Source organism: Microbacterium excoecariae, from assembly GCF_011326725.1.
GTDB classification, from domain to species: Bacteria; Actinomycetota; Actinomycetes; order Actinomycetales; family Microbacteriaceae; genus Microbacterium; species Microbacterium excoecariae.
The window spans coordinates 963,536-1,021,206 of record NZ_JAANCO010000001.1 but is presented as its reverse complement, the minus strand read 5'-3'; the positions used below and the strand labels follow the sequence as shown (position 1 = coordinate 1,021,206).

At 72.5% G+C, this 57,671-nt stretch carries 46 protein-coding genes (1 of these 46 cut by a window edge); 12 read left to right on the top strand and 34 right to left on the bottom strand.

The features are described from left to right. A protein-coding gene (locus G8E01_RS04525; RefSeq protein WP_166316472.1) for an alpha-N-arabinofuranosidase crosses the window boundary here: on the top strand, positions 1-437 show its final stretch. Its footprint begins 1,087 nt before the window's first position; only the last 437 of its 1,524 coding nucleotides appear in the window; its start codon lies off the left edge, out of view; it ends in the stop codon at positions 435-437. A 19-nt stretch (positions 438-456) separates the two neighbouring features. Here the strand turns inward: G8E01_RS04525 and G8E01_RS04520 are convergent, their stop codons facing one another. Together G8E01_RS04520 and G8E01_RS04515 are read right to left on the bottom strand one after the other, a co-directional pair. Next, complete coding sequence (locus tag G8E01_RS04520) at positions 457-972, bottom strand: dihydrofolate reductase (protein WP_166316469.1); 516 nt, start codon at positions 970-972, stop codon at positions 457-459. A 3-nt stretch (positions 973-975) separates the two neighbouring features. Next, on the bottom strand, positions 976-1,782 hold the full coding sequence (locus tag G8E01_RS04515) for a thymidylate synthase (RefSeq protein ID WP_166316466.1): 807 nt from the start codon (positions 1,780-1,782) through the stop codon (positions 976-978). A gap of 125 nt (positions 1,783-1,907) precedes the next feature. On the opposite strand from G8E01_RS04515, the gene G8E01_RS04510 reads away from it, so the two are divergent. Continuing rightward, the gene (locus G8E01_RS04510) at positions 1,908-2,330 is read left to right on the top strand and encodes an OsmC family peroxiredoxin (RefSeq protein WP_166316463.1); all 423 of its coding nucleotides are present in this window, start codon (positions 1,908-1,910) and stop codon (positions 2,328-2,330) included. Between the two features lie 65 nt (positions 2,331-2,395). Here G8E01_RS04510 and G8E01_RS04505 read toward each other — a convergent pair whose 3' ends face one another. The 12 genes from G8E01_RS04505 to G8E01_RS04450 form a co-directional block, all read right to left on the bottom strand. Continuing rightward, entirely contained in the window at positions 2,396-2,848 is a 453-nt protein-coding gene (locus G8E01_RS04505) for a tetratricopeptide repeat protein (protein WP_166316460.1), read from the bottom strand. A 2-nt stretch (positions 2,849-2,850) separates the two neighbouring features. Then, positions 2,851-3,657 carry a 4-hydroxy-tetrahydrodipicolinate reductase gene (gene dapB / locus G8E01_RS04500; RefSeq protein ID WP_166316457.1) on the bottom strand — a complete coding sequence of 269 codons (807 nt, stop codon included), beginning with the start codon at positions 3,655-3,657 and terminating at the stop codon, positions 2,851-2,853. Positions 3,658-3,685: 28 nt separating this feature from the next. Further along, complete coding sequence (locus tag G8E01_RS04495) at positions 3,686-4,288, bottom strand: histidine phosphatase family protein (protein WP_166316454.1); 603 nt, start codon at positions 4,286-4,288, stop codon at positions 3,686-3,688. A 69-nt stretch (positions 4,289-4,357) separates the two neighbouring features. After that, positions 4,358-5,392, bottom strand: a complete 1,035-nt coding sequence (locus G8E01_RS04490) for an aldo/keto reductase (RefSeq protein WP_166316451.1) — start codon at positions 5,390-5,392, stop codon at positions 4,358-4,360. Positions 5,393-5,527: 135 nt separating this feature from the next. Beyond that, positions 5,528-7,783 (bottom strand): polyribonucleotide nucleotidyltransferase, encoded by a 2,256-nt coding sequence (locus G8E01_RS04485; RefSeq protein ID WP_338100740.1) that lies wholly within the window; start codon positions 7,781-7,783, stop codon positions 5,528-5,530. Positions 7,784-7,985: 202 nt separating this feature from the next. After that, positions 7,986-9,953, bottom strand: coding sequence for a glycosyltransferase (locus tag G8E01_RS04480; protein ID WP_166316445.1), 1,968 nt, complete (start codon positions 9,951-9,953; stop codon positions 7,986-7,988). A gap of 132 nt (positions 9,954-10,085) precedes the next feature. After that, a complete protein-coding gene (locus tag G8E01_RS04475) occupies positions 10,086-10,733 on the bottom strand; it encodes a CE1759 family FMN reductase (protein WP_166316442.1) in 648 nt (215 codons plus the stop codon). Then, complete coding sequence (locus tag G8E01_RS04470; RefSeq protein WP_420826119.1) at positions 10,730-11,926, bottom strand: LLM class flavin-dependent oxidoreductase; 1,197 nt, start codon at positions 11,924-11,926, stop codon at positions 10,730-10,732. Before G8E01_RS04470 ends, G8E01_RS04475 begins: the two co-directional genes overlap by 4 nt. Before the next feature lie 210 nt (positions 11,927-12,136). Beyond that, a complete protein-coding gene (gene rpsO, locus G8E01_RS04465) occupies positions 12,137-12,406 on the bottom strand; it encodes a 30S ribosomal protein S15 (protein WP_155047782.1) in 270 nt (89 codons plus the stop codon). A 177-nt stretch (positions 12,407-12,583) separates the two neighbouring features. Further along, positions 12,584-13,132 (bottom strand): YceI family protein, encoded by a 549-nt coding sequence (locus G8E01_RS04460; protein ID WP_166316436.1) that lies wholly within the window; start codon positions 13,130-13,132, stop codon positions 12,584-12,586. A gap of 166 nt (positions 13,133-13,298) precedes the next feature. After that, positions 13,299-13,670, bottom strand: a complete 372-nt coding sequence (locus G8E01_RS04455) for an FKBP-type peptidyl-prolyl cis-trans isomerase (RefSeq protein WP_155047780.1) — start codon at positions 13,668-13,670, stop codon at positions 13,299-13,301. A 78-nt stretch (positions 13,671-13,748) separates the two neighbouring features. After that, entirely contained in the window at positions 13,749-18,944 is a 5,196-nt protein-coding gene (locus G8E01_RS04450; RefSeq protein WP_166316433.1) for a DUF11 domain-containing protein, read from the bottom strand. A gap of 276 nt (positions 18,945-19,220) precedes the next feature. On the opposite strand from G8E01_RS04450, the gene G8E01_RS04445 reads away from it, so the two are divergent. From G8E01_RS04445 to G8E01_RS04435, 3 genes are all read left to right on the top strand, one after another. Next, positions 19,221-20,765: a helix-turn-helix transcriptional regulator gene (locus G8E01_RS04445; RefSeq protein WP_166316430.1), complete on the top strand. Its 1,545-nt coding sequence runs from the start codon at positions 19,221-19,223 to the stop codon at positions 20,763-20,765. Between the two features lie 8 nt (positions 20,766-20,773). Further along, complete coding sequence (locus G8E01_RS04440) at positions 20,774-22,330, top strand: helix-turn-helix transcriptional regulator (protein WP_166316427.1); 1,557 nt, start codon at positions 20,774-20,776, stop codon at positions 22,328-22,330. Between the two features lie 130 nt (positions 22,331-22,460). After that, positions 22,461-23,330 carry a fumarylacetoacetate hydrolase family protein gene (locus G8E01_RS04435; RefSeq protein WP_166316424.1) on the top strand — a complete coding sequence of 290 codons (870 nt, stop codon included), beginning with the start codon at positions 22,461-22,463 and terminating at the stop codon, positions 23,328-23,330. Positions 23,331-23,370: 40 nt separating this feature from the next. Here G8E01_RS04435 and G8E01_RS04430 read toward each other — a convergent pair whose 3' ends face one another. Both G8E01_RS04430 and G8E01_RS04425 read right to left on the bottom strand, forming a co-directional pair. Then, entirely contained in the window at positions 23,371-24,816 is a 1,446-nt protein-coding gene (locus G8E01_RS04430; RefSeq protein ID WP_166316421.1) for an aspartate ammonia-lyase, read from the bottom strand. Between the two features lie 69 nt (positions 24,817-24,885). Then, positions 24,886-25,776, bottom strand: a complete 891-nt coding sequence (locus tag G8E01_RS04425) for a metallophosphoesterase (RefSeq protein WP_166316418.1) — start codon at positions 25,774-25,776, stop codon at positions 24,886-24,888. 57 nt (positions 25,777-25,833) lie between these two features. Between G8E01_RS04425 and G8E01_RS04420 the strand changes: the two genes are divergently transcribed. After that, complete coding sequence (locus G8E01_RS04420) at positions 25,834-27,987, top strand: prolyl oligopeptidase family serine peptidase (RefSeq protein ID WP_166316415.1); 2,154 nt, start codon at positions 25,834-25,836, stop codon at positions 27,985-27,987. Between the two features lie 60 nt (positions 27,988-28,047). Here the strand turns inward: G8E01_RS04420 and G8E01_RS04415 are convergent, their stop codons facing one another. Both G8E01_RS04415 and G8E01_RS04410 read right to left on the bottom strand, forming a co-directional pair. Continuing rightward, positions 28,048-29,076 (bottom strand): 6-phosphofructokinase, encoded by a 1,029-nt coding sequence (locus G8E01_RS04415; protein ID WP_166316412.1) that lies wholly within the window; start codon positions 29,074-29,076, stop codon positions 28,048-28,050. Between the two features lie 61 nt (positions 29,077-29,137). Continuing rightward, positions 29,138-31,285, bottom strand: a complete 2,148-nt coding sequence (locus G8E01_RS04410; protein WP_166316409.1) for a DEAD/DEAH box helicase — start codon at positions 31,283-31,285, stop codon at positions 29,138-29,140. Positions 31,286-31,487: 202 nt separating this feature from the next. Between G8E01_RS04410 and deoC the strand changes: the two genes are divergently transcribed. Further along, entirely contained in the window at positions 31,488-32,207 is a 720-nt protein-coding gene (deoC, locus tag G8E01_RS04405) for a deoxyribose-phosphate aldolase (RefSeq protein ID WP_166316406.1), read from the top strand. A gap of 4 nt (positions 32,208-32,211) precedes the next feature. Here deoC and G8E01_RS04400 read toward each other — a convergent pair whose 3' ends face one another. From G8E01_RS04400 to truB, 4 genes are read right to left on the bottom strand one after another with little or no spacing between them, the layout of a single operon-like run. Continuing rightward, complete coding sequence (locus G8E01_RS04400) at positions 32,212-33,195, bottom strand: bifunctional riboflavin kinase/FAD synthetase (RefSeq protein WP_166316403.1); 984 nt, start codon at positions 33,193-33,195, stop codon at positions 32,212-32,214. Further along, the gene (locus tag G8E01_RS04395; protein ID WP_166316400.1) at positions 33,192-33,620 is read right to left on the bottom strand and encodes a hypothetical protein; all 429 of its coding nucleotides are present in this window, start codon (positions 33,618-33,620) and stop codon (positions 33,192-33,194) included. Before G8E01_RS04395 ends, G8E01_RS04400 begins: the two co-directional genes overlap by 4 nt. 27 nt (positions 33,621-33,647) lie before the next feature. Next, positions 33,648-34,016 carry a hypothetical protein gene (locus G8E01_RS04390; RefSeq protein ID WP_166316397.1) on the bottom strand — a complete coding sequence of 123 codons (369 nt, stop codon included), beginning with the start codon at positions 34,014-34,016 and terminating at the stop codon, positions 33,648-33,650. Next, on the bottom strand, positions 34,013-34,900 hold the full coding sequence (gene truB / locus G8E01_RS04385; RefSeq protein WP_166316394.1) for a tRNA pseudouridine(55) synthase TruB: 888 nt from the start codon (positions 34,898-34,900) through the stop codon (positions 34,013-34,015). The genes G8E01_RS04390 and truB overlap by 4 nt, the downstream gene beginning before the upstream one ends. 26 nt (positions 34,901-34,926) lie before the next feature. Between truB and G8E01_RS04380 the strand changes: the two genes are divergently transcribed. Next, on the top strand, positions 34,927-35,397 hold the full coding sequence (locus G8E01_RS04380) for a GNAT family N-acetyltransferase (protein WP_166316390.1): 471 nt from the start codon (positions 34,927-34,929) through the stop codon (positions 35,395-35,397). Here G8E01_RS04380 and G8E01_RS04375 read toward each other — a convergent pair. After that, on the bottom strand, positions 35,379-36,038 hold the full coding sequence (locus tag G8E01_RS04375; protein WP_166316387.1) for a hypothetical protein: 660 nt from the start codon (positions 36,036-36,038) through the stop codon (positions 35,379-35,381). The two genes, G8E01_RS04380 and G8E01_RS04375, sit on opposite strands and share 19 nt — an antisense overlap. Positions 36,039-36,168: 130 nt before the next feature. Here G8E01_RS04375 and G8E01_RS04370 point away from each other — a divergent pair, with 130 nt between their 5' ends. Continuing rightward, positions 36,169-37,041: an A/G-specific adenine glycosylase gene (locus G8E01_RS04370; protein ID WP_166316384.1), complete on the top strand. Its 873-nt coding sequence runs from the start codon at positions 36,169-36,171 to the stop codon at positions 37,039-37,041. Between the two features lie 9 nt (positions 37,042-37,050). Here the strand turns inward: G8E01_RS04370 and rbfA are convergent, their stop codons facing one another. The 6 genes from rbfA to G8E01_RS04340 form a co-directional block, all read right to left on the bottom strand. Next, positions 37,051-37,500 carry a 30S ribosome-binding factor RbfA gene (gene rbfA, locus G8E01_RS04365; RefSeq protein ID WP_166316381.1) on the bottom strand — a complete coding sequence of 150 codons (450 nt, stop codon included), beginning with the start codon at positions 37,498-37,500 and terminating at the stop codon, positions 37,051-37,053. An 84-nt stretch (positions 37,501-37,584) separates the two neighbouring features. Next, complete coding sequence (gene infB, locus G8E01_RS04360; protein WP_166316378.1) at positions 37,585-40,320, bottom strand: translation initiation factor IF-2; 2,736 nt, start codon at positions 40,318-40,320, stop codon at positions 37,585-37,587. Between the two features lie 59 nt (positions 40,321-40,379). Next, positions 40,380-40,652 (bottom strand): YlxR family protein, encoded by a 273-nt coding sequence (locus G8E01_RS04355; RefSeq protein WP_166316375.1) that lies wholly within the window; start codon positions 40,650-40,652, stop codon positions 40,380-40,382. A 36-nt stretch (positions 40,653-40,688) separates the two neighbouring features. Beyond that, positions 40,689-41,678, bottom strand: a complete 990-nt coding sequence (gene nusA / locus G8E01_RS04350) for a transcription termination factor NusA (protein ID WP_166316372.1) — start codon at positions 41,676-41,678, stop codon at positions 40,689-40,691. Positions 41,679-41,825: 147 nt separating this feature from the next. Further along, positions 41,826-44,954, bottom strand: a complete 3,129-nt coding sequence (locus G8E01_RS04345; RefSeq protein WP_166316369.1) for an ExeM/NucH family extracellular endonuclease — start codon at positions 44,952-44,954, stop codon at positions 41,826-41,828. A 169-nt stretch (positions 44,955-45,123) separates the two neighbouring features. Next, positions 45,124-46,890, bottom strand: a complete 1,767-nt coding sequence (locus G8E01_RS04340; RefSeq protein WP_166316366.1) for a proline--tRNA ligase — start codon at positions 46,888-46,890, stop codon at positions 45,124-45,126. A gap of 39 nt (positions 46,891-46,929) precedes the next feature. Here G8E01_RS04340 and G8E01_RS04335 point away from each other — a divergent pair, with 39 nt between their 5' ends. After that, positions 46,930-47,871 (top strand): LLM class flavin-dependent oxidoreductase, encoded by a 942-nt coding sequence (locus G8E01_RS04335; RefSeq protein ID WP_166316363.1) that lies wholly within the window; start codon positions 46,930-46,932, stop codon positions 47,869-47,871. Here G8E01_RS04335 and ispG read toward each other — a convergent pair. Beyond that, positions 47,861-49,012 (bottom strand): flavodoxin-dependent (E)-4-hydroxy-3-methylbut-2-enyl-diphosphate synthase, encoded by a 1,152-nt coding sequence (ispG, locus tag G8E01_RS04330; protein WP_166316360.1) that lies wholly within the window; start codon positions 49,010-49,012, stop codon positions 47,861-47,863. The two genes, G8E01_RS04335 and ispG, sit on opposite strands and share 11 nt — an antisense overlap. Before the next feature lie 210 nt (positions 49,013-49,222). Between ispG and G8E01_RS04325 the strand changes: the two genes are divergently transcribed. Continuing rightward, positions 49,223-51,139 (top strand): anthranilate synthase family protein, encoded by a 1,917-nt coding sequence (locus tag G8E01_RS04325; protein ID WP_166316357.1) that lies wholly within the window; start codon positions 49,223-49,225, stop codon positions 51,137-51,139. 21 nt (positions 51,140-51,160) lie between these two features. Next, positions 51,161-52,570: a phytoene desaturase family protein gene (locus G8E01_RS04320; RefSeq protein ID WP_166316354.1), complete on the top strand. Its 1,410-nt coding sequence runs from the start codon at positions 51,161-51,163 to the stop codon at positions 52,568-52,570. A gap of 2 nt (positions 52,571-52,572) precedes the next feature. Here the strand turns inward: G8E01_RS04320 and G8E01_RS04315 are convergent, their stop codons facing one another. The 4 genes from G8E01_RS04315 to G8E01_RS04300 all read right to left on the bottom strand — a co-directional run bounded on the left by G8E01_RS04315 (position 52,573) and on the right by G8E01_RS04300 (position 57,574). Beyond that, positions 52,573-53,868, bottom strand: a complete 1,296-nt coding sequence (locus G8E01_RS04315) for a M50 family metallopeptidase (protein WP_166316351.1) — start codon at positions 53,866-53,868, stop codon at positions 52,573-52,575. Positions 53,869-53,871: 3 nt separating this feature from the next. Next, positions 53,872-55,458 carry a Mur ligase family protein gene (locus G8E01_RS04310; protein WP_205827383.1) on the bottom strand — a complete coding sequence of 529 codons (1,587 nt, stop codon included), beginning with the start codon at positions 55,456-55,458 and terminating at the stop codon, positions 53,872-53,874. Between the two features lie 70 nt (positions 55,459-55,528). Beyond that, positions 55,529-56,614 (bottom strand): 1-deoxy-D-xylulose-5-phosphate reductoisomerase, encoded by a 1,086-nt coding sequence (gene dxr / locus G8E01_RS04305; RefSeq protein WP_166316345.1) that lies wholly within the window; start codon positions 56,612-56,614, stop codon positions 55,529-55,531. 3 nt (positions 56,615-56,617) lie between these two features. Further along, a complete protein-coding gene (locus G8E01_RS04300; RefSeq protein ID WP_166316342.1) occupies positions 56,618-57,574 on the bottom strand; it encodes an FKBP-type peptidyl-prolyl cis-trans isomerase in 957 nt (318 codons plus the stop codon). Between the last annotated feature and the right edge of the window lie 97 nt (positions 57,575-57,671).

Sequence of the window (57,671 nt, the reverse complement as noted above, 5' to 3'; positions counted from 1 at the left end):
TGCTCCTCACGGATCCAGACACGGGCGCGCTCGTGAAGACCCCGACGTTCCACGTGTTCGCCATGAACCGCGGGCACCACGACGCCCGGCGCCTCGACGCGCACGTGGTCGGGGCCGAGGTCATGACCGCGGACGGGCGCGAGCTTCCGCTGCTGTCGGCCTCCGCGTCGACGACCGGGAACACCGCGCTCGTGTCGCTCTCGAACCTCGACGAGGCCGCGGATCGATCCGTCGTCCTGGACCTGCGGGGCCGCGCCGTCGCGGGGTTCGAGGCGCGCATCCTCACGGGAGCGACGACGGCCGCGCACAACACGCCGGACGCACCCGACGCCGTCGCGCCCGTCGCGCACGCCGGGGTGCGCGCTCACAAGCGCGGGCTCGTCGTCGACCTCCCCGCGCACGCGTACGTCACGGTCGAGCTGACGCTCGGAACCTGAGCCGGCGGGCGGGCGGGCCTCAGCGGGGCTCGCTCGCCCTCTCGTACACCACGAAGCGATACCGCACGCCCGTGCGGCTGGTGTGCCACCCGCCCGCTGCCGGGTCGCGCGAGGCGACGCGCCACGCCGGCCCGATCGCGGGCGCGGTCGTGTCGCCTTCGGCGTCCAGGTCGATCTCCGTCACCCACAGCTCGTCGACGAGATCCATGGCGCGCGCGTAGATCTGCCCGCCGCCGATGACCCATGCGTCGGCGGCGAGCGTCGCCGCGCGCTCGAGCGCGGCCTCGAGCGACGGCGCCGTCTCGCCGCCCGGCGCCGCGAAGGTCGCGTCGCGGGTGACGACGATGTTCGCGCGGCCCGGGAGCGGACGGAACCTGTCGGGGAACGACTGCCAGGTGCGCCGCCCCATGACGACGGGCGCGCCCATCGTCGCCCGCTGGAAGTACGCGAGGTCCTCCGGCACGTGCCACGGCATGCCGCCGTCGGCGCCGAGGACGCCGCCCCGCGCCTGGGCCCAGATCGCGCGCAGGGGCATGGCTCAGACCGCCACGGCGCCGCGGATGGCCGGGTGATGCGCGTAGTCGTGGACCACGAAGTCCTCGTACGCGTACGAGAAGATGTCCGCCGCGCGACGAATCTCCAGCCGCGGGTACGGGAACGGCTCCCGCGAGAGCTGCTCGGCGACCTGCTCGCGGTGGTTGTCGTAGATGTGGCAGTCCCCGCCCGTCCACACGAACTCGCCCGGCTCCAGCCCCGTCTGCTGCGCGATCATCATCGTGAGCATCGCGTAGCTCGCGATGTTGAACGGCACGCCCAGGAAGAGGTCCGCGCTGCGCTGGTAGAGCTGGCAGCTGAGCCGGCCGTCCGCGACATAGAACTGGAACATCGCGTGGCAGGGCGGGAGGGCCATGTCCGGCACCTCCGCGGGGTTCCAGGCCGTCACCATCAGGCGGCGCGAGTCGGGGGTCGCGCGAATCTGGTCGATCACCTGGGCGATCTGGTCGATGTGCCCGCCGTCGGGCGTCGGCCACGAGCGCCACTGCACGCCGTACACCGGCCCGAGGTCGCCGTTCTCGTCCGCCCACTCGTCCCAGATTGTCACCCCGCGCTCCTGCAGCCAGCGGACGTTCGAGTCTCCCCGGAGGAACCACAGCAGCTCGAGCGCCACGGAGCGAAAGTGGACCCGCTTCGTCGTGATGAGCGGAAAGCCCGCCTGGAGGTCGAAGCGGATCTGCCGGCCGAACGCGCTCGTCGTCCCCGTGCCCGTGCGATCGGACTTGTGCGTTCCGTTCGCGAGGACGTCGCGCAGCAGGTCCTCGTAGGGCGTGGGGATCGTGTCGGCCATGTCCCCAGGGTACGGCCGCGGGCTGAGGACGGCCGCGGCGCGCCGCACGGGCTGCACCGTTCCCCCACGCACGCCGGATCGCTAGGCTGGCCGCGACCCGCTCACCAACACGGAGGAGTCACACCATGTCTGTCACCAGCGAAGCCACCGCCACCTGGTCCGGAACGCTCTTCGAGGGATCCGGATCCGTCACGCCCGCCTCGGGCATCGGCACGTTCCCGGTGAACTGGAAGGCGCGCAGCGAGGGCGCGGAGTCGACGACGACGCCCGAGGAGCTCATCGCCGCCGCGCACTCGTCCTGCTTCAACATGGCGCTGTCGAACGCGCTCGCGGAGGCGGGAACGCCCGCCGAGAAGGTGCGCACGACCGCGTCCGTGACGTTCGTGCCCGGCACGGGCGTGACGGGAAGCCACCTCAACGTCGCCGCCCGCGTGCCGGGCCTGACGGAGGAGAAGTTCGAGGAGATCGCGGAGGCCGCGAAGGCGGGCTGCCCGATCTCGCAGGCGCTCGCGGGCATCGACATCACGATCGAGGCGACCCTCGACTGACGCGGGATCGTCGAACGCCGGAGGGCGTCGCCGGGCACCACGCCAGGCGGCGCCCTCCCGTCGTCTCAGGCGCCGCGCTCGAGCCGGATCGCGGTGCGCGCCGCCTGGCGGGCGCGCCGCGTATCGCCCGCCGCGCTGTACGCGACGCTCAGGCGGAACCACGCGCGCCAATCGTCCGGAGCGTCCTCCACGGCGCGGCGATAGGCGGGGAAGGCCTGGTCGGCGTCCTGGCGCACGACGCGCCCCGACGGGGTGAGGCGCACCTCGTCGTCCGGCAGCGCGCCCTCGCTCGCGAGGCGCCCCGCGAGCCGGTCCGCCCGCCAGCCGAACAGCAGCTCGCGGCCAAGCGCCCAGGCGCCCAGCACAGGGAACACGAAAATCGCGATGCCCATCACGAGCGCGACGGGCTCGGATTCGTCCAGGCCCGCGCCGATCAGCGCTACCGCGCGACCGCCGAGCAGCCAGATGTAGAGGGCGAAGACGGCGGCCATCACGGCCACCCCGATGCGGGTCGTCACGCTCAGGCGCTCGTGGCGCGGCCGACCTGACCGGTGACGCCGCCCTCGTCGAGGCCGACTCCCGGCGCGCTCGATCCGGCCGCGCCGAGGCCGATGTCGAGGAAGTTCTCGAGGCCGACAAGCACGCCGCGTGCCCCGCGGGAGGCCGCGAGCGCGAGCCGGATCCCCGGGGCGTACGCCGCGGCGGGGTCGGAGGTGTCGTGGACGATCGTCAGCGTCTCGCCGGGCCCGGAGAGGATCGCCTGCTGCTGCGCGATCACGCCGGGCCGCCGCAGGGAGTGCACGGGGACCGAGGCGACCTGCTGGCCCCGCGCGCGCTGGTCGACGTGCGGGGCGGACACGGGTCCCTCGCGACGCGCGGCGATCAGCTCCGCGGTGCGCACGGCGGTCCCGCTCGGCGAGTCGACCTTCGTGTCGCGATGCGCCTCGACGATCTCCGCGAACTCGAAGAAGGGGGCCGCGGCGGCGGCGATCGCGGATCCGATCACGGATCCCAGCGAGAAGTTCGGGATGAACACCGCGCGCGTGCCGGCGGCCTCGATCAGGGGTCGAACGGCAGCGACGCGCTCGGCCGACCAACCGCTCGTGGCGACGAGGAGGTCCATCCCCCGCTCGGTCGCGGCGCGCACGACGCGCTCGCTGACCTCGGGGTGGGTGGCGTCGATGACGAGGTCGGCGCCGTCCAGCTCGCTCATCGCGCTCGCGGATCCGAGCACCGCGTGGAGCTCGAACCCCGGCTCCTTGGCGACGACGTCGCGAATGATCCTGCCGAGCTTGCCGGATCCGCCGACGAGTGCCACGAGAGTCATGACACCCATCCTACGGATCCCGCCGCGCTCACACGGGCGGCGCCTCCGGCAGGCCCGTGCGCAGCTCGAACGGCAGGTGCGCCGCGTCGTTGTGGCTCACGAGGCTCCAGGGGCGGCCCTGCTTCTGCGCGAGGACGGTCAGCCCGCAGTTCGCCTGGTTGAGGGTCATCCAGCGCCACTCCGCGGCACCGAGAACCTCGCGCACGAACCAGGCGATGACCGCGTTGTGCGTGATGATGAGCTCGTGCACGTCGCCCGGCTTGCGCACGAGGAACTCCCCGACCGCGTCGGCCATCTGCGCTGTCCCGGCCTCGATCTCGGCCTCGCTGATCCCGCCGAAAAACGGCTCGAAGACCGCGGGCGTCTCCTCCGTCATCCCCGTCGGCACGCAGTCGAACAGGAGCGCGTGGGGCTGCGGGTCGATGGCGGGCATCCGTTCGGCGAGGATCCGCGCCGTCTCGGCAGCGCGCACGAGGGGCGAGTGCCACACGGCGTCGAGCGGGATCCCCGACAGGCGATCGGCCAGGAGCGCCGCCTGCCGCACGCCGCGCGGGGAGAGCGGACCATCCTCGAGCCCGTGCTCTGCGTGCTGATGCTCGCCGTGGCGGACAAGGTAGATGTAGTGCGTCACAGCCGTTCGCTTCGTCGATGTCGAAAAGGGCATGGGCGCGGTACGAATACGCTCCCTTGCCCCTCCAGCCTATCGCGCGGCCGCGCGATCGAGCCGCGACACCTGTGCCCGGTTCAGATCGACCGCGAGGGCTGCGGCGAGTTCGTCGACGTGGCGCGGCACCACGACGTCGACGGCGGCCGCGGCCACGCCGGGCTGCGCGAGCGCCCAGGCGAGGGCGACGCCGGCGGCGGTCGTGCCAGCCTCGACCGCGGCCGCGTCGAGCGCCCGCCGGAGGCGGCTGCGTCCACCGACGACGCGGCGCACACCGCGCGCGCGGGCGGGGGCCTCGAGCAGCCCGCGCGGGACCGCGAGCGAGGTCACCGCCGCGACCTTCTGCGGCAGGGCGATGGGGGCGACGGTCTCCTCGAACGGGGCGCGCGCCCCCAGCCCATACGCGACGTCGACGACGTCGATGCGCGGATAGCCGGCCGATGCGAGCACCCGCGCCTCGATGAGGCCGGGGCCGGCCAGCCCGCGCGCGCCGATCGAGCGCGCGAGGCCCGCCTGGAGGATCCGCTCGGCCACCGCGAGGGTCTCCTCGAGCGCCGCCGGGCCGGGAACAGACCGAGACAGGTCGAGGACGAGGACGTCGATGCGCGAGACCGTCAGGCGCGCGATCACGCGCTCGACCGCCTGGAGGATGCGGTCGGCGTCGTTCGCGGCGCCCACCGCGGCGCTCACGCGCGCCGCCACGACCAGCTCGCCGTCCAGACCGCGACCCCGAATCCAGCCGCCCACGAGGTCGGGCGCGGGATCGCCCTCGGCCTCGGCGACCTGGATCGCGTTACCGCCCGCCTGCGCGTACCGGTCGAGCAGGGCGGTGGCCTCGCGCGGATCCGGAAGGGTCTGGAACCCGGCGGTGCCGAGCACGAGGGGGAAGACGTCGATCCCCGTGCGCCCCAGCGCGCGCCGCACGCCGGCGCCGAGCGGCGGTCCGACCTCGGGGAGGGGCGCCGAGGGGTGCGGCGCGAGGGCCTCCGCGGACGGCGCGAGCGCGCCCGCCGCCGGTGCGCGGCGCGTGGCCTGCGCCAGAGCCGGCGTGTCGTCGTCCTGCAGCGTCATGTTTTCCCCCTGGACACCATCCCACCGCATTCCGGGACCGCGGCGGAACCCGCCCGGTCACGGTTCGGTCACGAACAACACGACGGCGGCCCGGCGCCCCGAGAGGGACGCCGGGCCGCCGCCCGTGCGCGAGGGTCAGGCCTCCGCGGCCTCCTCCTCGGCGGCCGGGGCGCCGTTCTCCTCGACGAGCTCGAGCGAGAGCTTGCCGCGGTCGTCGACCTTCGAGATCTTCACGAGGATCTTCTGGCCGACCGAGACGACGTCCTCGATGTTCTCGACGCGCTTGCCGCCGTTGAGCTTGCGCAGCTCGGTGACGTGCAGCAGGCCGTCCTTGCCCGGCAGGAGCGAGACGAACACGCCGAACTTGGCGATGTTCACCGCCGTGCCGAGGTACTGCTCGCCGACCTCGGGGTTCGTCGGGTTCGCGATGGCGTTGACCTGCGCGCGAGCGGCCTCCGCCGTCGGGCCGTCGGTCGCGCCGATGTAGACGGTGCCGTCGTCCTCGATCGAGATGGTCGCGCCCGTCTCGTCCTGGATTCCGTTGATCGTCTTGCCCTTCGGGCCGATCAGCTCGCCGATCTTGTCGACCGGGATCTGGACGCTGATGACGCGCGGCGCCGTCGGCGCCATCTCGTCGGGGGCGTCGATCGCGGCGTTCAGCACGTCGAGGATGCGCAGGCGCGCGTCCTTGGCCTGCGTGAGGGCGCCCGCGAGCACCGACGACGGGATGCCGTCGAGCTTCGTGTCGAGCTGCAGGGCCGTGACGAACTCGCTCGTGCCGGCGACCTTGAAGTCCATGTCGCCCAGCGCGTCCTCGGCGCCGAGGATGTCGGTGAGGGCCGCGTAGCGGGTCTCACCGTCGACGTCCTCCGACACGAGGCCCATCGCGATGCCCGCGACGGGCGCGCGCAGCGGCACACCGGCGTTCAGGAGCGACAGCGTCGAGGCGCAGACCGAGCCCATCGAGGTCGAGCCGTTCGAGCCGAGCGCCTCGGAGACCTGGCGGATCGCGTAGGGGAACTCCTCGCGCGAGGGCAGGACCGGGACGAGCGCGCGCTCGGCGAGGAAGCCGTGGCCGATCTCGCGGCGCTTCGGGCTGCCGACGCGGCCCGTCTCACCCGTCGAGTAGGGCGGGAAGTTGTAGTGGTGCATGTAGCGCTTGCTCGTCGTGGGCGACAGCGAGTCGATCTGCTGCTCCATCTTGAGCATGTTCAGCGTCGTCACGCCCATGATCTGCGTCTCTCCGCGCTGGAAGATCGCGGATCCGTGCACGCGCGGGATGACCTGCACCTCGGCGTCGAGCGGGCGGATGTCCGCCAGCCCGCGGCCGTCGATGCGCGCCCCCTCCGTGAGGATCCGACCGCGCACGACGGCCTTCGTGACGGACTTGTAGGCCGCGGACACCTCGCCGTTCGCGGAGGCGGGCAGCTCGCCCGCCTCGACCTTCGCCGCGACGGTCTCCTTGACGCGCGCCTTGAGCGCGTCGTCGGCGTCCTGACGCTCCTGCTTGTCGGCGATCTGGTAGATCTTCTCGAGCTCGCCGAGCGCCTCGCCGTTCACGACGGCGAACGTCTCGTCGGCGTAGGGCGGGAACACGGGGAACTCGATGGGCGCCTTCGACGACTGCGCGGCCATCTCGGCCTGCGCCTTCACGAGCTGCGTGATGAAGGGCTTCGCGGCCTCGAGGCCGCCCGCGACGATCTCCTCGTTGGGCTTGGTCGCGCCGCCCTTGATGAGGTTCCAGCTGTGCTCGGTCGCCTCGGCCTCGACCATCATGATCGCGACCTCGCCGTTGTCGAGCACGCGGCCCGCCACCATGAGGTCGAACACGGCCTCCTCGAGCTGCGCGGCCGTCGGGAACGCGACCCACTGGTCGTCGTGCTGCCCCATGCCCGGGATGAGCGCGAGGCGCACGCCGGCGATCGGGCCCGAGAACGGCAGGCCCGAGATCTGGGTCGACGCGCTCGCGGCGTTGATCGCGAGGGCGTCATAAAACTCGCCCGGCGCGATCGAGAGCACGGTCACGACGATCTGCACCTCGTTGCGCAGGCCGCCCACGAAGGACGGGCGCAGCGGGCGGTCGATGAGGCGGCAGACGAGGATCGCCTCGGTCGAGGGACGACCCTCGCGACGGAAGAACGAGCCGGGGATCTTGCCCGCGGCGTACGAGCGCTCCTCGACGTCCACCGTCAGGGGGAAGAAGTCGAAGCCCTCGCGCGGGTGCTTGCCAGCGCTCGTCGCCGACAGGAGCATCGTCTCCTCGTCGAGGTACGCGGCGACGGCGCCCTGCGCCTGCTGCGCGAGGCGGCCGGTCTCGAACCGGATCGTGCGGGTGCCGAAGCGGCCGTTGTCCAGAACGGCCTCGGCTGCGGTGATTTCAGGACCTTCCACGAGGTCTCTCCTTTGTGCGTTGCGGCCCGCGCATGCGGGCGGGGCGAGCGACGAGGAGGTTCGTGCTGGCCACCAGGAGAAACCCACCGGACGCGCCGGGAGATCACTTCTAGGGACCAGCTCCCCGTCAGCTCTTCGATCGTGTTCAGTTGCGGGCACGGCGTGCCCGGATCCACCCTATCAGCGGCGCCCGCGCGGGGGCCTACGACTCCGCGGGCTCGCGGGATCCGCGCCCCGGCACCACGACATAGTCGCTGTGCTTGGCGACGAGGCCGTCGCCGGCCGTGCGCCCGTGCAGCCGGCGCCAGATCCACGGGAGCGCGTGGCGGGTGAGCCACGCACCGGAGGCCGGGTCGTCCTCCGTGTGGAACGCGTCGTCGAGCTCGCCGAGGCGCGACGCGTCCGGAATCCCCAACACCTCGGCGGCCCGGTACGACAGCAGGCGGTGCCCGCGCGAGGCGAGGTGCACCTTGTCGGCGGCGAACATCTCGAGGTCCGAGAGCTCGGGCAGCGCCTCGACGTCCACGAGATAGCACCCGTGCGCCCGCGCGATGCGGCGCAGCTCGTGCGCGAAGCGTGCGAACCGACCGGCGAACACGCGCACCGCGGCCCGGCGCGGGAGAAAGGGCGTGACGAGGAGCACGTCCGCGCCACCGGCGCGCAGGTCCGCCACGTTGCGCTCGAGCTCGGCCGCCGTCTCGACGGGATCCGCGATGTGCCCGACGAGGTCGTTGGACCCCATGAACACCGCCACGAGGTCGGGCGACATCGCGAGCGCCGCGGGCACCTGCTCGGCCGTGAGGTCGCGGGTCCGCCGCGAGCGCACCGCGAGGTTGGCGTAGCGGAAATCTCCGCCCGCGCTCTCGGCCAGCATCGTCGCGAGGCGATCGGCCCACCCGCGGTACTCCCCCGCCGCCATGCGCGAGGAGTCGCACAGCCCCTCGGTCAGCGAGTCGCCGAGGGCGACGAACCGCCGCCACGCCGGCGGCGCGGCCGGCGCGACGGGCGCGATCGGGCGGGTCGCGGATCGGACGATGAGGCTGTCGTCGAAGCGCCGGAGCCGCGCCGCCTCCCGGTAGTGATCGACGAGCTGCTCCGTGAGGGCGCGCCACGTGCGCGGCCCGACGCTCGCGCGCGCCGCGCGCCCGAACGACGCGCGCTTGGCCTCGTCACCCAGGAGGTCCCGCGTGCGCGCGCGCAGGTCGTCGAGGTCGCCCGGCGGGTACAGCCAGCCGTCGATCGAGGACCGCACGAGGTCGACGGGGCCGCCCGCGCCCGTCGCCACGACGGGGACGCCGCTCGCGAGCGCTTCCTGCACGGTCTGGCAGAAGGTCTCCGATTCCCCCGGGTGCACGAACACGTCGAAGCTCGCGACCGCGGCGCCGAGCGCGTCGCCCGACAGGAAGCCCGCGAAGTGGGCGCCCGGGAGCTCGCGCGTAAGGCGCGCGCGCTCGGGTCCGTCGCCGACGATGACGAGCTGCGCGCCCGGGATGTCCGCCACCGCGCGCAGGTCCTCGACCTGCTTCTCGGGCGCGAGGCGGCCCACGTATCCGATGATCCGCCTGCCCGGGGCGACGCGCTCGCGCCACGCCTCGTCGCGCCGCGCCGGCGAGAAGCGGTCGGCATCGACGCCGCGCCCCCATCGCCACAGGCGGTCGACGTCGAGGGCAGCGAGTTGTCGCTCGGCGGCCGACGAGGGCACGAGTGAGAGGGTCGCGCGGCGGTGCAGGCGCGCGATGTGCGATTCGGCGAGGGCGGCCACCGCCGGCACCCCGTAGCGCGCCGTGTAGGCGATCACGTCGGTCTGGTACACGGCGACCGTCGGAATCCCCAGCCCGTCCGCCGCGACGAGACCCTGCCAGCCCAGAACCGCCGGCGAGGCGAGGTGCACGACGTCGGGGGCGAACTCCTGCAGGATGCGGCGGAGCTGCGGCACCGGCGCGAGCGCGACCCGCACGTCGGGGTAGCTGGGCAGCGGCACGGAGGCGATCAGGCGCGCCCGCGCGGGCACGTCGACGCCCGCGACGCCGTCGGGCTGGCCCGGCGCCTTCGGGGCGACGACGAGCACCTCGTGCCCGAGATCCTCGAGGTGCCGCGCGACGTGCAACACGGATCCGGTGACACCGTTCATGTGCGGGAGGTAGCTCTCCGCGACGATCGCGACTCGCATGCGACCAGGATCGCGCCCGGCCCGCGCGGCCCGTGGCGCGAGCGGGCCGGTTTCGCCCGATGTTCATCGGCTCGCCCCCGGCGTTCACGGCCCGCGCCCCCGGCGTTCACCGGGGCGAGGGTCCGGGCGCGCTCAGCCGCGCGGAGGGTGCGCGAGGAGGTCTTCGAAGGACCCGCCGCCGAGGTATGCCTCGGGGCTGAAGGGGTCGGTGCGCTCGGTGCGCCCCGCGCCCGCCAGCCGATCGGCCAGCTCGGCCGCGGCGCGATCGATCCGCTTCGCGAGCGGCGCGACCTGATCCGCCTGGGCGCCCCAGTCGTCGCTCGACGCGAAGACCCCGGTCGAAAGCGGCTCGGCGTGCAGGTAGGTGAACAGCGGGCGCATCGCGTAGTCGATCGCGAGCGAGTGGCGCGCCGTGCCGGCCGTGGCGGCCAGGAGCACGGGCGTTCCCACGAGCGCCTCGCGGTCGAGCACGTCGACCCAGCTCTTGAACAGGCCCGAGTAGCTCGTCGAGAACACGGGCGTCACGGCGACGAGCGCGTCCGCCTCTGCGACGGCCGCGTTCAGCTCCGCGAGCGGCTTCGGCGCGAAGCCCGTGAGGAGGTTGTTCGTGATGTCGTGCGCGACGTCCCGCAACTCGAACACGCGGGCGCTCGCCGCGCCGCCGCGCTCGGCCAGAGCCGCCGTGGTGGCGGCGACGATCCGATCCGCCAGCATCCGTGTAGACGACGGCTCTCCGAGCCCCGCCGAGACGACCGCGATGCGGGCCTCTGGAGCGCTCATCGCGCCGCGGCCTTTCCGAACGCGGACCCCTGCGGCGCGGGCGCGTCCTGGTAGGGGGACCCGCCCGTGACGTTGTCGCCGCGGTTCGCGTTCGGGCGGGACTGGCGCGGCTCCCGGTCGCCGTACGCGGCCCGCACGCGCGCCGCATGCGTCGGCGCGTCGGGGGTCGCCGCGGGCCGGGCCGACTGCAGCTCCCGCCGCAGGACCGGCACGACCTCGAGGCCCAGGAAGTCGATCTGCTCGAGCACCGTCTTCAGCGGCAGTCCCGCGTGGTCGACGAGGAAGAGCTGGCGCTGGTAGTCGCCGAAGGTCTCGCGCATCGACGCGTACCGGTCGATCACCTGCTGCGGGGATCCGACCGTGAGCGGCGTCATCTCGGTGAAGTCCTCCATCGCGGGCCCGTTGCCGTAGACCGGGGCGGCGTTGAAGTACGGGCGGAACTTCTCGACCGCGTCCTGCGATCGCTTGGCCATGAACGCCTGCCCCCCGAGGCCGACGATCGCCTGCTCCGGCGTGCCATGACCGTAGTGTGCGAAGCGCTGCCGGTACAGGGCGATGAGGCGCTGGTAGTGCTCCTTCGGCCAGAAGATGTTGTTCGCGAAGAACCCGTCGCCGTAGTAGGCGGCCTGCTCGGCGATCTCCGGCGTGCGAATGGACCCGTGCCACACGAACGGGGGGACGCCATCGAGGGGGCGCGGCGTCGAGGTGAAGCCGTTCAGCGCCGACCGGAACTTGCCCTCCCAGTCCACGACGTCCTCGCGCCACAGGCGGTGCAGGAGCGCGTAGTTCTCGATCGCGAGCGGCAGGCCCTGGCGAATGTCCTGCCCGAACCACGGATACACGGGGCCGGTGTTGCCGCGGCCCATCACGAGGTCGACCCGCCCGCCCGCGAGGTGCTGCAGCATGGCGTAGTCCTCGGCGATCTTCACCGGGTCGTTCGTCGTGATGAGCGTCGTCGCGGTCGACAGGATGAGGCGCTTTGTCTGCGCCGCGATGTAGGCGAGCGTCGTCGTGGGCGACGACGAGAAGAACGGCGGATTGTGGTGCTCGCCGATCGCGAACACGTCGAGCCCGACCTCCTCGGCGTGCGTCGCGATGGTGACGATGTCGCGGATCCGCTCGGCTTCGCTCGGCGTGCGCCCCGTCACGGGATCGCGCGTGATGTCGCTGACCGAGAAGAGACCGAACTGCATGCCCGACCAGGGCTCGGGGGTCGTGCGCTCTTCGCTCATGGGTTCCTCCTTCGCGCCGCGGCGGGCCGCGGATCTTCATGCGTCTGAATATACATGAGAGAACGCGCGCAGCGCGATTTTCTTCCCCGACACGGCGAAAGCCCGCCCCACACCGTGGGACGGGCTTTCGAGAAGTCGATTGAACGCGGGTGGCGCTCCGTCGGCCGGGTCTTAGCGACGCAGGCCGATGCGCGCGATGAGCGCGCGGTAGCGCTCGATGTCGACGCGCTGGAGGTAACCGAGCAGGCGACGGCGCTGACCGACGAGCAGGAACAGGCCACGACGCGAGTGGTGGTCGTGCTTGTGCTCCTTGAGGTGCTCGGTGAGGTCCTTGATGCGACGCGACAGCATGGCCACCTGCACCTCGGGGGAACCGGTGTCACCGGGGTGCGTTGCGTACTCTTCGATGATCGACTTCTTGACGTCTGCTTCCAGAGCCATATTCGATTCCCTTCTCCTCGCTGCGCGGCGCCCGACGCCCGATGCGTGAGCTCTCTTTATCCGCGGCCGCAATCACGGCAACCTCGCAATCATACCCCACGAGCAAGCCCGTGGCGAATCGTCCGGACACGCGTGTGGCCCCGCCGCCCGCGAGGGGCGACGGGGCCACGGCGCGGATCAGGCCTGCTGCGCCGCCTGCAGGTCGAGCGTGATCTTGACGTCCTTGCCGACGAGCACGCCGCCGGTCTCGAGCGCCGCGTTCCACGTCAGACCGAAGTCCTCGCGGTCGATCGTGCCGGTGGCCGTCGCGCCCGCCTTGTAGTTGCCCCACGGATCCGTGCCGAAGCCGCCGACCTCGAGCTCGAAGGTGACGGGCTTCGTGACGTCCTTGATCGTCAGGTTGCCGTCGACGAGGAGGTCCGCGCCGTCCTCGCGCACGCCGGTCGAGACGAACGTGATGGTCGGGAAGGCCTCGGCGTCGAAGAAGTCGGCGCTGCGGAGGTGCTGGTCGCGCCCCTCGTCCTTCGAGTCGATGGACGCGACGTCGGCCGTCGCGGTGACGCTCGCCTCGAGCACGTTCTCCGGGAGGACGATGGTCGCCTCCTTGACGGCGAAGGCGCCGCGCACCTTCGAGATCATCATGTGGCGCACCTCGAAGCCCACCTCGCTGTGCGACGAGTCGAGGACGTAGGTGCCGGGCTGGTAACCGGGGATCGTGATGGTCATGCGTGCTCCTTGCGTGAGATTCGGGGTCGCGAAGACGCGACGCCTCATTTAAACATTCACGTGCATGTAAATCAAGTCGCGTGACGACGCCGTGAACGCCGGCTGTCGGGTGCGCCAACGCCGCGGGGCGGGCCGGAAAACCGGACCCGCCCCGCGTGGACGCCTCTTACGCGGCGTCGATGAGATCGATGATGAAGATGAGGGTCTTCCCGCTGAGGAAGTGCCCGCCGCCCGCGGGCCCGTAGGCCAGCTCCGGCGGCACCGTGAGCTTGCGGCGCCCGCCGATTTTCATCCCGGGGATGCCGCGCTGCCACCCCTGGATGAGCATGCCGAGGGGGAACTGGGCGGGCTCGCCCCGGTTCCAGGAGGAGTCGAACTCCTCGCCCGTGTCGTAGTCGACCCCGGCGTAATGGATCGTGACGGTCGCGCCGGGCTTCGCCTCGGCGCCGTCACCGGCGATGATGTCCACCACCTCGAGCTCGGCGGGGGCCGGCCCGTCGGGGGCGTCGAACTCGGGCTTGGTGCGATCTGCGGTCATACCCTCATCCAACCCCATCGGCTCGCCGCACGGGAGGGGCTTGCGCTCTCGGCGAAACCCCTCCCGCGCGTGGCCGCGTTACTTCGTGCCGCCCGAGGACCAGCGGCGAGAGAGAGCCACCGTCACGAGACCGGCGAGCAGCGCGGCAATGGCGCAGCCCGCGAGCCACGGCCCGAAGGGGCTTCCGCCCGTGGCCAGGAGCGCCGGCGTGACGGGGTCCGGCATCGGCACCGCCGCGGGCTCGGGACGGGAGTCCTTCGCCGTCACGGTGACGGTGTTCGTCGTGCGCTCCTTCTCGTCGGCCGACCAGAAGGCCGCCGCGTTCTCGAAGCTCCGCGTGACGTCCTGTCCCGGCGCCAGGTCGGGGGCCGCCGGGACGAGCGCCTCGAAGGAGATCACCACCGTCTGGTCCGGATCGATCGCGTCGATCCGGATCGTGTGCACACCGTCGTCGTACACCGCCTGGCAGGTCACGGTGCACTCGGCCGGCGTCAGCGAGGTCAGGCCGTCCATCAGCTCATCGACGACGACGACGTCCTCGCTCGGCGCGTTTCCGCCCGTCGTGAGGGTGATCTCGTACCGGAGGGCATCGCCGAAGTCGACCGTGCCGTCCGACGGCTCCCAGGATCCGTCCTGCCACTCCCACACCGACTTCACCGCGTCGAGCTCGGGAATGAGCAGCGACGTCTGTTCGCAGTCGACGTTGTTCGCCGGATCCGCACCCGCCGCCGCGGCGAGCGCTGCGCCGTCCTCGGGGCAAGTGGGCGACTCGGGCGCGGGGTCGTCCTCGGTGGTGACCCAGGCGATGTTCTCGTAGGTGCCGGCCGCGGCGTCGTCGTCGAACACGACCGTCAGGACAAGAACGACGGATCCGCCGGGCACGAGCGCCGCGCCGTCGATCTCGCAGGTGATCAGCCCGTCCGCCTCGGCGCAGCCCTCAGGCAGCGCGGTGGCGTGGAGACCGTCCGGCAGCCGGTCGGACACGACGACCGGCTCGCCCGCGTCGACCGCGCGCTCGCCGACGTTCTCGACCGTGATCGTGTAGTCGAACGCCTGCCCGATCTTTGCCGTGGCGCCGCCGTCGTCCTTCGTCAGGGCGAGGTCGATCGGCAGGTCGTCGTTCACGATCGTGCAGACCGCCTCGTCGCCGACCGCGAGGTCGAGCATCGCCCCCGAGAGCGATCCGCCCTCGCAGCTCCACTCGCCCGCCGCGTATCCCGCGGGCCCGGTCTCCGACAGCGTGTACTCCCCCGCGGTGACCGCCGTGGCGTCCGTGCCGCCGGCGCCCGAGATCTCGTCCGGTCCGGAGGCGGTGAGCGTGAAGTCGGCCGCGACCATCTCCCCGCCGTCGTCGTTGACGACCTCCTTCACGAGGGTCAGCACGGGCGCGATGTCGTCGTTCACGATCGTGCAGACGACGTTCTCTCCGACCTCGAGGGTGAGGGTGGATCCGTCCAGCGTCCCGCCCTCGCACGACCACGCGCCCGCCGCGTAGCCCCCGGGGCCCGCCTCCGAGAGCTCGTAGTCGCCGGCGAGGACGGGCTGGTCGGTGACGAACTCGTCGCCCGTGACGCCGACCGCGTCGACCGGGCCGTCGGCCGTCAGCGTCCAGTCCATCGCGGCCGCCTCGCCCCCGTCGTCGTTGACGACCTCCTTGACGAGGGTCAGGCGCGGGGCGATGTCGTCGTTCACGATGACGCAGGTCACGACCCCACCGTTCGGGATGCTGACCAGCCCCTCGTCCGTCACGGGAGCGCCGTCGCAGGTCCACGTTCCCGGCGCGTAACCGTCGGGTCCGGCCTCCGAGAGCTGGTACGCGCCCGCGGGCACCACCGCTTCGGTGATCTCCGCGTCGCCCGTGACGCCCGAGACGTTGACCGGTCCGGAGGCGGTGAGCGTGAAGGCGTCGGTGTCGAGCTCGCCGCCGTCGTCGTTGACGACCTCCTTCACGAGCGTCAGCGTGGCCGGCAGGTCGTCGTTGATGATCGTGCAGACCGCGTCCTCCGCCAGGTCGAGCGTCAGAGCCTCACCCTCGAGGGATCCGGCCGTGCAGCTCCAGTCCCCCGCCGCGTAACCGGCCAGAGGCGTCTCGGCGAGCGTGTACACACCGGCCGGGACGGGCGTCGCGGGGACGGATCCGTTGCCCCAAAGCTCGGTCGGCCCGACCGCGCTGAGCGTCACGTCGGCGGGGGTCGCCGTGCCGCCGTCGTCGTTTACGACGATCTTGACGAGCGCCAGGGTCGGCGCGATGTCGTCGTTCGAGATCGTGCACGTCACGACGTCGCCCGGCCCGAGGTCGACGGTGCCGGCCTCGGCGTCCGCCCCCTCACAGGACCACTCGCCCTCCTCGTACCCTTCCGGGCCCGATTCGCTGAGCGTGTACGTGCCCGCAGCGACCGGTTGGTCCGTCACGGCCGCGTCGCCCGAGGGCCCCGAGAGGGGGGTCGGACCGTCCGCCGCCAGATCGAAGTCGCCCGGCTCGGCCGTCCCGCCGTCGTCGTTCACGACCTCCTTCACGAGGGTGAGGGTCGGCGCGACGTCGTCGTTCACGATCGTGCACACCGCCGTCTGCCCGACGCTCAGCGTGAGGGTCGCGCCGTCGAGCGTCCCGTCGGTGCACGACCACGCCCCCATGGTGTATCCGTCGAGGCCGGACTCGCCGAGGGTGTAGACCCCGGCGGGCACCGGCTGCGACGCGGCCCCGCCGTATCCCGCCACGGCCTGTGGGCCGCTCGCGGTGAGGAGGAAGTCCTCTGGCTCGGCCGTGCCGCCGTCGTCGTTCGTCACCATCTTGACGAGCGCGAGCGTCGGGGCGATGTCGTCGTTGACGATCGTGCACACGGCGTTCTCGCCGACGGCGAGCGTCAGCTCGGTTCCCTCGAGCGCGCCTCCCGTGCAGTCCCAGTCGCCGGCGTCGTATCCGGTCGGGCCGTCCTCGCCGAGCACGTAGGTGCCGGCCGGCACGGGCACGATCGTGACCTCCTCGGATCCGGTCGTACCGGAAACCGTGGCGTCGGCGCCGTCGGCCGACAGCGTCCATGCGGTCGCGTCGGCGGTGCCGCCGTCGTCGTTCACGACCTGCTTGACGAGGGTGAGCGTCGGGGCGATGTCGTCGTTGATGATCGTGCAGGTCACGGTGCCGCCGTTCGGGACGACGACCTCGTCGCCGTCGGCATCGGCCCCGACGCAGACCCACATTCCGGGCTCGTAGCCGTCCGGCCCGCCGGTCTCCGACAGCGTGTACGTCCCCGCCGTGACCTCGGTCGGCGTCACGCCGCCCGCGCCCTCGAGGGTGCCCGACGGGCCCTCGGCCGAGAGCGTCCAGTCGGTCGGCTCCGCCGTGCCGCCGTCGCCGTTATCGACGATCTTCACGAGCTCGAGAGATCCGGGAAGGTCGTCGTTCGAGATCTCGCAGTATGCCGACTCGCCGTTGCCGAGCGCGAGCGTCTCGCCGTCGAGGGCGAGCTGCTCGTCGCGCTCGGCGGTCGTCCAGCAGGCCACGCCGGTCATCTCGTAGCCCGCGAACGCCTCCTCGCCGAGGGCATAGGAGCCGGCCGGCACCGCCGCGTTCGTGACGCTCTCGTCGCCCTCGGATCCGCTGATCTCCTCCGGCCCGGAGGCCATCAGCACGAAGTCCGTGTCGACCGCGGTCCCGCCGTCGTCGTTCGTGACGTCCTTGACGAGCGTGAGCGTCGCCGGCTGATCGTCGTTCGTGATCGCGCACACGGCGGATTCCCCGGCCGCGAGCGTGACGACGTTGCCCTCGAGGGTGCCCCCCTCGCAGCTCCACTCGCTCGCCGTGTAGCCGGCCATCGACTCCTCCGACAGCGTGTACGCGCCGGGCGCCACGAGAGCCGTGAGGTCGGATCCCGCCGCCGAGTTCGCATCGGTCCCGGCGAGCGCCTCGGTGCCGCCCTCCGCGGTCGCACGGAGCGGGAAGTCCTCGCCCGTGGCCTGCCCGCCGTGGTCGTTGACCACGATCTTGTCGAGCGTGAGGGACGTCACCTGGTTCGTGATGACGCACTCCGGGGTCATGAGCCCGAGGCTCGTCGCGGAGACGACGATGTCCTCACCCGTGTACGCGCCGTCCTGCCACACGGTGGCCTGCACGGTGGGGCTGCCGACCTGGAACGGATCCTGATACGTGCAGACGATCGACAGGCCGGTCACGCCCGCGGGGAGGCCCTCCGTCAGCTCCGCGACCCGGAAGTCGGGCTGGGCCAGCACGTCCGACCAGGTGTGCGTGTCGCCCGCACCAATCTCCGCCGTGATCGAGTTCGCCGTGCCGTCGGTGTCCGCGACGGGACCCACGGCCCCCGCGGCGCCGTGCACCGCGAGGCCGTCCTCCTGATCGATGACGTAGGGGAAGGTCACACCCTCCGGGACGGCCCCCGTCGTCACCTTCTCGACCGAAATCGCGCCGCACGAGCTGAGCGTCAGGGGCGCCTGGCCGATGAGGAAGTCCTGGAGTTGCCCGTTGAAGGTCTGCGAGTTGCCCGTCTGCGTGACGATCGCGCCGGTCGTGAAGGTCGCGCACTCGTCCGCGGGCAGGAACCCGGACGCCGTGAGGTCGACAGCGAACTCGCCGAACGTCGAGTCCTGCGATCCGGCGAAGTCGGGATTGGTGCCGACGGCGGCCTCGAAGACGAGGCCACCGGACGCGACCCAGGCGGACCCGTTCCACGCGAGACCGACGACCGAGGCGTTCTCCGTGTTGGGGTTGTAGTCGAAATGCAACAGGCGATCGCCCGCGCGCCCGGCCGGACCGCCCTCGAACAGGAAGTCGACCGAGAGATCGCCGGTTCCCTCCGGCGCGCGGGTCCAGTACTCGTAGAGGATGACGTGGGGCTGACCGTTCACGTCGACGATCTCGTACGCGGCGCCCGAATCGCACAGGTCGCTCTTCTTGTTCGGCGCCGCCCCGGCGACGGGGATCCACGGATTGGTGTTCAGGCTCTGGCTGCCCGGGCCCGCGACCGTCGGGTCGAGTTGGTCGGGCACGCCCGGGGCGACGCAATACTCGGTCGCGCTGGTGCTGTCGACGATGCCCGTGGTGGGGTACCCGGCGCCCGGGGTCGTACCCGGGCCGTAGAGCGCGTCCCAGTCGTTCGGGCCGGCCTTGTCGCCGTCGATCTGGAACGACGTGGCGATGCCGCCCACGGTGGCCGCCTCGGCCGCCATCGGCACGCCGATGCTCAGGGCCGCCGCGAGTACGCCCGCGGTCAGGATGGCGAGGAGCCGCCGGGGGCCCGTCGTCGCGCGCGTGGTCTTCATCGTTCCGCCCTCCAGGCATGACACGTACCGCCGCATCGCGGCGGTGGTGGCGGCGAGCGCCACATGCGAGCTCGGGTGGGCTCGCACGTCTCACGGTCGCCCCCTGGGAGTTCCCTGAGTGCCGGGGCAGGAGTTATTCACCCGCCGCATCACCCGGGCAATCGCGCCGCGGATTTCCGCGGGACACGACGCCTTCACCCACGCCCTCACCCGCCCCGACGCGAGGAATCCGACAAATCTGGCCGCGGCGCGCTCGGCCGGGCGCAGAATATGGGCATGTGGCACGAGGCACCCCCTCTACCCACGGGGGACCCGAATACCTCGCCGGCCGCATCGCGGATCTACCGCGCGCTCTGCGAGAGCGCGTGGGAGGAGGCGCTGCGACTCATCGAGGAGTCAGCGCCGCGGCACGACGAGGCCGCGGCGCACGCGGCGCGCGCTGTTCTCCGGGCGGTGCCCCCGGAGATCCTGGCGCGCGAGCGCTGGGCGCACCTGACGATCGCGCCGACGCCGCCGCGCCCGCGACCGCGCACCGCGGCGGACCCGCGGGCGGAGCGCGTCGTCGCGCTCACCCGCCGGGCGCTGGAGCGCATGCGCGTCGGCCGGTTCGCGGACGCGCTCGCCGACGCCGTCCGCGCCCAGGAGGCGTACGACGCCGATATCCCGCGCGGGCGCATCGACCTCGGCCGAGGGCTCGTCAGCGCGCTGTTCGCGTGGGCGAGCGTCGCGGCGGGGTGCGCCGACGAGGCGCGCGCGGGCGCGCTCCTCACCCGCGCGTACTCGGCCGCGATCGCGAACGGCGAGCGGCGCACCGCCGCGGGCGCCGCCGCCACCCTCGCGCTCCTGCACGCCTCGATCGGCCGGGGACATCCGCGTGACCACTGGGCGAGCATCGCCGAGGATCTGTGCCGCGCCGAGCGCCTCCCTCTCCCCGGCGCACTCGCCTCCGCGCGGGCGCTCGCGTCCTATGACGCGCTGCGGCTCGACGAGGCGCGCACGCGCTCCGCCGCTGTTCCCTCCGCCGGCATGGACCAGGCCCTCCGGCGCGCGGGCATCGACGCGTGTGACCGCCGCGCCGATCCGGCGGCCGCCCTGGCCGCGCTCGACGCGGAGTGGACGGCGGAGGATCGCGCGGAGCACACCACCCCGTCCCGCCGAGGCGCCGTCGCCGTGGCGCGGGCCCGCCTCCTCCTCCGCCTCGGGCGCGCGGAACAGGCCCGCGAGGTGTGCGCCGCCGCGCAGACGGATCCCGAGCTCCGGTTTCTCGTGGCCGATATCGCCGCGATCCGCGCGGCGGCCGACCTGTCCCGCGGGGACGCCGCCGCGGCGCTGTCCCACGCGCAGGCCGCGTCCTCCCACCTGCGCTCGGCGCGCGCGGTAGTGATGGCGAGCGCCGTGGAGGCCGCCGCGCTCCTCGTCGCCCGCCGGGCCGAGGCCGGCGAGGCCTGCGCGCGCGCCGTCGCGCTCGCCGACGAGGAGGGCCTGCCGTCGGGCCTCGTCGTCCTGTCCGCCGAGGACCTCGACGCGGTCCTCTCGTACGCGTCGGCCGGCAGCGCCTCGGCGCGGGCGATCCACGAGGCGCGGGAGTCGGGGATCCTCGCGCTCGTGCCCGCATCGCCCGTGGGCGGACCCGCGATCACCGCCCACGAGCTCGTGGCGCTCCGCCTTCTCGCGGGGGGCGCGAGCATGTCGCGCGCGGCGCGCGAGATGGGTGTCACCGTCAACACCGTGAAGACCCACGTGCGACACCTCTACGCGAAGCTCGGCGTGAGCAATCGCGCGGAGATGGCGCGTGCCGCGGACGCCCACGGGCTGCTGTAGGGGGCGCCATGCCACTGTTCGACGACACGAGCGCGGGACCGCGGCGCGCGGTATTCGCCGCGCTCGCGGACGGGGATCCGGAGCGCGCGATGCGCCTCGCGGAGCGCCACCTCCCCGTCCTGATCAGCCACGACCCCGGCGTCGTCCTGGCCGCGTGCGAGGCGGCGCCGCCCGCGCTCCTGGCCGCCACCGGGCGATGGGCCGCCCTCGAGCGATACGTCGCGCACCTCTTGGCCGAACAGGGCAAGCCCCCGATTTTCCCCGACGTCGCGACGGCCCCGCACCGCGCCGTCGCCCCGGCCGACCGGCTCGCGGTCATGACGGGACACCTGGTGGCGCTGCGCACCCTCGCGCGGTACGCCGATGCGGCCGCGCTCGCGCGTGAGGCCCGTGCTCTCTCCCAGCGCCTCGATCCCGAGGACCGCGCGGTCATCGCGCCGCACCTCGCGACGCTGATGGTCCAGTGGGGTCAGGCCCTCGCGAGCGCCGGCGAGATCCCGGAAGCCGTCGAGGCCCTGGCCGAGGCCGCCTCGGAGGCGGCGCGCGTGGGAAACGCGCGCGCCGGTATCGAGGCGGCGGGCGACCTGTCGTGGATCCTGGCCCTGATGGGTGCGGGGTCGGACGCCGACGACTGGCTCGCGCGTCACGATGCGCTCGCGGAGCGCTGTCCGCGCGTCACGCGAGTGCGCTCCGGCGCGGATCTCGCCCGAGCGCAGCGCGCGCTCGACCGCCTCGACCTCGGCGGCGGTCTGGCCGCGCTCGGGGTGGCGGAACCGCGTGCGGAGGAGCTCGGCGTGTTCGTCGCCGCGCTCCGCGCGCTCGCGAGAGCCCGAAACCGCGACGACGCGCCCCTCGCGATTCGCGCCCAGCTCGAGGTCGCGCTCAGCACCGTGCCCGAGCCTCGCGTGGGGTCCGGCCTCCCCGGGGCGGCCGTCACCATCGCGCGGGCGACCCTCCCCGCGCTCGGCGGCCTGCACGAGTCGGCGCTCGACGCGCTGGACGCGTGCCCCGAGGTCGCGGCCCCCGCGCGCGCCCTCGTCGCCACGCGGCGCGGGGCGAGCCTGGTCGCGCTCGGCGACGCGGATCGCGCCTACGCGAGCGTGTCGCGCCTGACCTCCTCGCCGTTTCCCCGGATCGCCGTGGAGGCGTTGGCCGTGCGCGCCGCCGCGCTGACGCGGCGCGGCAACGCTGTCTCGGGGGCCGCCGATTTCCGGCGCGCCGCGGAGCTGGCGGAGGCGAACGGGATCCGTGCCGCGCTGACCACGCTCCCCGCGCCCGACCTGGCGGTCCTCGTCGCGCGCGCGGACGCCCCGCAGCTCCGGCACCTGATCGCGGCGTCCGGCGTCCTCGTGCCGCCGCCGGCCTCGCCGCGCCCGCGCCTCACCCGCCAGCAGCTCGCCGCGCTCCGGGCGCTCGCCGCGACGGGCACGCTCCAGGCGGCGAGCGCGAGCCTGGGCGTGAGCGCGAACACCGCGAAGACCCACCTGCGCGAGACCTACCGCCGGCTCGGAGCGACCACGCGCGACGAGGCGCTCGCCGAGGGCCGCCGCCGCGGGCTGATCTAGCCGCACACAAAGAACCAGCGCCCGGGTCTCGGCGAGGCCGGAGAAGCCGTCGGGCGCTGGTCTATGGGAAAAGGATCGTCCCCTCGCGCGCCCGTGTCAAGGGGGAACGTGCCCGGATAGGCTGGGACGCATGCGCTTCGCCCACGCCCGCCTCCCCGAGGCCGCTTCTCCCGTGCTCGTCCACGTCACCGATGACGGCGTGGTCCCCGTCGCGGACGTCGTCGGCGGCGGCCCCGACACCCTCGAGCAATTGCTCGCCGCGACGCCCGCGGCGCAGGACGCGATCCGCGAGGCGCTCGCCTCCTACGTGGGCCCCCGGGTGTCCGTCGACGGCGCCGAGTTCGCCCCCGCCGTGCTCGCGCCGCCCTCGATCATGGCGGTCGGCCTGAACTACGCCGCGCACGCGGGGGAACTGAGCCTCGCCAGCGACGACACCCCCACGGTCTTCACGCTCTGGCCCAACTCGCTCGCGGGCCACGGCGGCACGACGACGTGGTCGCGCGCGCAGACCGAGTCCGTCGACTACGAGGCCGAGCTCGGCGTGATCATCGGGCGCGCGGCCAAGAACGTCTCCGAGGAGGAGGCGCTCGACTACGTCTTCGGCTACACCGTCGTCAACGACATCTCGGCGCGCAACATCCAGTACTCCGAGGCCCAGTGGTGCCGCTGTAAGTCGCTCGACGGGTTCACCCCCGTGGGTCCGTACGTCGTCACGGCCGATGAGATTGCGGATCCGCAGAACCTCGCCATCTGGACGCGCGTGGACGGCCAGCTCCTCCAGGACGCGACGACGGGGCAGATGATCCGCTCCGTCGCGAAGCTCGTCTCGCACCTCTCGCAGGGCATCACGCTCCTGCCGGGCACGCTGATCTCGACCGGATCGCCGGGCGGATCCGGATACTCGCGCACGCCGCAGGTGCTCCTCCAGGACGGCTCGACCGTGACCGTGGGCGTCGAGGGCATCGGCGAGCTCACGACGCACTGCGTCACGACGCCGTGACGGGCGGTCCCCCAGTCTCGCGGGCCGGGGGACGTCGCCGCTACGGGAGGTCCTCCCGCGCAATGACGGGCATCGCGGTCGTCACGGGCTCGAGCCCGGACAGGCGCTCGGGGCGGAGCTGCTTCTCGACCTGCTCGCGGTCCATGAGACCCGCCTCGACGACGAGGTCCGCGACATTCTTGTGCGTGAGCAGCGCGGTCTTCGCGAGCGCGGCCGCCGACGAATAGCCGATGAACGGCGTGAGCGCCGTGATGACGCCCACGCTGACGCCGACCATCGCGCCGAGGCGCTCGGTGTTCGCCGTGATCCCGTCGACGCAGTTCACGCGCAGAGTGCGCATCGCCTGGCGCATCCAGATGATGGACTGGAACAGCGAGTGCGCGATCACCGGCTCGAACGCGTTGAGCTGGAGCTGACCGGCCTCGACGGCCATCGTCACGGTCGTGTCGGCCCCCGCGACGGCGAAGGCGACCTGGTTGACGACCTCCGGGATGACCGGGTTGACCTTGCCGGGCATGATGCTGGATCCCGCCTGCTTCGCGGGCAGGTTGATCTCGCCGAACCCCGCCTGGGGGCCCGAGGAGAGCAGGCGCAGGTCGTTGCAAATCTTCGACAGCTTCATCGCCGTGCGCTTGATCGACCCGGAAAACGACATGAACGCGCCGGTGTCGCTCGTCGCCTCGATGAGGTCGTGCGCCGTGCGCAGCGGCAGGCCCGAGATGTCGGCGAGGTGCGCCCGGACGGCCTCGGCGTAGCCGCGCGTGACGTTGATGCCCGTCCCAATCGCCGTCGCGCCCATGTTGATCTCGAGCAGCAGGTTGGAGTTGTCGGTCTGGCGGTGCCAGTCCTCCCCCAGCGACGTCGCGAACCCGCGGAATTCCTGGCCCAGGGTCATGGGCACCGCGTCCTGCAGCTGCGTGCGACCGACCTTGAGGATGTCGTGGAACTCGTCGCCCTTGCGCGCGAACGCCCGGCGCAGCTCGTCGAGCTCCTCGAGGCCCGCGACGTGCGCGAGGAGGATGCCGATTTTCACGGCCGTGGGGTAGACGTCGTTCGTCGACTGCGACCGGTTGGTGTGATCCGTCGGCGACAGGTAGGCGTAGTCGCCCTTCTCCCGGCCCGCGAGCTCGAGCGCGATGTTCGTGATCACCTCGTTGGCGCACATGTTCGTCGAGGTTCCCGCCCCGCCCTGGATCACGCCCACCGTGAACTGGTCGTGGAAGTCGCCATCGATGACGCGCTGCGCCGCGCGGTCGATCAGCAGCGCGCGTTCGTCGTCGAGAACGCCGAGCTCGCGGTTCGCGCGCGCCGCGGCCTGCTTGACCATCGCGAGCGCCGTCACGAGCTCGGGGTACACGGAGATGGGGCGCTTCGTGATGTCGAAGTTCTCCATCGCGCGGAGGGTGTGGATCCCCCAATAGGCGTCGGCGGGGATCTCCCGCGCGCCCAGGGAGTCGGATTCTGTTCGCGTCGTCGCGGATTCCATGCCGCTCAGGCTATTCCCGCGCGCTCGAGGATGGGCGACCCCCACGGCGAAGTCACAGGACGGGCGCCGTCAGGGCCGCTTACGGGAAAAGAACTCGAGGCGCTCCGCGGGCGTCATCGCGTCCAGGCGCGCGTACCACTCCTCCGAGAAGATGCCGCTCGCGTCGGCCGAGGCGACCGGGACAACGCTCGCCGTCACGACGTCGTCGAAGACCTGCACGAGGTGGAAGGACTGCCCCGCGTCCATCCCGTTGACGCTGCGGGCGGGGGCGGCGAGGTCCATCGTGTAACACGAGGCCGAGGCGACGAAGGCCGGCACACCGGCGAACACCCCGCTCATGGCGTAGTGCAGGTGTCCGGCGAGGATCGCGCGCACGTCGGATCCGGCGATCGCCGCGGCGAGCGCGTCCTGGCCCTGGAGCTCGAGGATGTCGAACACCGGCAGGTGGCTCGGGAGCGGCGGGTGGTGCAGCGCGAGGATCGTGCCGAGCGGGGCGGGCTCGCGGAGGACCTCCGTGAGCCAGGCGAGCTGCTCGGCGTCGATCGCGCCGTGATGCCAGCCCGGGACGGTCGAGTCCAGCGCGACGATGCGCAGCCCGTCGAGGTCCGTCACGCTCGTGATGGGTGCCTCGGAGGCCTCGAGACCGAGGAGGTCCCGCCGCATCTCGGGCCGCTCGTCGTGGTTGCCCGCCACCCACACGACGCGGGCGCCCAGGCGCTCCGCGACGGGGCGCACGGCCCGCTCGACGGCGGCGTACGCGTCGGGCTCGCCAAGGTCGGTGAGGTCCCCCGTGAACACGAGCGCGTCGGCGCTGCCCAGGAGCTCGACGCGCCGCATCATCCGCTCGAGGCCCGTCTGGGTGTCGTAGCGGTCGTACAGGCGCGCGCCCGCCGCGAGGAGGTGGGTGTCGCTGATGTGGACGATCGTGCGGGACGCCGGGGCGTGCTGGCCGTACTGCATCGCGCCAGGATAGCCCGCCTCGCCCCGCGCGGGCGCGAAACGATTAGCGTGGGTGAGGTGACTTCCGACGCACCCGCGACGACCGACATCCCGCCCGCCCCGCTCGCCCAGCGGATCCCCACCTCCCGCACCCACCACGGGGAAACCTTCGCGGATCCGTACGAGTGGCTCCGCGACAAGGACTCCCCCGAGGTCCTGGCGCACCTCGAGGCGGAGAACGCGCACACGGACGCCACGCTGGCCCGCCTCGAGCCGCTGCGCGAGCGCATCTTCCACGAGATCAAGGGCCGCGTGCGCGAGACCGACCTGTCCGTGCCCGTGCGGCAGGGCGACTGGTGGTACTACGGCCGTTCCATCAAGGACAAGCAGTACGGGCTCCAGTGCCGCGCGCCCATCTCATCGCCCGATGACTGGACCCCGCCGCGGCTGCGCGCCGAGGACGAGGTGCCGGGCGAGCAGGTGCTCCTGGACGCCAACGTCGAAGCAGACGGCGCCGAGTTCTTCTCGCTCGGTGCCTTCAGCGTGACCACCGACGGGACCCGCATGCTCTGGGGCGCGGATACCCGCGGCGACGAGCGCTACACCGTGCGCGTGCGCGACATCGCGACGGGCGAGGCCCTGCCCGACGTGCTGGAGGGCATCGGCGCGGGCGCGAGCTTCACGCCCGACGGCGCGTTCATCCTCTACTCGACGGTCGACGACGCGTGGCGCCCCGACCGCGTGTGGCTGCACCGCGTCGGCGAGCCCGGTCGCGACCGCGACGTCGAGATCTTCCACGAGCCCGACGAAGCGTTCTGGGTGGGCGCGGGCTTCACGCGCAGCGACCGCTTCCTCGAGATCGTGTCCGCCTCCAACACAACCACATCAATCGACATGATCCGCGCCGCAGACGTCGAGCGCCTCTACGCGGGCGAGGACGACGTCGACACCGTGACCGTGTTCGACCGCGAGGATCACGTGGAGTACTCGGTCGACCACGCCGTCGTCGACGGGCGCGACTGGCTCTACGTGCTGCACAACTCGGGCGCGCAGGACTTCGAGCTCGTGCGCCTGCCGGCCGACGACGAGACCGCCGAGCCCGAGGTGGTCATTCCGCACCGCCCGGGGATCCGGCTCGAGGACGTGGACTGCCTGCGCGACTTCGCGGTGGTGGAGTACCGCGAGGGCGGGATCCCGCGCCTGGGCATCCTCGACTACGCCGATCACGCCGTGCGCGAGATCGCGTTCGACGAGCCGCTCTACACGGCCGGCGCCGCGGGCAACCCGGAGTGGGCGCAGCCGACCGTGCGGCTGCACTACGGCTCGTTCACGACCCCGGGCACCGTCTACGACTACGACGTTCGCTCGGGCGAGCTGACGATGATCAAGCGCGCGAGCGTGCTCGGCGGGTACCGGCCCGAGGACTACGCGCAGGAGCGCCTGTGGGTCACCGCCGCCGACGGCACGCAGATCCCCGTCTCGCTGGTGTTCAAGCGCGAATTCGGGGCGCTGGGCGAGTCGCCGCGACCCGTACACCTGTATGGCTACGGCGCCTACGAGCACTCGATCGATCCGGCGTTCTCGACCGCACGCCTGTCCCTCCTCGACCGCGGGGTCGTCTTCGCCGTGGCGCACGTGCGCGGCGGCGGCGAGCTCGGCCGGGCCTGGTACGAGGGCGGGAAGCTTGGCGCCAAGCGCAACAGCTTCACCGACTTCGTCGACGTCGCGCGCCACCTCGTCGACACGGGGCTCACGACGCCCGAGACGCTCGTGGCGGAGGGCGGATCCGCGGGCGGGCTCCTCATGGGCGCCGTGACCAACATCGCCCCGGAGCTGTTCGCCGGCGTGCTCGCCGACGTGCCCTTCGTGGACGCGCTCACGACGATCCTGGATCCGTCGCTGCCGTTGACCGTGATCGAGTGGGAGGAGTGGGGGAACCCGCTCCACGACCCCGAGGCCTACGCCTACATGCGCTCCTACTCGCCCTACGAGAACGTGCGCGACGACGTGACGTACCCCCGGATCCTCGCGATGACCTCGCTCAACGACACGCGCGTGTACTACGTCGAGCCGGCGAAGTGGGTGCAGCGCCTGCGGGAGGCGGGGGCGGACGCTCTGTTGCACTGCGAGATGGTCGCCGGTCACGGCGGCGTGAGCGGGCGCTACAACGCGTGGCGCGAGCGCGCGTTCCAGATCGCGTGGATGCTCGACACGGTGGGAATCACCGAGTAACGCATATGGCGGCGCCCCTCCCCGCGCGGGGAGGGGCGCCGCCTTGCGTGCGCCGCGGGGTCAGCCGAACAGGGCCGAGGCCTCCTCGTACCGCTCGCGCGGGACGACGTTGAGCTCGCCGAGCGCGTCCTCGAACGAGACCCGCTCGATCTCGGTCCCGCGCATCGAGACCATCTGCCCCCAGGCGCCCTCCATGACGGCGTCCGCGGCGTGCAGGCCGAGGCGCGTCGCGAGGACGCGGTCGAACGCCGACGGCGAGCCGCCGCGCTGGATGTGGCCGAGGACGGTCGCGCGTGTCTCGATGCCCGCGGCCTTCTCGATGAGCGGCGCGAGCACCTCGCCGATGCCGCCGAGGCGCGGCCGGTTGAACGCGTCCAGCCCCTTGTCGCTGTAGGCCTCGTCCATGCCCGCGAGCGTGAAGCCCTCCGCGACGACGACGAGCGGCGCGCGGCCGCGCTCGCGCGCCGCCTCGACCTGCTCGATGATGTCGTCGAGGGTGAGCGGCACCTCCGGGATGCAGATGATGTGCGCGCCCGCCGCCATGCCCGAGTGCAGCGCGATCCACCCGACGTGGCGCCCCATCACCTCGGCGACCATGCAGCGCTGGTGCGAGTCGCCCGTCGTGCGCAGCCGGTCCATCGCCTCGGTCGCGATGTTGACGGCCGTGTCGAAGCCGAAGGAGTAGTCGGTCGCGCGCAGGTCGTTGTCGATCGTCTTGGGCACGCCCACGACGGGCACGCCATCGTTCCAGAGGCGGTTGGCGGCCGCGAGGGTCCCCTCGCCGCCGATCGCGATGACGCCGTCGAGCTTGTGGCCCCACATCGTCTTCTTGATGTTCTCGGCGCCGCCACGGTCGCCCTCGTACGGGTTCGTGCGGCTCGTGCCGAGGATCGTCCCGCCGACCTTCGACAGGCCCTTGACGTCGCGACGCTGGAGCGGGAAGAAGTCGGCGTCGACGAGCCCGCGCCAGCCGTCCCTGATGCCGACAAAGTCGATGCCGTACTTGCGCGCGCCCTTGAGCACGGCGCCGCGGATGACGGCGTTCAGTCCGGGGCAGTCGCCGCCCGAGGTGAGGATCCCGATCTTCATATGTCCGAGACTATTCCCTCCGGCCGCACTCGCGCACCGCGCCCGCGCGCCGGGCGCGCGCTCAGGCGCCCAGCGCGTCGCGCAGGAGGGACTTCAGCGCCGCGAGCTGCACCGACTCGGCCGGCTCGTCGCCCGTGCGCTCGCCGTCCAGGGCGCGCAGGGCGAGCCCCTCCTTGCGGTCGATGAGCTCGGCGATGCGCTGGTCGATCGTGTGCGCGGCGATGATGCGCCACGCGGTCACGGGCTCGTCCTGGCCGATGCGATGCACGCGGTCGATGGCCTGCGTCTGCTCCGCCGAGGTCCAGCTCAGCTCCGCGAGGACGACGTTCGAGGCCGCCTGGAGGTTCACGCCCACGCCCGCCGCGGTCAGCGAGCACACGATGACACCGACCTCGGGGTCGTCGTTGAAGCTGTCGATCGCCTGCTGGCGCGCGGTCTGGCTCTGCTCGCCGCGGATCGCGACGGCGCGGATCCCCGCCTGCCGGAAGTGCTCCTCGGCGCGGTCCATGACGTCGACGTGCTTGGCGAAGAACACGACCTTACCCACAGAACGCTGCAGCTGGGCCGCGTAGTCGGCCGCGAGGATCGCCTTGCCCTGGCCGATGCGGCGCACCATCGAGAACACGTTGTCCCCGTCTGTGCCGGCCGCCCGCGACTCCTCGAGCTCGCCCGTCGCGACGAGGTCGACGATGTCCTCGTCGATCTCGCCCGGCGCGAGCCCGCGGTCGCCGCGCGCCGTGAGGATCCGGCGGTAGCGGTCGGCGAGGCGGCGCTGGAGCTCCTTCTCCGCCTGGGTGATCGAGCGCCCGACCTCGTCGTCCAGCTGCACGGGCATGTCCGCGACGAGCTTGTCCGGGAGGTCGCGCGCGACGTCCTTCTTGCGACGGCGCACGATGCCCATGTCGATGACCGCCTGGCGCGCCGCGGGGTAGAACGCCTTGTCGGCCGGCGTGTACCCCGTGCCGTCGAGGCGCTCCATCAGCTCGGGCCCGGGCTTGGTGCCGTCGGTCCAGTCGAGGAAACGCCAGATGGCGTCGAAGTCCTCGACGTCGTTGATGAGCGGCGTTCCCGTCAGCGCGAGCATGAGCGGATCCGCCCCGGGCTCCTGCCGCACGCGCTGGGCCAGGGCGAGCACGTTCTGCGAGCGCTGCGACGAGAGGTTCTTGATGAAGTGCGCCTCGTCGACGACCATGCCGCCGAGCCCGAGATCCGCGAGCCACGCGAGGTGGCGGTCGAGGATCTCGTAGTTGACGATGAACACGTCGGCGAACGCGTCGACATCGGCGCCGTCGCCCGAGATCACGGACGCCCGGCGGTGCGGCGTCCAGCGCTCGACCTCGCGGGCCCAGTTCATCTTCACGACGTTCGGGACGACCACGAGCAGCGGGTAGGCGTTCGCGACCGACGCCGCGAGCACCGACTGCGCCGTCTTGCCCAGGCCGGGCTCGTCGGCCAGGAGGAAGCTCCGGTGGCCCTCGCGGACCGCCTCGAGGAAGCGCGACTGGTGCGGCATAACCTCGAGGCCGCGCGGCGAGAGCCGGTCGAACTCGGGCAGCTCGGGCAGGGTCATGGACGCGGATCCGCCCCCGGCGCCCTGCGCGAACGACTTGTAGAGGGGGCCCATGAGCTCCCAGTCGTCGAGCCGGCGGCGCGGGTTCGGGCGCGGGCTGTAGCGCGCGAAATCCGGCGCGAGGAACGGGTTCGACTCGATGCGCGCGTCGACCTGCACGGGCCGCACGGCGCGCTCCGACGCGACGGCCGGGACGACGGGCTCGGGCGCGGCGGGCTTCGCGTCATCGATCACGAGCTCCTCGGCCGCGAGCTCGACGCCGGCGTCGAGGAGCCAGTCGCGGCGCATCCGGCGCGCGACGGGGCTCGTCGCCTGGTCGACCTCGAGCAGCTGGATGAGCGAGGTGTCGCGCGCCGCCGTCTTGGCGAGGATCGTCGCGACGCCGTCGAGGCGCTTCAGCAGCTCCGCGCGGGCCTGGTCGCCGACCGACTCGTCGGCCTTGACCCGCGCGCGCTCCTCGCGCACGAGGAAGGCGATGACCTGGAACTTGACGCGATTGGTCGGGCCCAGCTTGTTCCGCTGGGCCTTGGCCTCGACCTCGCGCACCTTGCGCGCGAGGATCGGGATGATGGGGGCCTCGTCGTCGCGACGTGCGGACGAGGACTTCTTGCGCTGTCGCGCGGGCGCCGTGGTCGGCATGCTCCTCCTGAGCCAAAATCACCGCGGGCGAAAAGGCGCCGGCGGGCCGTGAGGTCGTGTATCGCGGATCGCTCTGCGAGGCTGTGACCCGGTGTGATCGGAGAGACCCCACGTGACTCGAACGGGCGCGCCGCGGATATCGCGTCCAGTCTACGCCATCCGTCCGGCGTGTCCCCGGATTTCCTCTGGGTACCCTGGGCGCATGACTCTCGAGCTCACCGAATCCCTCGTCGCCGGAGCGATCGATCACGCGATCCTCAAGCCCGAGTTCACCCGCGCCGACGTCGACCGCGAGCTCGATATCGCGGCCGAATGGGGCGTCTTCAGCGTGTGCGTGCGGCCGTCGGACGTCGCGTACGCTTCCGCGCGGCTGGCCGGCACGGGCGTCGCGGTCGGCACCGTGATCGGGTTCCCGCACGGCACGACCTCCACGGCCGCGAAGGTCGCCGAGCTGCGCCAGGCGGCCGAGGACGGCGCGACGGAATTCGACATGGTGGTCCACATCGGCGCGCTGCGCGGCGGGGAGGACGAGCGCGTCGTCGAGGATATCCGCGCCGTCGTCGCGGCGGCCGAGGGCGCCGTGACGAAGGTCATCCTCGAGACGAGCCTCCTCGACGAGGAGCAGATCGCCCGCGGATCCCGCCTCACCGAGCGTGGCGGGGCGACCTTCGTGAAGACGTCGACAGGATTCGCGGGCGGCGGCGCCACCGTGCCCCACGTCACCCTGATGCGGTCGAGCGTCGGCCCCGCCGTCCAGGTGAAGGCCTCGGGCGGCGTCCGCGGGCTCGACGGCGCCGCCGCGATGCTCGCCGCCGGCGCCACGCGGCTCGGCACGAGCGCGAGCGCGACGATCCTCGGCGAGCTGCGCGCCCGCCTCGCCGGCGGCGCGGCCACCGGCGCGGAGGACGCCTCGAGCTACTGACGCGTCAGGGGCGCGCGCCGCTCAGGAGGTCGCGCGCCCTGTGCACGTCGAGCGTCATCTGGGCGACGAGCGCCTCGATGCCGTCGAACGCCGTCATGGGCCGGATCCGCCCCACGAACTCCACGTCGACGTGGCGGTCGTAGAGGTCAAGCCCGTCACGATCGATGACATGCGCCTCGACGACGCGCTCGGGCACGTCGTCGAAGGTGGGGTTCGTCCCCACCGAGATCGCGGCGGGGTACCGGGCCCCCGATCCCAGCTCGCCCTCGGGTCGGCGCACGACAAGCCAGCCCGCGTACACGCCGTCCGCCGGGACGAAGCCGGAGACATCGGGCGCGAGGTTCGCGGTCGGGAAGCCCAGCTGGCGGCCGCGCTGGAGGCCGCGCACGACCGTGCCGCGCACGGCGTGGCTGCGCCCGAGGAGCTTCGCGGCGCGCTCGACCTCGCCCGCGGCGAGGAGCTCGCGGATCCATGTCGAGGACACACGGCGGCCCTCGCCGCCCGGAACGGCCGCGCTGGCGACGTCGCCCACCACCTCGACCGAGAACCCGTGCGCCTCGCCCATGCGCGCCAGGAGCGCCGCGTCGCCCGCGCCGCCGCGGCCGAACCGGAAGTCTTCCCCCACGAGGACACGCTGGGTCGCGAGCCCCTCGACGAGGAAGCGGGTGACGAAGTCCTCGGCGCTCACCGCGGCCAGCGCCTCGTCGAACGACAGCACCAGCGCGGCGTCGAGGCCCGTGTCGGAGAGCAGGTCGATCTTCTGTTCGACGCCGACGACCGCCTCGGGGCACCGCTCAGGCGCGATCGTCTGGAGCGGGTTGCGGTCGAAGGTCACCGCGACGGTCGCGACGTCGCGCGACGCCGCGTCGACCAGCAGCTTGTCGACGATCGCGCGGTGCCCCGCGTGCAGCCCATCGAACTTGCCGATCGCCACGACCGACGGACCGAAGTCCTCGGGGATCTCGTCCGCGGAACGGAAGACGATCACGCCGCGACCTCGCTCGGGGCCGGGCGGTGGGACTGGAGATACCAGATGCCGACGATCGGCAGGACGAGGGGGATCCACACGTACCCCTGCCCGTAGTACGACCAGACCGTGGCGTCCGCGTGGAAGACGTCGGGCACGGCCCAGCTGAGGGTCCCCACGACGAGCACCCCCACGAGCTCGAAGATCACGGCGACGCGCGCGATCCGGAACCACCGCGCGCTGGACGAGAGGAGGAGCGCCACGGTCGCGACGATGTACACCACGGCGGCGGCGGCGCTGAGGAGATAGGGCACGGGCGCCTCGCCGAAGCGGGTCGCGATCTGGACGAACGAACGGCCCGTGGCCGCGAGCGCCATCACGGCATAGACGAAGGCGAGGACCGTGCCGGCGCCCGTGATGCGGCGCCTCGAGGGGGAATCAGACATATCGAAGCCAGTGTATGGCGCCTAGGCTCAGGCGCCCTGAATCGTCCAGATCACGTGCATGCGGTACACCATCACGGCGACCGCGAGCGCGAGGACCCCCATGACGACGACGCTCCAGCGACCGCGATCGACGAACGCCCAGACGATGCCCCCCAGCGGGAGGAGCGCGGCCGAGACGAGGTAGGTCCAGAACTCGAGCAGGTCCCCCGTCGGGGGGTTCCCGACGAGGGGCTGCACGATCGCGACGACGATCTGCGCGATGAGCAGGAGCTCGACGAGGGCCAGCACGCCGACCGAGACGTCGCCCGGGCGGCGGCCCGCCAGGCCGAGCACGATGCACACGAGGCCCGCGAGCGTCGCGACGCCCACCTCCGCGACCGTGAACCAGGCGATCACGCCGTCACCTCCGGCATGTTCATGACGCTCTTCATCTCGCGCCCGCGACGCTCGACGATGCCCACGAGCACGCCCTCCTCGTCGATGGCCGCGCGGAGCCCCGAGAATGCCTCCGGGGCCGCGACGCGCTTGCCGTGCCGAAGGTCCCGCGCGATCTCCTGCGGCACCGCGAGCCGCCCGAGCACCCGCCCGGCGACGTCCGCCGGGCCTGCCAGACCCGCGTCCTCCAGAGCGTCGGCGCCCGCCGCGTCGTCGACGGAGAACGGGCCGACCGCCGTGCGCCGCAGCCGCGTGAGGTGGCCGCCGACGCCGAGCCGATCGCCCAGGTCGCGCGCGAGCGCGCGGATGTACGTCCCCGACGAGCAGTCGACGATCACGTCGAGGTCGATCACCCCGGCCGCGTCGCGCCGTGCCAGGACGTCGAAGCGCGACACGACCACGTCGCGCGCCGCGAGCTGCACGTCCTCGCCCGCGCGGACCCGATCGTACGCGCGCCGCCCGTCGACCTTGATCGCCGAGACCGCGCTCGGGACCTGCGAGATCGCGCCCGTGAGGCGCGCGACCTCGTCGGCGATGCGCTCCAGGGTCACCGCCGCCACGTCCGCGGCCGCGGCCGATCGCGAGACGTCGCCGTCGGCGTCGTCGGTCGTCGTCGCCTGGCCCAGCCGAATGGTCGCCTCGTAGGTCTTCCCGAGCCCCACGAGGTAGGTCAGCAGCCTCGTCGCGCCTTCGACACCGACGAGCAGCAGGCCGGTCGCCATGGGGTCGAGCGTGCCCGCGTGCCCCACCTTGCGCGTCCCGCGCGCCCGGCGAGCGCGCGCGACGATGTCGTGGCTCGTGACGCCCTGGGGCTTGTCGACGAGGAGGATCCCGGATTCCGCCATGCGTCCCAGCCTATTCTGGCGGTGTGATGAGTTCCTCCGAGCCCGCCGTCCGCACCGCCCCGCTCGCGGAGCTCGATCCCGGCACGCTGTACGAGATCCTTCGGCTCCGCGTCGACGTGTTCGTCGTCGAGCAGGAGTGCCCCTACCCCGAGCTCGACGGCCGCGACGCCGAGCCGGGCGCGGTGCTCGCCTGGATCGAGGCGCGCGGTGCCGTCGCGGCCACCGTGCGGATCCTGCGCGAGGCGTTCGGCTGGCGGATCGGGCGGGTTGCGACGCGCCGCGACGCGCGCGGGCACGGCCTCGCCGCCACGCTCATGCGCCACGCGGTCGCCGCGCACGCGGGCGAGGAGATCGTCCTCGATGCGCAGGCCCACCTCGCGGGGTGGTACGGCCGGTTCGGGTTCGCGGTGTCGGGCGAGGAGTTCCTCGAAGACGGCATCCCCCACGTCCCCATGCGCCGGCCCGCCGACGGCTCCGGTCAGGCGCAGGGTTCGTAGGCGGGCTCGCGACCCGCCGTGACGACGGACAGCCCGACGGCGCCGTCATAGCCCGAGACGAAGCTGAACACGAGGTCGGTCTCGCCGCCGTCGACCTCGACGAGTTCGGTGTCTCCGACGGTCGCCTGCGCCTCGGCCGCGTCCTCGTACGTGCCGAGCACCTCGGCTTTCGTGGACCCGAGGCCCAGGCCCTCCTCCGTGCGCGGTCCGACGCCCATCGTGTCGCCGTTCCACCCGATGCTGACCTCGACGACCTCGTCCGTCGTGCCCGCGACGATCAGCACGTCATAGGCATTGTCCGCCGCGTAGCCGTACGCGACGCCGTCGCAGTCGTTGAGAGTGCCGATTCCCGTCTGGCGGATCTCCTCGAGCGTATCGGCAAAGGAACCGCCCACCTCGATGGGCCCGACTTTCGCCGTCGTCACGACCCAGCTGTCCGCGTCGCTCGGGTCGTTCGCGGGGCCCGCCTCCTCGGTCGGCGTGGGCGAGGGCGCCGCGCCCGTGACGGGCGGCGAGGCCATGTTGCTCGCGGGGGCGTCCGGAACGGCGGGAACGGAGGACGAGCACCCCGCCAGCGCGGCGGATCCGGCGGCAAGCGCCGCGGTCCACACCACAGCCTGCCGTGTCCAGCCCGTCGCCATACGTCCTCCGAGAGTGCTCGTCCAAAATTCCTGCCCCGCAGACGTTACGCGGCGAAGACAACGGGACGATCACGAACGCCCCCGATTTGGCAACCGTTCGGTCACGATCGCCTGCGCATACGATGGACGGATGCCCTCCCACGACCTCGCCGCGGTCCTCGTCCCCTGGTATCGCGAGGCGCTGCGAGACCTGCCGTGGCGCCGGGAGGGCTTCGGGGCGTGGGGCACGCTCGTCAGCGAGTTCATGCTGCAGCAGACGCCCGTCGCGCGCGTCATCCCGCTCCTCGACGCCTGGCTGGAGCGCTGGCCGACGCCGAGCGCGCTCGCGGCCGCGCCGGCGGGCGAGGCCGTCGCGATGTGGCAGAACCTCGGCTACCCCCGGCGCGCGCTCTGGCTGCACGCCGCGGCGCGCGAGATCCGCGATCGGCACGACGGCGTGGTGCCGCGGGACGTCGACCAGCTGCTGGAGCTCACCGGAATCGGCGACTACACCGCGCGTGCGGTCGCGGTGTTCGCCTACGGCGACCGCCACCCCGTCGTCGACACGAATACCCGCCGCGTCATCGCGCGCGCCGTGGCCGGGCGGCAGCACCCCGACGCCGCCCACCGGCGCGACCTCGCGGCCATGTCCGCGCTGCTCCCCGAGGACGACGGCGACGCGGCCGTCATGAACGCGGCCGTGATGGAGCTCGGTCAGACGATCTGCACGGCCCGCGCCCCGCGCTGCGACGCGTGCCCCATCCGGGACGCGTGCGCGTGGGTGCGCGCGGGCTCGCCCGCCACGCCCGACGCGCGCCGGCGCCAGGCGCGCTACGAGGGGAGCGACCGGCAGGCGCGCGGCGCCGCGATGCGCGCCGTGCGGGACGCCGCCCCCGAGCCGCTCCCGCGCGCCGCCATGCTCGTGGACTGGCACGACGACGCGCAGCGCGAGCGCGCGATCGGATCCCTTCTCCGCGACGGGCTCCTCGTCGCCGACGGCGAGCTCGTCGCCCTGCCGTCGTAGGGCGCGGCCTCAGCCCTCGCGGGCGACCTCGTCCTCGTCCTCGTCGTCGTGACGGTACGGATCCGCCTCGCCCGCGTACGTGGCGTTCTGCGCCAGCCCGTGGACCTGCTCGTCCTGCTCGCGCGCGCGGCGCAGGAGCTCGGTCAGGTGAGACGCCTCCTCCGGGAGGGCGTCGGGGATGAACTCCAGGCTCGGCGTGAGTCGCGTGTTGAGGTGACGGCCCACCTCGCTGCGCAGCATGCCCGTCGCGGCGTTCAGCGCGGCCTGCGTACCCGCCAGCTCCTCGTCGGTGCCATACACCGTGTAGAAGACGCTCGCGTTCTGGAGATCGCCCGTCACCCGCACGTCGGTGATCGTCACGAAGCCGAGGCGGGGATCCCGCAGCCCCTTCTGGAGACGCTCCGAGAGGATCACCCTGATGCGGTCGGCCACGCGGGCGCGACGCTCGAATCCGGCCATAATGTTCCCCTTCCGGGACGGTCGCGCCGGGCGGCCCTCGCGGGCCGCCCGGCGGATCCTTCAGCTGAGTGAGAGGCTACGCGATCAGTCGCGCGGCTTCTCCACCATCTCGATCGTCTCGATCTCGTCGCCGACCTGGATGTCGTTGTACTTGCCGAGGCCGATACCCGCCTCGAAGTCCGTGCGGACCTCGGTGACGTCGTCCTTGAAGCGGCGCAGCGACTCGATCGCCAGGCCGTCGGCGAGCACGACGCCGTCGCGGATGATGCGCGCCTTGGCGTTGCGCGTGATCGTTCCGCTGCGGACGATGACACCCGCGATGTTGCCGAACTTCGACGAACGGAACACCTCGCGGATCTCGGCGAGACCCGCCTGGGCCTCCTCGAACTCCGGCTTGAGCATGCCCTTGAGCGATGCCTCGACGTCGTCGATCGCGTTGTAGATGACGTTGTAGAACCGCACGTCGACACCCTCGCGGGCCGAGGCCTCGCGCGCCTTCGTGTCGGGCCGCACGTTGAAGCCCAGCACGATGGCGTTGTCGATGGTGGCGAGGTTGATGTCGCTCTCCGTGATCGCGCCGACACCGCGGTGGATGATCCGCAGCTGCACACTGTCGTCCACCTCGATCTTCATGAGCGACTCCTCGAGCGCCTCGACGGCACCCGACACGTCACCCTTGATGATGAGGTTGAGCGACTCGACCTTGCCCTCCTCGAGCGCCTTCGTGAAGTCCTCGAGCGACATGCGCTTGCGGGCCTTCGCGAGGGCCGCGTTGCGCTCGACCGCCTCGCGCTTCTCGGCGATCTGACGCGCGGTGCGGTCGTCCTCGGTGACGAGGAACAGGTCGCCCGCTCGCGGAACCGAGTTGAGACCCTGCACCTGCACGGGACGCGACGGGGCCGCCTCCTGCACGCGCTCGCCGTGCTCGTCGATCATGGCGCGCACGCGGCCGTACGCCGTGCCGGCCACGATCGGGTCGCCGACGCGCAGCGTGCCGCCCTGGACAAGGACGGTCGCGACGGATCCGCGGCCCTTGTCGAGCTTCGCCTCGATCGCGACGCCGCGCGCCTCCTTGTTCGGGTTCGCGCGCAGGTCGAGGCCGGCGTCGGCCGTCAGGAGCACGGCGTCCAGGAGGTCCTGGATGCCCTGGCCCTTGATCGCCGACACGTCGACGAACATGACGTCTCCGCCGTACTCCTCGGCGACCAGCCCGTACTCGGTGAGCTGGGAGCGCACCTTGGCGGGGTTGGCGTCCGGCTTGTCCACCTTGTTGACGGCCACGACCACCGGCACGTTCGCCGCCTGGGCGTGGTTCAGCGCCTCCACCGTCTGCGGCATGATGCCGTCGTCGGCCGCGACCACGAGGATCGCGATGTCGGTGACGTCGGCACCGCGGGCGCGCATGGCCGTGAAGGCCTCGTGACCCGGGGTGTCGATGAACGTGACGGCGCGGTCGTGCCCGTCGTGCTCGGTCCAGATCTGGTACGCACCGATGTGCTGCGTGATGCCACCGGCCTCGCCCTCGATCACCGAGGTGTTCCGGATCGCATCCAGCAGTCGCGTCTTACCGTGGTCGACGTGGCCCATGACCGTGACCACAGGGGGACGGATCTCGAGGTTCTCGTCGTCCTCCTCGAGCTCTTCCTGCTCGAGGTTGAGGCCGAAGCTCTCGAGGAGCTCCTTGTCCTCGTCCTCCGGCGAGACGATCTCGACCTTGTAGCCGATCTCAGCGCCCAGCACCTCGAACGTCGACTCGTCGAGCGACTCCGTCGCGGTCGCCATCTCACCGAGGTGGAAGAGCACCGTGACGAGGTTGCCCGGCTGCACGGGCACGCCGTGCATCTGCTCGAGCTTCTCGGCGAAGTCCGCGATCGAGGCGCCGCGGCGCATGCGAACGATCGTGTTGCCGTCGCCCTTCGGAACCTTAACGCCGCCGACAACGGGCGCCTGCCGCATCTCGAATTCCTGGCGCTTGGCCCGACGCGACTTGCGCTGCTTGGACTTGCCGCCCCCCTTTCCGAACGCACCGGCCGTGCCGCCGCGGCGACCACCGGGGCCGGGGCGACCGGCGAAGCCGCCGCCGGGACGACCCGGGAGGCTGCCACCGGCGCCACCCGGGCGCTGCTGGAACGGGGCTCCGCCCGGACGGCCGCCGCCGGCACCGGGACGTCCGCGGCCGCCGCCGGGACGACCCGGCTTCGGCGCGCCGGGGCGCGGGGCCTGCGGCTTCGGGGGACGCGGGATGTTGCCGGGCGAGGGACGCTGGCCCATGCCCTGCGACGACGCGAACGGGTTGTTGCCGGGGCGGGGGCCGCCCGGGCGCTTGCCCATACCCTGCGACGACGCGAAGGGGTTGTTGCCGGGGCGCGCCTGGCCCGGGGAGGGCGCGGACGAACCGGGCGTGGGGGCCGAGGAGGCCGGGGCCTGGCCCGGCTTCGGGGCCGACGGCGCGACCTGGCCGGGCTTCGGGGCGCCCTGGCCGGGACGCGGGGCGCGGGCGTCGGGCTTCGGCGCCTCCGCCTGCGGCGCGGGCGTCGCGGCGGCCGGCTTCTGCGCGCCCGGCTTCGGGGCGCCGGGCTTCGGACCCCGCTGCGCGCCGGGGCGCGCGGGGGTCGGACGGGCGCCGGGCTTCGGCGCGGCGGCGGCCGGCTTCGCGCCACCCTCCGTCGCGAAGGCTGCCCGCAGCTTGCGAGCGACGGGCGGCTCGACGGTCGACGAGGGGCTCTTGACGAACTCGCCGAGCTCCTTCAGCTTCGCGAGCGCCGTCTTGCTGTCGACGCCGAGCTCGGCCGCGATCTCATGTACGCGTGGTTTTGCCACAATTCTCCTGTCTGGGCGATCTGCCCCAGACAGGGCAGACCTCTAGAGGCGGACGGGTCTCATTTCGAGCCGTTCACTTGATTTCCATAGCTATTCAGCCGTTCCTCGAGTGTCTGCGTGTCGAGTGGCCCCGGCACACGGAGTGCTCGCACGAACGCGCGGCGCTGGAGAGCCAGCTCCACGCACGAGCGCTGAGGGTGCACCCACGCGCCCCTCCCCGGCATCGATCCGCCGTCGTCGACGACGAGGCGGGATTCGGTGTGAACGACCCGCAGAAGGGCGGATCGGGAGGCACGCGCGCGACAACCGACGCACGTTCGTACGGGATCCATCCTACACGCCCCCGCCGGGGCGGCCCCGCCCGGGGGTCAATCGTCCTCGAGGATGCTGTCGGGCTGGATGTCGATCTTCGCGCCGGTCAGCTTGGCGGCGAGGCGGGCGTTCTGCCCCTCCTTGCCGATCGCGAGCGACAGCTGGTAGTCGGGCACGAGGGCGCGCACGGCCTTGGTCTTCTCGTCGAGGACGAAGCTCGACGTGACCTTGGCGGGCGAAAGCGCGTGGGCGACGAAGGTCGCGAGGTCGTCGTCGTGGTCGACGATGTCGATCTTCTCGCCGGCGAGCTCGTCCTGCACCGCGCGCACGCGGCGACCGAGCTCCCCGATGCAGGCGCCCTTGGCGTTGATGGACGCGTCGCGCGCCGTCACCGCCATCTTCGTGCGGTGGCCCGCCTCGCGCGCGAGTGAGGTGATCTCCACGATGCCGGAGGCGATCTCGGGGACCTCCATGGCGAACAGCTTGCGGACGAGGCCCGGGTGCGTGCGCGAGACCGTGATCGCCGGCCCCTTCGTGCCGCGCGAGACGCTCGTGACGTAGACGCGGATCCGGGATCCGTGCGCGTACTCCTCCCCCGGCACCTGCTCCTCCGGCGGAAGGATCGCCTCGACGGTGCCGAGGTCCACGTGGATCATGCGCGGGTTCGGGCCCTGCTGCACGACGCCGGCGACGATGTCGCCCTCCTTGCCGCGGAACTCGCCGAGGACGGCGTCGTCGGCGATGTCGCGGAGGCGCTGGCTGATGACCTGCTTGGCCGCGTACGCCGCAATGCGCCCGAAGTCCTCGGGGTTCTGCTCCTCCTCGCCGACCACCGCCCCCTCGTCGTCCGTGACGGGGACGAGCACGGCAACGTGGCCGGTCTTGCGGTCCAGCTCGGCGCGCGCGCCCTCCGGGAGGTCCCCCGTCTGCGTGACGTGCTTCGCGAAGGCGGTCAGCACGGCCTGTTCGATGATCTCGGCCAGCTCATCGAACGGAATCTCCTTCTCGCGCTCGATCGAGCGCAGAAGTGCGAGGTCGATGTCCATGTACAGCCTCCCTATTCAGCTCTCCCGGCGCGCGCAAGGTGAGCGACGCCGTACCCCACGACGATACCCGACGCTTCCCGAGCGCCCGCCCCACGCGGCGCGCCCCGTCTCCCCGGATCGGGGAGACGGGGCGCGGTATCGCTCCGCTCAGGCGAGGCGGCGACGGATCGCGAGCGTCGCGCCCGCGGCGAGGAGCAGCACGCCGGCGATGCCCGCGGCGAGCGAGACGCTGCCGCCGGTGGCAAGGAGGTCGCCCGGCTCAGCGATCGTGAGGTCCGCCCACGCGATGACCTCCCCCGACGCGTCCGTGACGACGAGGCGGTGCTCGCCCGCCGGCGCGTCCGCGGGGATCGCGAAGGTGGCCTGGCCGTCGGCGGTCACGATCGCCTCGCCGAGGGCGATCGGATCGCTGAAGAGCCAGCCCGAGACCGTCTCACCGGCGTACGCACGGCCCACCGTGATCGACACGTCCTGCCCCGGCGCGGCCTCGAGGGCCTGCTCGGCCATCCCGCGCGCGTCCTCGGTCAGGTCGGCGACCGTCGGCGGCACCGCGGTGCCGGGGGTCGCGCCCTGGCCCGACCCGCTCGCGGATCCGGAACCGTTCGCGGAGCCCGAGCCGTTCGCCGAGCCGGAGCCGTCCGCTGAGCCCGAGCCGTTCGCCGAGCCGGAGCCGTCCGCGGAGCCCGAGCCGTTCGCCGAGCCGGAGCCGTCCGCCGATCCCGAGCCCTCGGCCGTGCCGGAGCCCTCGGCCGTGCCGTCCGAGCCGGACCCGGCGCCGCCGTCGGACGGGGCCGCGAGGTCGAGGCCGACGATGATCGGGTTGTGGTCGCTCGCCCGGAAGACCGAGTCGTCGTACAGGAGCGTGGCGTTGTAGTTGTAGCGGCTGTACTCGAAGCCGACCTGCTCCTGCGCGTTGATCTGCCACACGTCGACGCCCGTGACGAGCGCCAGCGCGTCCTCGTTCGCGAACACGTGGTCGAGCGATCCGTCGAGGCCGTCGTAGTTGTACGTCGCCTCGCCGCCGTTCAGCGCGTAGTTCAGGTTCGTGAACCCGCCCGCCTCGATGGTCCGGGCCGGGTCCTCCGCCGCGTAGGCGTTGAAGTCACCGGCGAGGAACACGGCGTCGATGCCCGTGGCGTCCTGCACCTCGGCCGTGAAGGCGACAAGCGCCTCGGCCTGCGCCACCCGGTCCGGGTTGGCGTTGCCCTGGCCCGTGCCGTCGTCGGTGCCGGATCCCTTCGACTTGAAGTGGTTCGCGGACACGAGGAAGGCCTCGTCCTCGGGCGCTCCCTCGGCCGTGAAAGCCTGGAACAGCGGCTCGCGGGCGTTGTCGAAGGCCGGGTCGTCCACGAGGATGTGCGACTCGCCGACGAGGTCGACGTCGGCCGTGCGGAAGATAAAGGCGTTGCGGATGACGTCCTCGTCCGCGGGCACCTCGGCCGGGCTCTGTGCGTACGACCAGACGCCCGCGCCGTCCTTCTCGTTGAGCGCGTCGACAAGGGTCGCGACGGCGAAGTCGCGGTCCTTGCCGTAGTGCACCGAGTTCTCGATCTCCTCGAGCGAGACGATCGAGGCGCCCGTCGCGCTGATGGCGTCGACGATCTTCGCCTCCTGACGCTCGAAGTTCTCCTCGGTCGCGGCGCCGCGCGGGCCGTTCGGCTCGCAGCGGTTCGCGCCGATCGGGGTGCCCTCGCGGTCGTCGTAGGTGGTGCAGGTGCCGAGCCCCTCGGCCACGAACTCCTCGGCCGTGGTCGGGAAGTAGTTCAGGACGTTGAACGTCGCGAACGTGATGTCGCCCCCGACGCTCTCCGGCGCGGCGTTCGCCGCGCGCTCGTCGCTGAAGGTGACGAACTCGGATCCGTCGCCCGAGATCGGGGTCGTGGGCTGGAGCGACCAGGCTCCGTACCGGTAGTCGAGCACGAGCGGCGCCTCGAACGTGACCGCGGAGCCGACGCGCACGGGGTTGTCGAGCGTGAGGTAGGACAGCGGCTGATCGGCGTTGCTCGAGAAGTTGGTGCTGCGCGCGTCGTCGAGCGTGATCGACGCGCTCGCGATCTCCTCGTAGGCCGCGTCGATCGCGTCCGTGTCGTGCGGGTCGATGTACGAGGTGGGCTGGACGAGCGTGTCCTCGCCGTACGCGAGGCCGAACGACCCGTAGAAGTTGGCGTCGTAGTTGTCCGTCACCGTGAAGGGCGCGTCGAGCTGCACGAGCTCGCTCTGGTGCGCCGACTTGCCCTCCTCGGTCGCGACCATCGCCCAGTCGGTCACCGGCACGACCTCGCCGAGGTCCTCGCCGAGCACCTCGATCTGGTCGACCGTGATCTCCGTGAGGCCGTTGTACTCGCTGACGGCCCCCGTCACGCGGACGCTCTGGCCGATCTCGGCGCGCGCGCTGTTGCCCCAGACGAAGATCGCGTCGGACGCACCGTCCTCGGGATCGCCCGCCGGGTCCTGCATCGTGAAGCCGTTGAAGCCGCCCTCGCGCCAGTCGGCCGTGACGACGCCCTCGACGGTCACGGTCTGACCCTGCATCGGCGACGCCATGCCCGTGCCCTGCACCTCGGCGATGGTCGCCTCGGTCGCGGGGGACGGCTCCTCCGGGTCCTCCGGCTCGCCCGAGGAATCCCCGACGGTCTCGCCGGCGGAGTTGACCGGCGTCGGGTCGCCCGCCGTGAAGTCGGCGGAGTTGTCGTCCGTGTCCGCGCCCGTGGCGGCCCGGCTCGCGCTCGTGGAGTTGCTGAGGCCCGGCGCGGCCGCCGTCTCGAACGAGGCCGCCGAGCCGTAGCCGACCATGTCGACGAGGCCCGGCTCGCCCGCGATGTCGCCCGTCGCGGCGGAGAAGGTGCCCGTGCCCTCGTAGAGGTACACCCGTCCGCTCGAGCCCGCGAGAGCGAGGGGTCCGGTCTGGTCCGGCGTCGGCAACGCCTGCGGGGCGTTCGCGCCCGACGCGAGCTGCACGAGGAAGTATCCGCCGGCGGCGACGGAGCCCTCGAGCGCGAGCGAGCCGCCGGAGCCGCCCGACGCCGACTTGTACTCGAGGCTGAGGCCCGACAGCTCGATCGCCTCGCCGGTCGGGTTGAACAGCTCGACGAAGTCGTTCGAGAGCGGGGCGCCGCTGTTGCCGCCCCCTCCGTAGACCTCGCTGATGACGAGGCCGGTGCCGGTGGTGTCGGCCGCGGCCACTGCGGGAACGGCGAGCGCGCCGCCCGCCGCGAGCCCGGCGCCGGCCAGGACCGCGGCGCCGCGGCGCGCGTGAAGACGGGTCTTCGAAGACATACGAAAGGGATCCCTCGTGTCGATGGCGGAAGTGGCGCCGGAGCAATCGGGCGACCCGCCGAGCGTTCCAGCGAATCGTTTCCGGCGCCTTTCCGCGACATGGACGCGAGGGAAACTCCCCCGGTCACGGGGGATTATCGGCGGGTGATGCCCGCCCGCCGCGGGCGTGTCACGCGGTCAGGCGCGACACGGCCTCGCCGAGCGGCATCGTCTCGCGGTCGCCCGAGCGGCGATCCCACAGCTCGACCTCGCCGTTCGCGGCGCCGCGGCCCACGACGACGAGCTGCGGCACACCGATGAGCTCCGCGTCGCCGAACTTCACGCCGGGCGAAGCCTTGGGGCGATCGTCGAGGAGCACGTCGCGGCCGGCGGCCTCAAGCGCGCCGACCAGCTCCTCGGCGAGGTCATAGGCCTCCTGCCCCTTACCCGTGGCGACCACGTGAACGTCGAAGGGCGCGATCTGCTCGGGCCAGACGAGGCCGCGGTCGTCGCTCAGCAGCTCCGCGAGGATCGCCAGCACGCGCGTCACGCCGATGCCGTAGGAGCCCATCGTGACCGTGACCTGCTTGCCGTTCTCGTCGAGGACCTTGAGCCCCAGAGCCTCGGCGTACTTGCGGCCGAGCTGGAAGACGTGACCGATCTCCATGCCGCGCGCGAGCTCCACCGGTCCGGATCCGTCGGGAGCAGGGTCGCCGGCGCGAACGCTGGCCACCTCGGCCGTGCCGTCGGCGGCGAAATCGCGCCCCGCGATCAGCCCGTGCACGTGGGCGTCCGGCGTGTTCGCGCCCGTGATCCAGGCGGATCCGCTGACCACGCGCGGGTCGACGAGGTAGCGGATCCCCGTCGCAGACGTCTCGCCGAGGACGGGACCGGCGGCCGACCACGGCCCGATGAAACCGCGCACGAGGCCGGGGTGACGCGCGAAGTCTTCGGGCGTGGCGGCCTCGACCTCGGCGGGCGCGAAGGCGACCTCGGCGCGCTTGTCGTCGACCTCGCGGTCGCCGGGAATGCCCACGACGACGAGCTCGCGCTCGCCGTTCGGGTGAACGAGGGCCAGGACGACGTTCTTCAGGGTGTCCGCCGCCGTCCAGCCGCCCTCGGGCGCGCCGTCGACGACCTCGTTCGCATGCGCGACGAGCGTGTCGATCGTCGTCGTTCCCGGCGAATCGAACACCACAGCCTCGGGGCGCCCCTCGACGGGACGCGGCTCGGGGGCGAGCGTCGTGAAGGCCTCGACGTTGGCGGCGTACCCGCCCGCGCTGCGCACGAACGTGTCCTCGCCGACGGGCGTCGGGTGCAGGAACTCCTCGCTCCGGGATCCGCCCATCGCGCCGGCGTCGGCCTGGACGATCGCGTAATCGACGCCCAAACGCGTGAAGATGCGCTCGTACGCGTCGCGCTGCGCCTGGTAACTCGCGTCGAGACCGGCGTCCGTGTAGTCGAACGAGTAGGCGTCCTTCATCGTGAACTCGCGGCCGCGCAGCAGGCCGGCGCGCGGGCGCGCCTCGTCGCGGTACTTGTCCTGGATCTGGAACAGCGTCAGCGGCAGGTCCTTATACGAGGTGTACAGATCTTTCACGAGCAGCGTGAACGCCTCCTCGTGCGTGGGCGCGAGCAGGTAGTCAGCGTCCTTGCGGTCCTTCAGGCGGAACAGCGCGTCGCCGTACTCGTCCCATCGGCCCGTCTGCTCGTAGGGCTCGCGCGGCATGAGGGCCGGGAAGTGCACCTCCTGCGCGCCCGCGGCGGCCATCTCCTCGCGCACGATCTGCTCAAGCTTGGCCTTCACGCGCAGGCCGAGCGGGAGCCACGCGAAGATGCCCGGCGCCTGGCGCCGAATGTATCCGGCGCGCACGAGGAGGCGATGGCTGCGTACCTCCGCGTCGGACGGATCCTCGCGGAGGGTGCGGACAAAGAGCTGGGAGAGACGGGTGACCACGCACCGAGTCTAGGCCGTGCCGGCGGCTAGCCTGGGCGCATGAAGTTCTCGCTCTGGCTGCCCGCACACCTGCCCTGGTCCGAGCTGCGCGCCGCGGCCCTGGACGCGGAGGGCACCGGCTGGCACGGCCTCTGGCTCGAGGACCACTTCATGGACAACACCCCCGAGCCGAACGACGGGGCGCGCGGCGAATGCCTCACGCAGCTCACCGCGCTCGCCGCCGTGACGGAGCGCGTGCGGATCGGCTCGATGGTGCTCGGCAACACCTACCGCCACCCCGGCGTCGTCGCGAAGCAGGCGGCGGCGCTCTCCGACATCGCCGACGGGCGCTTCGTCCTCGGCGTCGGCGCGGGCTGGCAGGAGAACGAGCACCGCGCTTTCGGCATCGACTACGGCGACGTGCCGAGCCGGATCCGCTGGTTCCGCGAAGCGCTCGGGATCTGGACGCGCCTACGCGACGAGGAGAGCGTGTCGTTCTCCGGCGAGCGCTACCGCCTCGAGGGCGCGAGCCTTCACCCGCGGCCGCACGCGCGCCTGCCGATCCTCGTGGGCGGCAAGGGCGAGAAGGTCATGCCCCGCCTCGTCGCGCGGTACGCCGACGAGTGGAACTTCTGGTCGACGCCCGAGCAGTACGGCCCCAAGAACGCGATCTTCACCGACGCGCTCGAGGCCGCGGGGCGCGAGCCGCGCTCCCTGCACCGCTCGACGCAGGCCCTCGTGTTCCCGGGCGACGCGGAGCGCGCCCAGGCCGTCGCCGAGAAGGGCCGCCCGGCGATCGGCGGATCCGCGGCGCAGCTTGTGGACGCCATGGGCGCCTACCGGGAGGCGGGCGTGGACGAGTTCATCCTGCCCGCCACGGCGTGCTCCTCGGCCGCCGAGGTCGCGGACGCGGGCGGCTGGTTCTTCGCGGAGGTCGCCCGGCCGTTCGTCGCGGACGCCAATGTTCCGGCCGGGCCCGGCGACGCGGGCGTCAGCTCGTGACGACCTGAGCGGTGCCGATCTGGGCGTCCGGCCCCATCTCGTCGGCGATCCGGTTCGCCTCCTCGATGAGGGTCTGCACGATGTCGGCCTCGGGGACGGTCTTGATGACCTCGCCCTTGACGAAGATCTGGCCCTTGCCGTTGCCGCTCGCGACGCCGAGGTCGGCGTCGCGCGCCTCGCCCGGGCCGTTCACGACGCACCCCATGACGGCGACGCGCAACGGCACCGTCATGTCCTTGAGACCCTCGGTGACGTTCTCCGCGAGCGTGTAGACATCGACCTGGGCGCGCCCGCACGAGGGGCACGACACGATCTCGAGCGTGCGCTCGCGCAGGTTGAGCGACTGCAGGATCTGGTGTCCCACCTTGACCTCCTCGGCCGGCGGGGCCGAGAGTGAGACGCGGATCGTGTCGCCGATGCCCTCGCTGAGGAGGATCCCGAAGGCGGTCGCCGACTTGATCGTGCCCTGGAAGGCGGGCCCGGCCTCCGTGACGCCGAGGTGCAGGGGCCAGTCGCCCCGCTCGGCGAGCAGGCGGTACGCCTTGACCATCACGACCGGGTCGTTGTGCTTGACGGAGATCTTGAAGTCGTGGAAGTCGTGCTCCTCGAACAGCGACGCCTCCCACACCGCCGACTCGACGAGCGCCTCGGGCGTCGCCTTGCCGTACTTCTCCAGGAGCCGGCGGTCGAGCGAGCCCGCGTTCACGCCGATGCGCAGGCTGACGCCCGCGTCCTTCGCGGCCTTGGCGATCTCGCCGACCTTGTCGTCGAACTTCCGGATGTTGCCGGGGTTCACGCGCACCGCGCCGCAGCCCGCGTCGATCGCCTCGAAAACGTACTTCGGCTGGAAGTGGATGTCCGCGATGACCGGGATCTGGCTCTTCATCGCGATGATCTTCAGCGCCTCGGCGTCCTTGTCTGTCGGGCACGCGACGCGCACGATCTCGCACCCGGACGCCGTCAGCTCCGCGATCTGCTGCAGCGTCGCGTTGATGTCGTGCGTCTTCGTCGTCGTCATCGACTGCACGGAGACGGGGGCGTTGCCGCCGACCTTGACCTTGCCGACGTTGATCTGCCGCGACTTCCGTCGCGGGGCGAGGATCTCGGGGACGCGGGGCATTCCGATGTTGACTGCAGGCACGGACCCAGACTACGCCGGGACGACGGCACCGCTCCTCAGTTGCAGGGATCCACAGCGAGTGTGTAGCGTCTGTCACGTGTTCGCGAAGACTGCCTGGTGGCCCGCCTAAGAAGGCGGCCCCCTTTTCGCGAATGTCGAGAACGACCGTCCATCCGGCGGTCGTTTCGCGTATGTGCGGGACCTCCGCCCCGCTATCGAAGTGAGCACCCGATGTCTTCTGAGACCGCCGACCTGTTCGCCGCGCTCGCCGCGGATCCCTCCCAGCCCTTCGCGCTCATCGCGCGGGACGGCGCGGACACCGTCGAGCTCCTGCGCGGCGACGTGGTCGATGTGCCGGCCCTGGCCGACATCCCGCTGACCGCGCCCGACGGCGCCGGCCAGGAGGTGCTCGCGATGGTGCCGTTCCGCCAGGTCACCGAGCGCGGGTACGAGGCGCACGACGACGACGCCCCGCTGCGCTGCCTCGTGGTGCGCTCGCGCGAGGAGTTCCCCTCGGCCGACGTCATCGCGGCCCTCCCGTCGGACGAGGTCCCCCTCGCCGACGCGGGATTCGACATCGACGACGAGTCCTACGCCGAGATCGTGCGCACCGTCATCCGGGACGAGATCGGGCGCGGCGAGGGAGCCAACTTCGTCATCCGCCGCGACTACACCGCGCGCGTGGAGGCGGACCCGCGCGTCGCCGCGCTCACGTGGTTCCGCGCCCTGCTCGAGCACGAGCGCGGCGCGTACTGGACCTTCGCGATCGTCACGGACGGCCACGTCGCCGTCGGCGCGAGCCCCGAGGCGCACGTCACGGCCGAGCGCTCGGGCGACAGCCGCGTCGTGACGATGAACCCCATCTCCGGCACCTTCCGCCACCCCGCGGGCGGGGCGACGCGCGAGACCCTCGGCGCGTTCCTCCGCGACGCGAAGGAGACGGAGGAGCTCTTCATGGTCGTGGACGAGGAGCTCAAGATGATGAGCGCCGTGTGCAGCGACGGCGGCCGCATCACGGGACCGCACCTCAAGGAGATGTCGCGCCTGACGCACACAGAGTACGTCCTGCGCGGCACCTCGCGGCTCGACCCGCGCGACATCCTCCGCGAGACGATGTTCGCGCCGACGGTCACGGGCTCCCCCATGCAGAACGCGTGCGCCGTCATCCGCCGCCACGAGACGACCCCGCGCGGGTACTACTCGGGGGTGGCCGCGCTGTTCACTCCCCGCGCGGGCGGGCACGATCTGGACGCGCCGATCCTCATCCGCACGGCCTACGTCGCGGACGGAACGCTCCGCGTCCCGGCCGGCGCGACCCTCGTGCGGCACAGCGACCCCTACGGCGAGGTGGCCGAGACGCACGGGAAGGCCGCGGGCGTGCTCGGCGCGATCGGCGCCATCCCGCGCGCCGTCACGACCGTCGCGGGAAGCGACGACGACGCGCCCGGATCCGCGCGCACCCCGCTGGCGGAGGATCCCGAGATCGCCGAGCTCCTCGCGTCGCGGAACGCGCGGCTCGCGCCCTTCTGGCTCGACGAGCAGCCCGGCGCCGACCGCCCCCTCGCGGGCCGGAGCGCGCTCGTGATCGATGCGGAAGACCGCTTCACGACGATGCTCGCCCATCAGCTGCGCCATCTTGGCCTCGAGGTCCGCATCGTTCCGTGGGACGAGGCCACCGACGCGGAGGTCGACGCCGCCGAGATCGTGCTCGCGGGACCGGGCCCCGGCGACCCCGAGGACACCGACAGCGCGCGCATCGCGCGCCTACGGGAGGTCGTCGCGCGCCGCCTCGACGCCCGCGCGCCGCTCGTAGCCGTCTGCCTGAGCCACCAGCTGCTCGCCCGCGAGCTCGGGATCCCCGTCGTGCCGCTCGACAGCCCGCACCAGGGCCTGCAGCTGGAGATCGACGTCTTCGGCGAGCAGGCGGCGATCGGCTTCTACAACACCTTCACGGCCCGGGTCGGCCCCGGCGAGACGCTCCTCGTCGACGACGAGCGGGGCGAGGTCGAGATCGCGGCGGGCCCGACGGGCGACGTCTTCGCCCTGCGCGGCCCCGCGTTTGCGAGCGTGCAGGGGCACCTCGAGTCGATCCTGTCGCGCGACGGGATCCGCACGCTCGAGCGCCTCGTCGCCCACGCCGCGGCCTGATCCGAGCGATATCGTGAGGGCATGACACACGACGTCGACGCGGTCGTCGTCGGGGCCGGCCCGAACGGGCTCGTCGCGGCGGTGACGCTGGCGGAGGCCGGCTGGCGGGTGCTCGTCCTCGAGGCGCAGCACCGGATCGGCGGCGGCCTGCGCACCGAGGAGCTCACGCTCCCCGGTTTCCGCCACGACGTGTGCGCGGCGGTGCACCCGATGGCGCTCGCGAGCCCGGCCTTCCGCGGCCTGGGCCTCGAGCGCGAGGGCCTGGCGTTCGCCCACCCGGAGATCCCCCTCGCCCACCCGGTCGGCCCGGGCGAGACGGCGTACCTCCTCCGCGACGCGGGCGAAACAGCCGCGGGCCTCGGCCGGGACGCCGGAGCCTGGCGCGCGGTCATGGGAACGTTCGGGGCGCGCTGGCCGCAGCTCGCGCGCGCCATCGGGGATCCGCTGCACCCCACGCCCGATCTCATCGCGCTCGGCGCGACGAGCGTATGGCCGACGACCTGGATCGCCCGGGCACTTCGCGAGGAACGCACGCGGGCGCTGATCGCGGGCGTGGCGGCGCACGCCGTCAACGACCTGCACGCCCCCGCGACGGCGCTCGTCGGCGTCGCCCTCGCCGCCTTCGCGCACGGCGTCGGCTGGCCCGTCGCAGTCGGCGGTTCCCAGTCGATCGCGGACGCACTCGCCGCCCGGCTCGCCGCCCACGGCGGGGAGATCGTCACGGGCCACCGGGTACGCAGCGTCGACGACCTGCCCTCCGCGCGCGCCGTGCTGCTGAACGTCACGCCCCGCCAGGCGCTGCAGCTCGCCGGTCACCGTTTCCCGGCCCGCTACGCCCACCGGCTCGCGCGCTTTCGCTACGGGGCGGGCGTGTTCAAGCTCGACTGGGCGCTCGACGGCCCCGTGCCATGGACGGATCCGCGCATGGCGGGGGCGGGCACCGTCCACCTCGGCGGCACGGCGGCGGAGGTCGTCCGCGCCGAGCGCGACGTCGCGCGTGGCCGCGTCCCCGAGCGCCCCTTCGTCCTGGCCGCGCAGGCCTCCGCCGCCGACCCGACGCGCGCCCCCGCGGGCAAGCACACGCTCTGGGCCTACTGCCATGTCCCCGCGGGGTGCGAGGTGGACATGACCGCCGCCATCGAGGATCAGATCGAGCGGTTCGCGCCCGGTTTCCGCGAGCGGATCCTCGCGCGCCACACGATGTCGCCCCGCGAGATGGAGGCGCACAACGCCAACGAGATCGGCGGATCGATCGACGGCGGCCTGGCGGACATGCGCCAGCTCCTCGCCCGCCCCGTCGCCTCCCTGTCGCCCTGGGCGACGCCGGATCCGCAGCTCTTCCTCACGTCCGCGTCGACGGTGCCGGGCCCCGGAGTGCACGGCATGGCGGGCTGGCACGCCGCCCGCACCGTGCTCGCGCGGCTCGGCTGAGGTCAGCCCGCGCCGAAGAGGTCGACCGGGTTGAAGATGTCGGCCGCGAACAGCAGCGCGCCCATGCCGATCATCAGCACGACGACGACGAGCGTGAGCGGGACCAGGCGCGTCGCGTCGGCCGGCTGCGGCGCGGGCCGCCCCGTGAGGCGCGCGAACAGCCGCTTCACGCCATCCCACAGGGCCACGACGACGTGCCCGCCGTCCAGCGGCAGGAGCGGGATGAGGTTGAACACCATCAGCGCGATGTTGAGGGATCCGACGAGCCCCAGCATGACCGCGACGCGATCGACGATAGGTGCTTCCGTCGCCGCCACCTCGCCCGCGATGCGCCCGACGCCGATCACGCTGATCGGGCCGTCCGCGTCGCGCTCGCCGCCCGTGAACAGGTCGACGGCCGTGTCGTACAGCCGCACGGGGAGCTGCACGATGATCTCCGCGACCGACCCGACGTTCTCGAAGGCCGCCTCGGCGCCCGCCGTCAGCGGCTGGCGCACGCGCTCGGTCGTCGGCGAGAACCCGACGAAACCGACCTCGTCCGTGACCTCGTCGCCCGCGGCGTTCGTGTAGGTGTTGGTCGCGAGCACGGGCGTCACGCGGAGCGTCTCTCGCGCGCCGTCGCGGTCGACGACGACCTCGATCGTGTCGCCCGGGTGGTCGCGGATGATGGCGGACGCCTCGGCGAACGTCGCGGTCGCCGTGCCGTCCACGGACACGATCTCGTCCCCCGGCTCGAGGCCCGCGGCCGCGGCAGGGGACGCGGGATCCGCGTCGGTGCACGCGGTCTGCGCGGATCCGGCCGGCAGCACGCACTCGGACACGGACGCGACCGTCGTCGTGGACTGGGTGACGCCGATTCCGCTGAAGAGCACGGAGAACGTCACGATCGCGAGCACGAGGTTCATGGCGGGCCCGCCGAGCATGACGACGACGCGCTTCCACGTCGCCTGCCGGTAGAGCGTGCGCTCGCCCGCCTCCGCGATCGTCTCGTCGTTCGCCGCGCGCGCGTCCTGCACGAGCGCCGACCAGATCCGCGTGCGGCGCGCGTCGTGCGCGGGGCTCGGCGGGTACATCCCGGCGATCGAGATGAACCCGCCGAGCGGAAGGGCCTTGAACCCGTACTCGGTCTCGCCCACGCGCTTCGACCAGAGCGTCGGCCCGAACCCGATCATGTACTGGCCCACCCGCACGCCGAACGCCTTGGCCGGGAGGATGTGGCCGAGCTCATGCAACGCGATCGACAGGGCGAGCCCGACGAGCATCACCAGGACGCCGACGACAAAGGCGAGCGCGGTCATCGGTCAGTCATCCCCGTACGGGTTCGGCCAGACGCGCGCGGGCGCGGGGTAGCCCGCCGCGGCGAGCGCCCGGCGGGCGAGCTCGCGCGCCGAGTACCCCCACTGCACGCCCTCGATGTCGCGGTAGTTCTGGTGCCCCGGGCCCGCCCAAAGGATCGCGTCCCCCTCGCCCGCCAGCGAGACGGCGCGGACGATCGCGCGCTCGGGCGGCGAGACCTCGTGCAGCTCGCGCTCCGGGTCCGCCGCGCGCGCGCCCGCGATGAGCTGCGCGCGAATGGACGCGGCGTCCTCGTGGCGCGGGTGGTGGTCCGTGACGACGACGACGTCGCTGTCGCGCGCGGCGATGCGACCCATGTCCGCGCGCTTGGTCGCGTCGCGGTCGCCGTCCGCGCCGAAGAGCATCACGACGCGGCCCGGCGTGACGCGCCGAACCGCCGCGAGGGTCTTCTCGAACGCGTCGGGCGTGTGGCCGAAGTCGACGTAGACGGCGGGGCCGCGATCGCCCGAGACGAGCTGCGTGCGGCCCGGCACCCACGCGTCGAACCCGCCGTCGCGCTCGAGCGCGCCCGCGATCCGCTCCCAGTCGTACCCCGCCTCCAGCAGCATGACGACGCAGAGGCCGGCGTTGGCCGCCATGTGCGCGCCGATGACGGGCACCGTCGTCTCGAGGACGCGGCCGCCCGGGCCCGAGAGCCGGAAGGAGGTCCCGCGCTGGCGCTCGCGCGTCACCTCGACGATCCAGTCCGCCGACCGCGCCGCTCGCTCGTCGGCCGCGATGTCGGGCGATGCGATCGTCGTCACCGGGACGTCCGCCTCGCGCGCGATCCGCAGGCCCGCCGGCGAGTCGAGCGAGACGACGGCGCGGCGGGCGCGGTCCGCGCCGAACAGGGGCGCCTTGGCCCGGTAGTACGACTCCATATCGCCGTAGTCGTCGAGGTGGTCGTGGCTGAGGTTCGTGAACGCCATGACGTCGAAGACCACGCCGTCGACGCGATGCCGGGTGACCGCCTGGGCGCTCACCTCGACGGCGACCGCCTCCACGCCCGCCTCGCGCATGCGCGCCAGCTGGGCGTGAAACTCGGTGGCCTCCGGGCTCGTGAGACCGGCGACCACGCGCTCGCCGGCGACCACGCGCTCGGCCGACGTCGAGGCGCCCGCGACGACGCCAATCTGCGTCAGCAGCCCCTCGAGCAGGTGGGAGACGCTCGTCTTTCCGTTCGTCCCCGTGGTGCCGAGCAGGAGGGGGAGCGGATCCGCGGACGTCGTCGCCGTGACCCACGCCGCGGCGTCGGACAGGACGAGCCGCGGATCCTCGACGACGACGACCGGGAGCCCGGCGTCGCGGGCGAGGCCGGCGCCCTCTGCGTCGGTGAGCACCGCGCACGCGCCGCGTTCGGCGGCCTGCGCGGAGAACTCCGCCCCGTGGCGGTTCGCGCCACGCACGCCGACGAACACCTCGCCGGCGGCGAGGTCGGTCGAGGAGAGCGTGATCCCCGACACGGGGGTGTCGGCCGCGCCGATGAGGTCGCCACCCACCCTCTCCGCGAGCCCGCCGAGCGTGCGCCGGACGGGGCGCTCGGGGCGCAGCATCGTCGGAGGGGTCCGCCGCACGCGCGGCAACTGGGTGAGGTCGATCTCGCTCGTCACGAGGTCGATTCTCTCAGCGCCGCCCGCGGATCCGCTGATCGGCCGCGCGGCGCGCCCATGCCTCGGCGTCGGCGAGCGCGTCGAGCGTCAGCTCCGCCGGCGCGTCGTGCTCGTCGACGACCGCCTCGACCGTGTCGACGATGTCGGTGAAGCGGATCGCCCCGTCGTGGAACGCCTCCACGGCCTGCTCGTTGGCCGCGTTGTACACGGCGGGGAAGGTGCGCCCCTCCCGCCCGACGCGCCGCGCGAGCCGGACGGCGGGGAACGCGTCGTCATCGAGGGGGGCGAACTCCCACGTCTGCGCGGCCGTCCAGTCGATGGGCACGTCGACGTCGGGCAGGCGCTCGGGCCAGGACAGGCCGAGCGCGATCGGCACGAGCATGCGCGGCGGGCCGGCCTGCGCGATCGTGGACCCGTCGCAGAACTCGACCATCGAGTGGATCATCTGCTGCGGGTGCACGACGACGTCGATGCGGTCGTACCCGATGTCGAACAGCAGGTGCGCCTCGATGACCTCGAGGCCCTTGTTGACGAGCGTCGCGGAGTTGGTCGTGATGACGCGCCCCATCGCGAAGTTGGGGTGGCGCAGCGCCTCGGCGGGCGTGACGCCCGCCAGCTCGGCTCGCGAGCGCCCGCGGAACGGACCGCCCGATGCCGTGACGATCAGCCGGCTGACCTCGCCGCGGTCGCCGGCACGGAGGGCCTGCGCGATCGCCGAGTGCTCGGAATCGACGGGGACGATCTGGCCGGGCGCGGCGCGCTCCTTCACGAGCGCCCCGCCCACGATGAGGGACTCCTTGTTGGCGAGCGCCAGCGTGCGGCCCGCCTCCAGCGCGGCGAGGGTCGGGCCGAGCCCGACGGATCCCGTGATGCCGTTGAGCACGATGTCGGCATCGACGTCGCGCACGAGCTGCGCGGCCTCGGCGGCGCCGAGGGCCGTGTGCGCGACGCCGAACTCCGCCGCCTGCCGCGCGAGCACCTCGGCGTTCGAGCCCGTCGCGAGTCCGACGAGCTCGAAGCGGTCCCCCGCCCGGCGAATGACGTCGAGCGCCTGCGTGCCGATCGAGCCGCTCGAGCCGAGGACGATGACCCGACGCACGGCTCAGGACTCCGAGGCGTGCAGCGTGCCGAGGATGTCGACGACGAAGACGAGCGTCTCGTCCTGCAGCTCGTTGCCGTCCGACGCGCCGTAGCCCTCGGCGGGCGGGATCACGGCAATGACCTGCGACCCGACCTTCTGGCCCACGAGCGCCTTCGTGAAGCCCTCGATGACGCCCGACGTGGAGAACTGGGTCGGCTCGCCGCGGGACCAGCTCGAGTCGAACTCGGATCCGTCGGATCCCTTCACGCCGAGGTACTGCACGAAGACCGTGTCGCCGTCCTCGACGGTCTCGCCGTCGCCCGCCTTGAGCTCCGCGATCTCCGTCTCGTCGGGCTCGGAGAAGTCCTCGGGCAGGGTCACGCTCGGCGTGCCGTCCTCCGCGACGTCGACCGTCGGGAAGCCGTCGACCGGATCCTGCTCCTCGCCCGTCGCGGCGGTGGGGACCGTCTCGAAGAAGTCCAGGACGTAGACCTGCGAGGCGTAGGCCGTGCCGTCGGACGTCGTCTGGCCGGGGAACGTGAACGCGACGCGGGTCCCCGGCGTCGCGCAGCCCAGCGCCATCCCGAAGATGTTGTCGGTCGAGACGGCGGCCGGTAGCGCCGAGCCCGCCTCGTACCCCTCGGCCCCGACCTTCTCGCCGGTCTCGGCGTCGAACACCGTCGCGGCGTAGCTGATGTACTCGCCCGTTTCGAGCGGGTCCCCCTCGCCCTCCGTGATGACCTTCGCCTCGATCTCGTCCATCTCGAGGGGCGCGTCGAACGTGACGGAGGCCTCGGAGCCGAAGTCGCCGTCGACCTCGACCGCGTCGATCGCGTCGCCCGCGGGGGCGGCCGCGTCGCAGAGGTCCGCCGCGGCCTCGGTCGTCGGCTCCTCCTCCGGCGTCTCGGCGGAGCACCCGGCAAGGGCGAGCGCCGCGACGGCGGCGGTGGACAGGATCGCAAGGGAGCGGCGGCGCACGGAAACCTCAATTCGTGGACGGACGCGCCCATCCTGCCGCATTGTGGCTATGCGTGGGCTGACCCGCCGCGATTCGGTGCCGGAGTGGATTCCTGTT

Coding starts and splice junctions, on each gene's coding strand:
- G8E01_RS04325 (WP_166316357.1), top strand. CDS start 49,223: ATGTCTTCTGAGACCGCCGACCTGTTCGCCGCGCTCGCCGCGGATCCC.
- G8E01_RS04375 (WP_166316387.1), bottom strand. CDS start 36,038: ATGGCGACGGGCTGGACACGGCAGGCTGTGGTGTGGACCGCGGCGCTT.
- G8E01_RS04460 (WP_166316436.1), bottom strand. CDS start 13,132: ATGACCATCACGATCCCCGGTTACCAGCCCGGCACCTACGTCCTCGAC.
- G8E01_RS04470 (WP_420826119.1), bottom strand. CDS start 11,926: ATGCAGTTCGGTCTCTTCTCGGTCAGCGACATCACGCGCGATCCCGTG.
- G8E01_RS04450 (WP_166316433.1), bottom strand. CDS start 18,944: ATGAAGACCACGCGCGCGACGACGGGCCCCCGGCGGCTCCTCGCCATC.
- G8E01_RS04310 (WP_205827383.1), bottom strand. CDS start 55,458: ATGCTGCGCCCCGAGCGCCCCGTCCGGCGCACGCTCGGCGGGCTCGCG.
- G8E01_RS04515 (WP_166316466.1), bottom strand. CDS start 1,782: ATGGCCGACACGATCCCCACGCCCTACGAGGACCTGCTGCGCGACGTC.
- G8E01_RS04425 (WP_166316418.1), bottom strand. CDS start 25,776: ATGCAGTACGGCCAGCACGCCCCGGCGTCCCGCACGATCGTCCACATC.
- G8E01_RS04430 (WP_166316421.1), bottom strand. CDS start 24,816: ATGGAATCCGCGACGACGCGAACAGAATCCGACTCCCTGGGCGCGCGG.
- G8E01_RS04315 (WP_166316351.1), bottom strand. CDS start 53,868: ATGACCGCGCTCGCCTTTGTCGTCGGCGTCCTGGTGATGCTCGTCGGG.
- G8E01_RS04445 (WP_166316430.1), top strand. CDS start 19,221: ATGTGGCACGAGGCACCCCCTCTACCCACGGGGGACCCGAATACCTCG.
- G8E01_RS04370 (WP_166316384.1), top strand. CDS start 36,169: ATGCCCTCCCACGACCTCGCCGCGGTCCTCGTCCCCTGGTATCGCGAG.
- G8E01_RS04395 (WP_166316400.1), bottom strand. CDS start 33,620: ATGTCTGATTCCCCCTCGAGGCGCCGCATCACGGGCGCCGGCACGGTC.
- G8E01_RS04510 (WP_166316463.1), top strand. CDS start 1,908: ATGTCTGTCACCAGCGAAGCCACCGCCACCTGGTCCGGAACGCTCTTC.
- G8E01_RS04475 (WP_166316442.1), bottom strand. CDS start 10,733: ATGAGCGCTCCAGAGGCCCGCATCGCGGTCGTCTCGGCGGGGCTCGGA.
- rbfA (WP_166316381.1), bottom strand. CDS start 37,500: ATGGCCGGATTCGAGCGTCGCGCCCGCGTGGCCGACCGCATCAGGGTG.
- nusA (WP_166316372.1), bottom strand. CDS start 41,678: ATGGACATCGACCTCGCACTTCTGCGCTCGATCGAGCGCGAGAAGGAG.
- truB (WP_166316394.1), bottom strand. CDS start 34,900: ATGGCGGAATCCGGGATCCTCCTCGTCGACAAGCCCCAGGGCGTCACG.
- G8E01_RS04320 (WP_166316354.1), top strand. CDS start 51,161: ATGACACACGACGTCGACGCGGTCGTCGTCGGGGCCGGCCCGAACGGG.
- deoC (WP_166316406.1), top strand. CDS start 31,488: ATGACTCTCGAGCTCACCGAATCCCTCGTCGCCGGAGCGATCGATCAC.
- G8E01_RS04455 (WP_155047780.1), bottom strand. CDS start 13,670: ATGACCGCAGATCGCACCAAGCCCGAGTTCGACGCCCCCGACGGGCCG.
- G8E01_RS04435 (WP_166316424.1), top strand. CDS start 22,461: ATGCGCTTCGCCCACGCCCGCCTCCCCGAGGCCGCTTCTCCCGTGCTC.
- G8E01_RS04520 (WP_166316469.1), bottom strand. CDS start 972: ATGCCCCTGCGCGCGATCTGGGCCCAGGCGCGGGGCGGCGTCCTCGGC.
- G8E01_RS04355 (WP_166316375.1), bottom strand. CDS start 40,652: ATGGATCCCGTACGAACGTGCGTCGGTTGTCGCGCGCGTGCCTCCCGA.
- dapB (WP_166316457.1), bottom strand. CDS start 3,657: ATGACTCTCGTGGCACTCGTCGGCGGATCCGGCAAGCTCGGCAGGATC.
- G8E01_RS04490 (WP_166316451.1), bottom strand. CDS start 5,392: ATGACGCTGCAGGACGACGACACGCCGGCTCTGGCGCAGGCCACGCGC.
- G8E01_RS04410 (WP_166316409.1), bottom strand. CDS start 31,285: ATGCCGACCACGGCGCCCGCGCGACAGCGCAAGAAGTCCTCGTCCGCA.
- G8E01_RS04480 (WP_166316445.1), bottom strand. CDS start 9,953: ATGCGAGTCGCGATCGTCGCGGAGAGCTACCTCCCGCACATGAACGGT.
- G8E01_RS04380 (WP_166316390.1), top strand. CDS start 34,927: ATGAGTTCCTCCGAGCCCGCCGTCCGCACCGCCCCGCTCGCGGAGCTC.
- G8E01_RS04415 (WP_166316412.1), bottom strand. CDS start 29,076: ATGAAGATCGGGATCCTCACCTCGGGCGGCGACTGCCCCGGACTGAAC.
- rpsO (WP_155047782.1), bottom strand. CDS start 12,406: ATGGCTCTGGAAGCAGACGTCAAGAAGTCGATCATCGAAGAGTACGCA.
- G8E01_RS04335 (WP_166316363.1), top strand. CDS start 46,930: ATGAAGTTCTCGCTCTGGCTGCCCGCACACCTGCCCTGGTCCGAGCTG.
- G8E01_RS04345 (WP_166316369.1), bottom strand. CDS start 44,954: ATGTCTTCGAAGACCCGTCTTCACGCGCGCCGCGGCGCCGCGGTCCTG.
- G8E01_RS04440 (WP_166316427.1), top strand. CDS start 20,774: ATGCCACTGTTCGACGACACGAGCGCGGGACCGCGGCGCGCGGTATTC.